Origin of the sequence: Dactylosporangium sucinum (assembly GCF_014647515.1) — a bacterium.
In the GTDB taxonomy this organism is placed as follows: domain Bacteria; phylum Actinomycetota; class Actinomycetes; order Mycobacteriales; family Micromonosporaceae; genus Dactylosporangium; species Dactylosporangium sucinum.
On sequence record NZ_BMPI01000013.1, the window covers coordinates 1 to 55045 of the forward strand.

Consider the following 55045-nt stretch of genomic DNA (forward strand, 5'->3'; position numbering starts at 1 on the left):
GCAGGCGGGGATGGGCAGGGCCGGCGCGCGGACGCGGATGAGCGGGCAAGCGACGGGGGTGGGCGGGACGAGACGCGGCGGGGCGCGGTGGGAACGAGGCAGGATGCGGTGCGGGCGGGGCGGGTGGAGTGTCAGGGCGAGGCCGCTGGGAGGGCGTTGGTGTGGAGGCCGGCCGCGGAGCCCTTCGACTTCAGCAGCATGATGAACGCGAGCACCCGCGCGACCGCGCCGAAGAGCTCGGCCGGGATCTCGTCGCCGATGTCGCAGGCGCCGTAGAGGGCGCGGGCCAGCGGTACGTCCTGGACCATCGGCACGCGGTGCTCGGCGGCCACCTCGCGGATCCGCGCGGCGATCAGGCCGGCGCCCTTGGCGACCACGCGCGGCGCGCCCTTCTCCGGCTCGTACCGCAGCGCCACCGCCACGTGCGTCGGGTTCACCACCACGACGTCGGCGCGCGGTACGTCGGCCATCATCCGGCTGCGGGCCATCTCATGCTGCCGCTGCCGGATCTGGCCCTTCACGTGCGGGTCGCCCTCGCTCTTGCGGTGCTCCTCCTTGACCTCTTCCTTCGACATCCGCAGCTGCTTGTTGACCCGCCGCCGGGCGACCGCGTAGTCGGCCGCGGCCAGCACGAGGCCGGCGACGGCGGCGACCTGCACGACCCGCAGCACGGTGTCGCCGACCAGGCCGATGACGGTCTGCAGCGGCATCGCGGTCGCCGACAGCAGCGACGGCACGAGCGTGCGCATGGTGCTGACCACGACCAGGCCGAGGACGAGCACCTTGAACAGCGACTTGACCGACTCCCACGCGGCCTGGCCGCCGAAGGTCCGCTTGAGGCCGCTGAACGGGTTGAGCCGCTTGAAGTCGGGCTTGAACAGCTTGGCCGCCGGGCGCAGGCCGCCCTGCGCGGCTGCCGCGACGATCGCGAACGCGAACAGCCCGACGGTGATCGGCGCGGCCAGGATCACGACGTCCTTGCCGGCGGCCTTCAGCAGCTCGAGCGCCTTCTCCGGGGACGGGTCGACGAACGCCTGGGTGCAGCGCGCGAACAGCTGCTGGGTGCGCGACACCGTGTCGCGGGCCAGCTTGGGGATGAGCAGGCTGGCCACCAGGACGCCGCCCCACGCGCCGAGGTCGGGCGTGCGGGCGCGCGTCCCCTCGCGCCGGGCCTGCCGCTTCTTCTGCTCGGTAGGCTGCTCGGTCTTCTCGCCGGCCATCCCCTGCCGCCTACGACACGCTGGTGCCCAGCGCGCCCTCGATCGTCTTCATGGACCAGCCGACCGCCGACAGGTACGCCTTGGCGAGCTCGTTCGACGACACCGGCGACAGCGACAGCGCCTGCTCGTCGGCCATCTCGTAGGCGCGCACGACGGCGAGCACCTGGCCCAGCCGGCCGTGCCCGTCGATGAGCGCCTCGGCGATCTCGACGGTCAGCGGGAGCCGGGACACCAGCTCGGCGACCGGCTCGGCGATGAGCTCGGCGACGCCGGCGAGCAGGCCCACGGTGAACGCGGCCTCGCCGGCCAGCCCGAGCCGCTCGGCGACGGTCTGGCAGAGCCGGGCGCGGGCCATCGTCGTCGACAGCTGCTCCTCGCTGGCCGACTCGGCGACGTCGCTGACGAGCATGAGCGCGGCCCACTGCCGGATCTTCGCCGAGCCGAGCAGCACGACGGCGTCGCGGACCGACGCCACCTTCCGCGGCAGGCCGGTCGCGGCCGAGTTGGTGGCGCGCAGGATGCGGTACGACAGCGCCGGGTCGCTCTGCACGATCGAGCTGACCTTCGCGATGTCGGCGTCCTCGGCGGTGACCGCGCCCAGCAGCTCGATCCGGCGCAGCCGCGACGGGGACAGGGCCACCGCGCTGAGCACCTGGGGGCGGCCCACGGCGTACCCCTGGAGCAGGTCGAACCCGAAGCGCTTGGCGAGCAGGATGTGCTCCTCGGTCTCGACCCGCTCGGCGACCAGCCTGATCCCCGGGTACCGCCGGCACTGGTCCACGACCTCGGCCAGCTCCTCCGGCTCGCGGATGAGCAGGTCGAGCTTCACGAACGCGGCCAGCCCGAGCAGCCGCTCGTGGCCGAGCCCGAAGACGAAGTCGTCGAGCGCGATCTCGAAGCCCTGCTCGACCAGCCGGGCGGTGCCGGCGAGCACCGCGTCGTCGATCTCGACCGTCTCCAGGATCTCCAGGATCGCGTGGTCCGGGTCGAACGGCAGCGGCAGCTCCCCGACGAGGAAGTCGCGGGTCAGGTTGATGAAGCACTTGCGCCCGCCGACGAGCTGCTCCAGCCCGAACTCGGTGAACGCGTTCACGATGACCTGGCTCGTCGCGTAGGCGCTGCGCCGGGTCGCGTCCACGTCGTCCTGCGCGCCGCGGAACAGCAGTTCGTAGCCGACGACGTGCCCGCTCCAGTCGTAGATGGGCTGGCGACCGATGTGCACCAGCTGGGTGCCCTCGGAGTCGGAGCGGGAGGTCGTTGCGGGCTGCACGCAAGACCGATCGGCATGCGGCGCTGCAACCCAAGGAAAACCCTCAGGCGTACCCGTTCGGCACCGATCAGGGGGTTGTCGCCCCGATCTGAAGTGGGAGAGCGGTGCCGAAGCGCCTTTCGCAGTACATCGTGCCGGTCGGCATCGTGCTGATCATCCTCATGATGGTCGTGCCGCTGCCCGCTGTCGTGCTCGACACGCTGATCGCCGCCAACATCACCCTTGCGCTGGTCATCGTCCTGGTCAGCATGTACGTGAAGCGCGCGCTCGAGTTCTCCTCGTTCCCGTCGCTGCTGCTGATCGCGACGCTCTTCCGGCTGGCGCTGAACATCAGCGCGACCCGCCTGGTGCTCACCGACGGCTTCGCCGGCAACGTCATCGACGCGTTCGGCCACTTCGTCGTCGGCGGCTCGCTCATCGTCGGCCTGGTCATCTTCCTGATCCTGTTCATCGTCCAGTTCATCGTCATCACCAAGGGCGCCGAGCGGGTCGCCGAGGTCGGCGCCCGGTTCACGCTCGACGCGATGCCTGGCAAGCAGATGGCGATCGACGCCGACCTCAACGCGGGCCTCATCGACGAGGCGACCGCGCGGAAGCGGCGCACCGAGATCACCTCCGAGGCGAGCTTCTACGGCGCGATGGACGGCGCCTCGAAGTTCGTCAAGGGCGACGCCATCGCGGCGATCATCATCACGGTCGTCAACCTGGTCGGCGGCTTCGCGATCGGCATGCTGCAGCGCGGCCTGTCGGCGACGGACTCGATCCAGACGTACTCGCTGCTGTCCATCGGCGACGGCCTGGTCTCGCAGATCCCGGCGCTGCTGCTGTCGGTGGCGACCGGCCTCATCGTGACCCGCTCGGCCAACGACGGCGACATGGGCTCGACGGTGAGCCGGCAGCTCGGCCAGCACCGCCGGGCGCTGCTCATCGGCGGCGGCGCCGCGCTCGCGCTGTGCCTCATCCCGGGCCTGCCCAAGCTGCCGTTCCTCATCGCCGGCGCGGTCGTGCTCGGCATCGCGTCGCGGCTGCCGAAGCAGCCGGCCGAGCCGGCCGACGAGCGGGCCGCCGCGGTCGAGGAGCCGCCGCCGCCCGACCCGACCGAGGTGCTGATGGGCGAGATGCGGGTCGACCCGCTGGAGCTCGCGCTCGCCCCCGACCTCGTCGACCTCGTCGACGCGAGCGGCGGCGACCTGCTGGAGCGGGTGCGGGCCCTGCGCCGCAAGGTGGCGCTGGAGCTCGGCGTCGTCATGCCGCCGGTGCGCACCCGCGACGACCTGGAGCTGCCGCTGTCCACCTACGTGGTGCGGATCAGCGGCGTGGAGGTCGGCCGCGGCCAGGCGCCGCCGGGCACGGTGCTGGCGATCGGCGAGGGCCTCGAGTTCCTGCCCGGCCGGGCCGGCGTCGAGCCGGTCTTCGGGCTGGCCGGCAAGTGGGTGCCGGCCGAGCTGCGGCACCAGGCCGACCTCACCGGGGCCACGGTGGTCGACCGCGCGTCGGTCATCATCACGCACCTGGCCGAGATCGTGCGCATCCACGCGAGCCGCCTGCTCGGCCGCGAGGACGTCCGCAACCTCACCGAGGTCGTGAAGCGCACCCACCCGGTCGTCGTCGAGGAGCTGACGCCGGCCGCGCTGAGCCTCGGGCAGGTGCAGCGGGTGCTGCAGACGATGCTCGACGAGGGCGTGCCGATCCGCGACCTGGTGCGCATCTTCGAGTCGCTGTCGCTGCAGGCGAAGCAGTCGACCGATCCCGACTCGCTCGTCGAGGCGGCCCGCGCCGGGCTCGGCCCCGCGATCGCGAACCGGTACGCCCACGAGGACACGCTCACCGCGATCACGCTCGATCCGCGACTCGAGCAGCAGCTGCTGGAATCCCTGCGCCCCACCGACAGCGGCCTGCAGGTGCTCATCGACACCGCCCGGGCCGAGTCGATCCTCGCCGATCTCACCCGCCTCACCGAACAGGGCGAGGAGCGCGGGGTCAGCCCCGTGCTCGTCTGCTCCCCGCAGCTGCGCGGCCCGCTGCGCAAGCTCGTGCAGATGGCGCTACCACGTTTGCCGGTTTTGTCGTACTCAGAGATCGCCGGGAGTACGCTGCGAATTGAGACTATTGGGGTGGTGAACGGTGCCTACCCGGTTGCTGCTTGAGGGTCGTGACCTCGAAGAACTGCTCGCGCAGGTCCGCGCGGAGCACGGGCCCGACGCGGTCATCGTCTCCGCCGAGAAGGTCCGCACGGGCGGACTCTTCGGCGCCCACAAGTTCGAACTGACCGTCGAGGTCCCCGACGGGGCCTCCGCTGGAACAACTGAATCACCGCCGGGCACCGGCGGCCAAGCCGACACGCCGAAGCGGCTGAGCATCGAGGATCTCGCCGCGATCGCGGACGCGGCCGAGCTGCCCCGGTCGTCCGGGGAGCAGCCCCGGTCGTTCGCCGAGGCGCTCGCGGCCGAGCGGGCGCCCACCGCGGCCGACGCGCTGCACCGGCTGCTCGCCGAGGGCGCGCCCGCGGACGCGCCGGCGTCGCCGTCGGTGCGGCCGATCCGGGCCGGCGCCGGGCAGCCGGTGGCCCGGCTCGGCACGCCGGCGGCGTTCGTGCCGCCCACGTTCGAACGCCCCGAGGAACGGCCCGCCAGACCACCAGCCAGTCGTCCCGACCAGCACACCACGTCCGGGCAGGAGTCCCACATGCCTGTTGAAGCGACCGCGACCGTCGAGAAGCCGCGCACCCCGCCGGCGAGCGAGCGTCTCGCCGCCGCGTACCGCGAACCGCCGGAGCCGGCCGCCGCTCCCGTCGCCGAGCGGGCGAGCGCGAACGCCCTGTCCCGCAAGCTGCAGTCGCTGGGCGTGCCGGCGGACATCGCGATGCACGCCAGCGGCGGCGACACCTACAGCGCGATCGTCGAGGCGTTCACCGCGCTGCCGGACGCCGAGCCCGCGCCGGACGCGCCGGGCGAGACGCTCGTCGTGGTCGGCGAGTCGACGCACGCGATGGAGGTGGCCCGCTGGGTCGCCGAGGCGCAGCGGCTCGACGACGACCACATCCTGTTCGCGGGCCGCAACGCGGCCGCGGCCGGCATCGAGCCGAAGCGGCGGATCACCGGCGCGCACGACGCCCGGCTGTGGGCGAAGAAGCTGCGCAAGTCCGACGCGGCGAGCGTCGTCGCGGTCGAGGCGGCGCTCGACGAGGCGCACTGGGCGGCGGCGATCGTCGAGGCGGTGCGGCCGGTCGCGGTGTGGGTCGTCGTCGACGCCAGCCGCAAGACCTCCGACGTCGCGCACCACCTGCAGGGCCTGCGCCGGGTCGACGCGATCTGCCTGCGCGGCACCGGTTCCAGCGGCGACCCGGCGAGCCCGCTGTCGCTGCGGCTGCCGGTGGCGCTGCTCGACGGCCGGCCGTCCACGCCGTACCAGTGGGCCGCGATGCTCTGCGAGCGCCTGAGCCTGGTGAGCGCCTGACATGCTCGGCATGGCGCGGTTCTCCACGCTGTTCCTGGCGCTGCTGATCGCGTCGCCGGCCCTCTGGGCGGGCTTCGTCACCCACCAGCTCGCCGCGCAGACGGCGCTGCTGCGGCTGCTCATCGCGGTGCCGGTCGCGGCGATCATGCTGGCGGCCTTCCGGGCGGTGACCCGCGGCTACGGCAAGCGGCCCGACGAGAAGCCGAAGCCGGCGGGCGAGAACGGGCCGCTCAAGGCCGAGGCCGTCGCCGGCGAGCCGATCCCCCAGCGGCGGGCCGAGGACGCCTAGATGTCGTTCGAGGAGCGGTACCGCAGCCCGTACGGCGACACGACGGGGTTCCACACGGCGACGAACCGCTCCTTGGCGGCGCTCGCGTTGCGCGACTGGGCCTGCGCCTCGTCGTAGTGGCCCGACCCGCCGCCGTTGCAGCCGGAGCCCTGCACGGCCTGCGCCCAGAGGACGAAGCTGCGGTCGGCGGCCAGCGAGTACGACAGCGCCTCGCTGAGCAGCGAGCGCAGCTCCTCACCGCGCGGGAGCGCGGACAGGTCGAAGCGGCCGACGCCGGCCAGCTGCGACTCGCGCTCGGTGCCCACCGTGCGCAGGTCGCCGATCGCCTTCTCGACGAGCGTGCAGTCCCCCACGAGCTTGATGGCGTCGTTGAGCTTCTTGCGGCTGGCGATGCTCGCGTCGAGCACGGCGTCGAGGGCGGCGGCCTGCGCCCGCGGATCGGCGGCCGGCGCGGTGGCCGGCGCGGTGGCCGGCGCGGTGGCCGGCGCGGTGGCCGGCGCGGTGGCCGTCGGCTCGGCACTGCGGCTGACCGGCGCCGCCGGCGGGTCGCCGGACCCGTGCGCCACCCCGGCCGCAGCGGTGCCGGCGCCGTCGCCCCCGGTCAGCCGGACCACGGCGATCACGGTGCTGGCGACGACGAGCACGACGACGAGCACGGTCAGCGGCAGCACCACGCGCAGGCCGCGCGACGGCTGCGCCACGGGCACCGCGGCGTACTGGCCGGTGTGGTAGCCGACCGGCGGCGGCCCCGGCGCCTGCCCGGAGATCGGGTGCACCGACACCGGGTGCACGGAGATCGGCGGGAACATCGGCGGGGACATCGGGGTCGGCTGGGCGTAGCGCTGCTCCCCGACCGGCAACACCCAGCCGCACTGCGCGCATCGCTGGGCGGCCGGGTCGTTACCCGGGAACCAGCAGACCGGGCACGTCATCGGCCGAGCGTATCGACGGGTTTCCCGGACCGAGTACCACCGTGCGTACACGGTTGCGTGCTATCGGTCGAGGGATCCGCCCGTCAGGGCAGTTGCGCGGTCAGCCCTGCGGCCAGCACCTCGGCCTGGACGTCGGTGATCTCCTCGCCGTACTCGGTGAGCAGCTCCGACTTGGTGTAGACGAGGTGCCCGTCGGCCAGCTCGGCCTGCGGTACCACGGTGACCTCCCCGTCGACCAGGGCGAGCGCCGGGTCCGGTTCGGTCGACTGGGCCAGCACGCGGATGTCGTCGGCGCTGATCGTCGTGGCCATCGTCGCACTCCTTCCACTTCGCTTGGGGGTGATCTGCCCGCGCTGCGCGGCACCCAAACGGCGTGGCACGGTTGCTGGCATGGACGAGTTCGACGTGGTCGTCATCGGGGCCGGTCCGGCCGGGGCCAGCGCGGCGCTCGCGGCGCGGCGGGCCGGGGCCCGCGTGCTGCTGCTCGACAAGGCCGCCTTCCCGCGGGACAAGCCGTGCGGCGACGGGATCGCGCCGCACGCGCTCGACGTGGCCCGGTCGCTCGGGGTGACCGGGCTGGAGGAGGGGTTCGCTCCCGTGCCGGTGCTGCGGCTCACCGGGCCCGGCGGCGGGACGGTCGCCCGCCCGCACCGGCGTCCGGTGTACACCGTCCCGCGCACGGTCTTCGATCACCGCCTGGTCACCGCCGCGGTGGATGCGGGAGTGGTACTGCGGGAGCACACCGTCCGGACCGTGCGGGAGCGCGCCGGCGGGGTGGTGGTCGACGGGGTGATCGGGGCGCGGGCGGTGGTCGGGGCCGACGGGGCGTACTCCCTGGTCCGCAAGGCGCTCGGTCAGTCGCCGAACGGCCCGGGGCACCTGGCGCTGGCCATCCGCGGCTACGCCCCCGCCCCGGCCGGCGACCCCGAGCAGCGCATCGTCACCGCCGCGGCGGGCTGGCCGGCGTACGCCTGGTCGTTCCCGATCGGCGACGGCCGGGCCAACATCGGCTACGGCGAGGTGCTGCGGGGCGAGCCGCTCTCCCGCGCCCACCTGCTGGCCCGGCTGGCCGCGCTGCTGCCGGACGTCGACACGGCCGCGGCCACCGGGCTGCGGGCCCACCACCTGCCGCTGTCGACCCGCCGGCCGCTGCCGGCCCGCGGGCGGCTGCTGCTGGCCGGCGACGCGCTCTCGCTCATCAACCCGTTCACCGGCGAGGGGATCTTCTACGCCGTGCGGTCCGGCGCGCTCGCCGGCGCGGCCGCGGCCGCCGGCGACGACCCGGCCGGCCGGTACACCGCGGCCCTGCGCCGCGCGCTCGGGCGCCACCTGCGCCACTCCCGCGCCGCCGCCGCGCTGAGCGGCCGGAAGTGGATCGTCGACGCGGCCGTCGGGGCCGCCGAGCGGGACCAGCGGGTGTTCGACGCGCTGATCGAGCTGGGGCTGGGCGACGGCACGCTGACCCCGCGCGTGCTGGGGGCGATCGCTAGGCGGACAGGTTGGCGGCCATCGTCTCGAGCGTCCTGACCGTGGTCGCGTAGTCGGCCTCGGGGATGCCGCGCATCGACCGGGCCCGGATGCCGTCCACGGTGCTCCGGATCCGGTCGCGGGCCGCCTCGCCGGCGCCGGTGAGGGTGCCGTCCGGCGTGGCCCAGCCGCGGGCGGCCAGGCCCGCGACCGCGTCCCCGGTGGCGAACGGCCCCTCCGGGCCGAGGCCGTTGAGCACCTGCCACTCGCGGCGGGTGACGCCCTCCGCGGCGACCTCGAACGCCTCCTCGATGCGGCGGTCGAGCTCCTTCAGCCAGTACCCGATAGGCTTGGTCATCTGTATCTCCTCTGGAATGTGGATAACTTTTATTATGCAATCCCGCGACGCCCTCGCCGCCATCGAGGTGGCCATGGTCACCATCCGGCGGCGCCAGACCCGCCGGGCCCTCGCCCGGGACGGGGTCGACCCGGCGCTCTTCGACGTGGTCGACGCCGTGGAGGCCCGCGAACCGGCCGAGGCCACGGTCATGACCGTCGCCGCCGCCCTCGGCGTCGCCCAGCCGCGGGCGAGCAAGCTCGTGGCCGCGGCGGTCGAGGCGGGCCTGCTGCGGCGGGAGGCCGACCAGGCGGACGGCCGGCGGTCGCTGCTCGTGCGGACCGTAGCCGGGCGGGAACTGTCCGATCGGGTGCACGAGTCGCGCCGGGCCCGGTTCGCGGCGGCCACGGCCGGGTGGACGCCGGCCGAGCGGGCGACGTTCGCGCAGCTCCTGACGCGGTTCGTCGACGGGCTCACGGAAACGGCGGCGGAGCGGCACTGAGCGTCGATTCTTCAACGCTTCCCGGTGCGTTAGTCTTCGCGCCAGGGGTGATGCGGTGGCGGGCGGTGGCAGCCGGGACGGTGACGTCATCGAGCCTGTGCTGTCCGACCTGGCCCGCCAGTGGGTCGCCGCCGTGCGGCAGACCGCCTACCTCGACCTGGGCGCCGACGCCCTGCAGCGGCGCTTCACCGAGCTGACCGGGCGGCTGGCCGGCGCGCTGCGCCGCGAGCCGTTCGACCCGTCCGACGCCGCCGGCGTGGGCGCCGCGCTGGTCGGGCTCGGGCTCTCCTCCCCCGAGACGCTGCAGCGCTCGATCGCGATCGTCGCCCGCCTGCCGGCCCTGCTGGACGTCAAGCCCGACGAGGACCGCACGGGCGCGCTGCTCGGCGCGTTCGCGGCCGGATTCGCGCGGGCCGGCCGGCAGCGCGTCCTCGACGACCAGGAGCGCATCCGCCGCGCCTGGTCGCGCGCGCTGGCCGACGCCGAGCACACCCTCCAGCGGGAGCTGCACCACCAGGCCCACCACGACCCGCTGACCGGCCTGCCGAACCGGGTGCTGCTGTACCGGCACCTGTCCGAGACCGTCCGCGACGCGCACGGCGACGCCCGCATCGGCGTGTGCTTCCTCGACCTCGACGAGTTCAAGACGGTCAACGACACCCTCGGCCACGGCTCCGGCGACCGCCTGCTGGTCGCGCTGGCCGACCGGCTGCGCGTGTGCGTCACGGGCGCCGGGCACTTCGTCGCCCGGGTCGGCGGCGACGAGTTCGTGGTCGTGGCGGCCGACACCGCCGGCCCCGAGGACATGACCGGCCTCGCCGAGGCGATGCTGGCCGAGCTGTCCAAGCCGGTCCGGCTCGACGGCCACGAGCTGGCGGTGTCGGCGAGCATCGGGATCGTCGAGCAGCCGGCGCGGGGCGCCGACCCGGAGGAGCTGCTGCGGTCGGCCGACGCCACGCTGTACCTCGCCAAGGCCGACGGCCGGGCGCGCTACGCGGTGTTCGACGCGACGCGCAACGCCGAGCAGCGGCTGCAGTACGGGCTGACCGGCCGCCTGGCGGGCGCCCTCGAACGCGGCGAGTTCGAGCTGGTCTACCAGCCGCTCGTGTCCCTTGTGGACAACCGCCTGCGCGGCGCCGAGGCGCTGCTGCGCTGGCGCCACCCCGACCTGGGCACGGTCTCCCCCAACACGTTCATCCCGGTGGCCGAGCAGTCCGGCATGATCCACGCCCTGGGCCGCTGGGTCCTGCGCGAGTCCTGCCGGGCCGCGGCCGCCTGGCAGCGCCCGGACACCCCGCTGGTGGTCAGCGTCAACGTGTCCCCGCGCCAGTGCACCGACCCGCGCCTCCTCGACGACGTGGAGCACGCCCTGGCCGACTCCGGCCTGGCCCCGCACCAGCTGCAGCTGGAGCTGACCGAGACGGTCCTCATGCAGTCCACCGGCCGCCCGGTGCAGACCCTGAGCAAGATCGCCGACCTGGGCGTGCGGATCGTCATCGACGACTTCGGCATCGGCTACTCCAACCTGGCGTACCTGCGCCACCTCCCCGTCCACGGCCTCAAGCTGGCCGGCGCGTTCATGGCCGGCATCCGCTCGCTGGCGAGCGACCACGTCGACGAGCAGATCGTGGAGACCGTGATCCGGCTGGCCCACACCCTCCAGATGACCGTGACCGCGGAGGGCATCGAGACGGCCGACCAGGCCGCCCGCCTGGCCACGCTGGGCTGCGACCTGGGCCAGGGCTGGCACTTCGGCCGCCCGGTCGCCCCGGCCGAGATCCCCGGCACGGCCCGCTGACCGCGCAGGACCGCCTCAGGACGTGCGGCGGAGGCGGATCCAGTGGTAGCCGTACGGGCCGAGCTCCAGGGCGCTCAGGTCGCCCACGTCGCCGTAGTCGCGGTCGGCGAAGACGCCGTTCGGGTTGTGGGACTCGGCGTAGAGGGAGCTCAGGTCCACCGTCACGGCCTCGGTGCCCAGGTTGTGCAGGAACACCATCGTGCCGGTGGCGCCGTCCGCGCGGTGGACCAGCACGCCCGGCGGCAGGGGCTGGTCGATCGCGGTGCAGGTGCCGCTGCCGACCTCCGGGCTCTCGCGCAGGGTCCTGACCATCCGCTCGAACCAGGCCAGGAGCGACGAGTCGTCGTGGCGCTGGGCGGTCACGTTGACGCTCTTGTACCCGTACGCGCCCGACGAGATCACCGGCCGGATCGGCTCGGCCTCGCTGAAGCCGCCGTTGGCGGTCACCGACCACTGCATCGGCGTGCGGATCGCGTAGCGGCCCGGCTGTGCGAGGTCCTCGCCCATGCCGATCTCCTCGCCGTACCGGATGACCGGCGTCCCCCGCAGCGTGAACTGCAGCGAGTACGCCAGCTCCAGCCGCCGGCGGTCGCCGCCGAGCATCGGGGCCAGCCGGCGGCGGATGCCCCGGTCGTACAGCCGCATGTCGGGATCCGGACCGAACTCGGTGAAGACGTCGTCCCGCTGCTCGGCCGTGAGCCGCGACAGGTCGATCTCGTCGTGGTTGCGCAGGAACGTGGCCCACTGGCCGCCCGGCGGCAGCTTCGGCGTGGTGCGCAGCCACTCGATGACCGCCTCCGGGTTGCGCCGGGCCAGGGCCAGCACCAGGCGGCCGTTGAGCATGAAGTCGAACAGCATGTGGATGCGGCTGCCCGAGCTGCGGGAGTCGCCGAAGTACTCCGGCAGCTGCTCCGGCTCGACGTTGGCCTCGGCGAGCAGGACGGCGTCGCCGCGGCGCCACTGGACGTGCTGGCGCAGCTCGGTGAGGTAGTCGAAGTCCATCGGGGGCTCGGGGTTGCCGGGCTCGGTCAGCTCGATGATGAAGGGCACCGCGTCCATCCGGAAGCCGGCGACGCCGAGCTGGATCCAGAAGGCCAGCACCTTCTTGATCTCCTCGCGGACCTTCGGGTTGGCGAAGTTGAGGTCCGGCTGGAAGTCGTAGAAGCGGTGGTAGTACCAGGCGCGGGCCCTGCGGTGGTACGTCCACGTCTCGGACTGCTCGCCGGGGAAGACCATGCCCTGGTACCGGTCCGACGGCTCGGTGTCGCTCCACACGAACCAGTCGCGGTACGGCGAGTCCTTCGACGCCACCGCCGACTGGAACCACGGGTGCTGGTCGGAGGTGTGGTTCACCACAAGGTCGATGATGACCTTGATCCCACGGTTGGCCGCCTCGTGCAGCAGCTCGGCGAAATCGCCGAGCGTGCCCAGCCGGGGATCGACGCCGTAGAAGTCGGTGGCGTCGTAGCCGTCGTCGCGGCCCGGCGTCGGATGGATCGGATGCAGCCACAGGCAGTTGATCCCGAGCCTGGTCAGGTAGTCGAGGCGGCCGATGAGACCTTGAAAGTCACCGATGCCGTCGCCGTTGGAGTCCTGGAACGTCTCGACGTCCAGGCAATAGATGACACTCTCGGTGTACCACCGCTCGCTCATGTGGTTCGGGTAACCGAATCGACGTCCACTCAAACGCGCGCTTGCGTGCCCCTCCCCGGACCGCGAGGATGGCTCCCGGGGGGCTGATGGTCGACTTCGCTGGCGCGCTGCGTGACGCCATCCAGGCACGTGGCCTGGGACTGGAGCGCATCCAGGAGCGGTTACGCGCCGAGGGCTACTCGGTGAGCCTCGCCACACTCAGTTACTGGCAGACCGGCCGTAGCCGGCCGGAGCGACGCGAGTCGCTGGCGGCGCTGGCCGAGCTGGAGAAGATCCTCGAGGTCGAGCCGGGTTCGCTGGCCGCGCTGGTCGGCCCGCCCCGGCCGCGCGGGCGCCACCTGCACAAGAGCCAGGACACGCGCGAGCTCGGCGCCTTCTGGTCGGAGCGCGACCTGATCGCCGACCTGGCGCAGGGCATCGACACCCGCTGGGACGAGCGGCTGACCCGGCTCTCGCAGCACGACCGGGTGAACGTCGGACCGGACCGGGGCGAGGTGTCGTTCCTCGTCCGCCAGGTGCTGCGGGCGGAGGCCGACGGACCGGACCGCTGGGTGGTGATCCTGCGCCTCGACGAGCAGGAGCACCCGTTGCCGCTGCTCACGCCGGTGCGCAACTGCCGGCTCGGCCGGGTGGTCGAGCACCCGGAAAGCGGCCTGCTGCTCGCGGAGCTGTTGTTCGACCGGCCGCTCGCCAAGGGCGAGACGGTGATCACCGAGCATGCGCTGCACAATTACCCGCCGTTTCCGACGGCGACCAACTACGAGCGCAAGTTTCGGTTGCCGGTGCGCGAATACGTGGTTGAAGTGTGTTTCGACCCGGCCGCTTTACCGCGGGCCGTCTATCAGTTTCAGCAGATGGACGGCCAGGACGAACAGGTGGTCACGATGGAAATGGACGTCGGGCACTCCGTGCACGCCATCGCGCTCGACTACGGGCCGGGCCGCTATGGGCTCCGGTGGGACTGGGAGTAGGGATGCGCTGGTCACAACACCTTTGCCAGCGTTGATCTCAGCACCTTGGAGAGCAAGGTAGAACAACGGGGCGCCGGTGTGGCCAGCGCCCCGCCTCTGTTCCCGGAACTTACCGGCGTCACCATCGGAACGGCTGGGATGTCGCCGCGACGGTCAGGGTGGAACGCATGTGCCGCCTCCACAAGGAAGTGTTCAATTTCCTTGCGTCAAAGTTATTGGAGCGGCACTCCACGCCGGAAGATCTTCGGCTCTCTTAACAGTTAACGCTCTGGGCTGCGGCCGGATTAACAGTTAAGAGTAAAAGCCGGGCGGCCGCACCCGCCAACTTGTGCGACCGCCCGGCGTCCTGGGTTGCAGGGCCCCCGTTCACCCCTGCGCGCAGCAGGTCACGTGAGGCGGATCCAGGCGGAGGCGTCGGACGGCAGGGTCCCGTCCTCGTTGAGGGGCACGCTCGTCAGCAGTACCTCGCGGTGCGGCGGCAGCGGCACCGCGGACGAGCCGAGGTTGGTGACGTTGGCGAAGCTGTCGTCGCGGGCGAACGCGAGCACCTGCGGGCCGGCCTCCAGCCAGCGCATGGGCCCGTCCCCGAGCGAGGACTCCGCCCGGCGGATGCGCAGCGCCTCGCGGTACAGCTCGAGGAAGGAGCCCGGCACGCCCTCCTGGGCGGCGACCGTCCGGCCGGCCCAGTGCGCCGGCTGCGGGAGCCACGGGTCGCGGGTGGCGTCGGCCGGGCTGAACCCGAACGGCGGGGCGGACCCCGACCAGGGCAGCGGCACCCGGCAGCCGTCCCGGCCGGGGTCGATCCCCCCGGAGCGGTGGAACATCGGGTCCTCGCGCAGCTCGTCGTCGAGGTCCTCGACCTCCTCCAGGCCGAGCTCCTCGCCCTGGTACAGGTAGACGGCGCCGGGCAGCGACATGATGAGCAGCGCGGCGGCGCGGGCGCGGCGGGTGCCGAGCTGCGGGTCGGACGGCACGTGGAAGCGCTTCTCGGCGAACGCGAAGTTGGTGGCCTCGCGCCCGAAGCGCGTGACCTCGCGCGTCACGTCGTGGTTGCTCAGGACCCAGGTGGCCGGCGCGGCGACCGGGGCGTGGACCGCGAGGGTCATGTCGATCTCGTACCGCAGCCGCTCGGCCTCCCACGGCGCACCGAGGAAGGCGAAGTTGAACGCGGTGTGCAGCTCGCCCTCCTGGAGGTACCGTGCGAACGCCTCGTGGTCGGGCAGCCAGACCTCGCCGATGAGCGCCCGCGGCGGCGAGTAGGTGTCGGAGATGCGCCGCCAGGCCTGGTAGATCTCGTGGATCCCCTCGTTGTCCTCGTAGTCGTCGCTGACCAGCGGGTCCTTGATGAGCACGGCGGCCGAGTCGATGCGGATGCCGTCGATGCCCCGGTCGAGCCAGAACCGCACGATGTCCTCGAACTCCTCGCGGACGGCTGGGTGGTCCCAGTTGAAGTCCGGCTGCTCGGGCGCGAAGAGGTGCAGGTACCACTCGCCGTCGGCGACCCGGGTCCAGGCCGGGCCGCCGAAGATCGACTGGAGGTCGGTCGGCGGCAGCTCGCCGCTCTCGCCGCGGCCCTTGCGGAACCAGAACAGGTCGCGCTCGGGCGAGCCGGGCTGCGCCGCGAGCGCCCGCTGGAACCAGGCGTGCTGGTCGGAGCAGTGGTTCGGCACGATGTCGCAGATCACCCGGATGCCGGAGGCGTGCGCCTCCTCGATGAGCTTCTCGGCCTCGGCGAGGGTGCCGAAGATCGGGTCGATGGCCCGGAAGTCGGCGACGTCGTAGCCGCCGTCGGCGAGCGGCGAGGGGTACCACGGCACGATCCAGATCGCGTCGACCCCCAGGCCGGCCAGGTACGGCAGGCGCGAGCGCAGGCCCGCCAGGTCACCGACACCGTCGCCGTTGCCGTCGGCGAAGCTCCGCATGTACACCTGGTAGATAGCGGCGCTGCGCCACCATGCGTGGTGGTTCTGGTCGGCCACGTGGAACCTGCTTTCTTGCATAGGGAGTGTGTGAACGCGTTGGGGACGGTCAGGGATCGTGGGCTCAGCCCTTGACGGCGCCGCCCAAGCCGGCACTCGAGAGGAACAGGCGCTGGAAGATCAGGAAGAACACGACCGGGATCAGCGTCGAGATCGCCAGCGACGCGAGGAACACGCCCAGGTCGGTCTGCTGCGCGATCGCGGGCAGGCGCACCGACAGCGGCTGCTTGGCCTGCTCCTTGAGCACGAGCATGGGCCACAGGAAGTCCTTCCAGCTCGCGATGGCCGCGAACACCGACACGACGCCGAGGATCGGCTTGGACATCGGCAGGACGACCGACCAGAACAGCCGGAAGGAGCTGGCGCCGTCGACCTTGGCCGCCTCGAACACCTCGCGCGGGAGGCTGTCGAAGAACCGCGTCACGATCACCACGTTGAACGCGCTGGCGCCGGACGGCAGCCAAACGGCCCAGAAACTGTTGATGAGCGACGTGCCGAGGCCCGGCGGGTTGAGGATCGTGAGGTACAGCGGCACGAGGAGCACGACGCTCGGCACGAACAGGGTCGCGATCACCAGGCCGTGAACGATCTTGGCCCAGGCCGGCCGCAGGACGGACAGCACGAAGCCGCCCGTGGTCGCGACGAGCAGCTGCACGAACCAGGAGCCGGCGGCGAGCCAGATCGTGTTGAGGAAGTACCGGCTGATCTGGACGTCGTTCCACGCCTCGGTGATGTTCCCCCAGCGCACGCCGTGCGGGAAGATCGCCAGCGGCGTGCGGATGATGTCCTGCGTGGGGGTGATCGCGAACTTCGCGAGCAGCAGCATCGGCCCGATGCCGACCACGAGGAGCAGCACCAGCAGCGTCCCGTGCAGGATTCGCATGGGCACGCTGACCCGGGGATTGCGCCAGTCCTGATCGGAGACGAAGCCGCGGCTGCCCTCGAACTGGGACGCCTTGCGCTTGCGGACCGGCCGGGTGGCCGTGGCCGCGCCGGCCGGAGCCGCGCCGGGTGCCTGCCTGGTGGGACCGGTGACGGTGGCCAGCCCCGAGGTCGCGCGGCCGGGTCCGTCGGAGGTCGACGGGAAGGTCATGGTGGTCCTCTTCCCCTCGGGGGCGTGGCGGCCGGTCACGACTTGCTCCAGCCGGACGTGAGCTTGAAGTACACCAGGGACAGGATCGCCAGGAACGCGGCGAGCATGACGGACAGGGCCGTCGCCGCACCGTAGTTGCCGCCCAGCGAGCTGCCGAACCCGTAGTTGTAGATCATGAGCAGGATCGTCAGCGTGGCGTTCGCCGGGCCGCCACCGGTGAACAGGTAGGGCTCGAGGAACACCTGCACGGTACCGATGATCTGCAGGATGAAGGTGATCAGCAGCACGCCGCGCAGCTGCGGCATGGCCACGTGCCACACCTTCCGCCAGACGCCGGCGCCGTCGACCTCGGCGGCGTCGTACAGCTCGTCCGGGACGCTGATGAGCGCGGCCAGGTAGATGATCACGGTCCCGCCGGCCGCGGCCCACGTCGCCTCGACGACCAGGGACGGCATCGCCAGCGACGGACTCGACAGCCAGGTGTACGGGCCGAGGCCGACCCAGCTCAGGATCGTGTTGAACACGCCGTCCGCGGAGCCGTCGTAGAAGAACTTCCACAGCAGGACGGCGACGACCGGCGGTACCACCACCGGGAGGTAGGCGAGCGCGGAGTACAGGCCCTTGCGCCGCCGGACCGAGCTGATGAGCACCGCCGTCACCAGCGGGACCGGGAAGCCGATCACGAGGGCGAGCAGCGCGAAGTAGAGCGTGTTGCGGATCGCCGTGGGCAGGTCGGGGTCGGTGAGCACGTACTGGAAGTTGTTCCAGCCGACCCACCGCGGTGTCCCCACGAGGTTGGTCTTCTGGAAGCTCATGACGACCGACCGCACGATCGGCCACCACGAGAAGACGCCGAAGATGACCAGGAGCGGCAGCGCGAACACGACCGAGCTCAGCCCGCCGCGCTGCACCCAGGTCATCGGGTCGCGCCGGCGGGTCCGTCCGCCCGTCCCCGGCCTGTGGTGGCCCTTGGCGGCGGCGTCACCGGCCTGCCGCGGGGCGCCCAGAGCGCTCACGACGCATCACTCCTCGTCCTGGTTTCCCGGTGTGGGCCGCCGGTCTCCCGGCGGCCCACACCCTGCGGGTTGTCGATGGTGTGGTGAGCGGTCAGCCGGCCGCGTCGATGGCGCGCTGCGCCTTCGCGTTGGCGTCGTTGAGCAGCTGGTCGATGTTGGCGTCCTTGTCGGTCAGGACCGCCTGCACCGCCGTGTCGAGCGCCTTGTAGACGTCCTGGGTGGCGATGGCCGGCTCGTTGACGAGCTTGGCGCCGAAGACCTTGCCGGTGAAGGTGGTCATCTGGTCCAGCGGGACGTTGACGTAGGACTTGATCCAGTCCTGGTACTGCTGGTACTGCGTCTGGGAGAAGATCGGCAGCTCAGGGGTGCCGACGGGCTGCTTGCTCGCGACCATGGTCTCGGCGTTCTTCTTCGCGGCGTCCTGGTTGGTGTACTTGCGCAGGTAGTGGAAGTCGATCCACTTGATCGCCGCGGCCTTCTCGTTGTTGTTGGCCTTGCTGGACACGGCCGCCATGGTGCCGCCGCCGAGCACGCCCGACTCGCCACCCGAGAGCGGGATCATCGTCAGACCGTACGTCTTCGGGTCGATGTTGTTGGTCTGCACCAGGCTCGTGTAGACGTCCTGGCCCGACGTGTACATGCCGATCTTGCCGGCGGCGAACGCCTGGTTGATGCCCGACCAGTCGTAGCCGAAGTTCGCGCCCATGGAGTTGTCGGTCCAGCGCAGGTCCTTGAGGAACTGCAGCGAGGCCTTGGTCGCGTCGTTGGTGAGCGTGGCCTTCTTGCCGTCCTCCATGCGCCCGCCGCGGGCGTAGGTGTCGACCGTCAGCTGCCAGCCGCCGGTGCCGTCCTTGGCCATCTGGGCGAAGCCGGCCTGGCCGGTCTTCTCCGCGATGGCCTTGGCGGCCGTGCGGACCTCTTCCCAGGTGGTCGGCGGCTTGTTCGGGTCGAGGCCGGCCTGGGTGAACAGGGCGCGGTTGTAGTGCAGGCCGACCGCGTAGATGCTCTTCGCGGGGATGGCGTAGACGTGGCTGTCCGGGCCCTGGCCGTACTGCAGCAGGTTCGTGTTGAAGTTCGACGCGTACGAGAGCTGGGTGAGGTACGCCTGCATGTCGGAGATCTGCTGGTTCGCGATCAGCGTCTTCGCGTCGGTGAAGGGGATCTCGAACACGGTCGGCAGCGTGCCACCGGCGAGGTCGGCCGCGAACGTGGTGGCCTTCCACTCGTAGTCGTGCGTCTTGACCGTGATGTTCGGGTTTTCCTTCTGGAAGTCCGCCACCTCTTGCGCGAGCGCCTGCTGGGCCTCGGGCTTGGCGCCGGGGAGCAGCCCCACGACGTTGAGCGTGACCTTGGTGTTCGGGTCGAGCGTGGTCGAACCCGAGTCGCCGCTGCTGCTGTCGTCCGAGGAGCACGCGCCCAGCGTGCTGCCGAGCGCGAGCGCACCCACGACGGCGAACGCCATCGTGGTACGTCGTGAGAACTTCATCGTCGCTCCTTGTTGGGGTGTGTCGGCATCCGGCCCGGCACGGTGCGGATCGGATGGAGGAATCGTTGGGGCGAGGACCAGCCGTCAGAGCCGGGGCCGGACGGCGGTGTCCTTGGTCGGCGAGCCGCAGGGCCGCAGGAAGTCCGCGAACCGAGGAGCGTCCGGGAGCCAGGTCCCGCCGAGCTCGCCGACGAGGGCGCGCGGCGCCTCGGCGTGCGGGCCGGTGATCGCTGGCAATGGATTCCTTCCTTCGTAGGAGGCCCCGCGCGGGCGGTAGGGCGTCCAACCTGGACCGCTCCGCACGGGTGCGCAGCCTGGCGTCGGCTGCCGGGCGTGCTTCAAGCGCGTTACTGATCGGTTTCCATCGCATCGCCTCAGGGTTTCTGCCTGGCGTAGGCAAGAGATTAGGCTCACGCTGCACAAGAAGTCCATGGCCCGTTGCAAAATTTTAATGATCCATTGGCAGGTACTTGCACGGGCGCGCTCCCATTGCCTACAACTTGCGCGGAAGCGTCCCAAAATGGATCGAGTGGCATGCCGACTATCCCGGCTGCGTAGTCGCAAGCTCACGGATCGCCACTTGTAAGCGCTTAACGTCGCCAACGCAAAGAGCGCCGCGACTCCCTTCCGGAAGTCACGGCGCTCGCGGGTTTGTCGCGGGCTAGGCCGCCGAGGGGGCCTTGGCCTCCTGCAGCGCGCCCGTGGAGCCGCGCACGACGAGCTCGGGCTCGAACAGCATCTCCTCGGTCGGCACCAGCGTGCCGGCGACCTGGCTGACCAGCAGGGTCACCGCGGCCTGGCCCATCGCCTGGATGGGCTGGCGGACCGTGGTCAGCGGCGGGTCGGTGCAGTTCATGAACAGCGAGTCGTCGAAGCCCACGACGGAGACGTCGTCGGGCACCTCGCGGCCGAGCCGGCGGGCGGCCCGGATCGCGCCCAGGGCCTGGACGTCGCTGGCGCAGATGATGCCGGTGACACCGTGCTTGATGAGCCGGGTGGCGCCGGCGCGGCCGCCCTCCATGGAGAAGATGACCCGCTCGACGTCGTCCTCGCTGACCGTGTCGGAGAACGCCGCGGCCGCCTTGAACGCGGCGAGCTTGCGGTTGGACGGGGCGTGGTCGGCCGGCCCGAGGATGAGCCCGATGCGCTTGTGCCCGAGCGAGCTCAGGTGGTTGAACGCCTGGTCGACCGCGTGGCCGTCGTCGACCGACACCCGCGGGAAGCCCAGGTCGTCGATGGCCGCGTTGACCAGCACCGCGGGCAGGCCGCGCTCGTGCAGGCGGTGGTAGTGGTCGTGCTCGGCCGCGGCCTGGTGGTAGAGCCCGCCGCAGAAGATGATGCCGGAGACGTGCTGGTCGAGCAGCATCTCGACGTAGTCGGCCTCGGACACCCCGTCGGCGGTGCGGGTGCAGAGCACGGGCGTGAACCCTCGCTTCGACAGCGCACCGGCGACCACTTCGGCGAAGGCGGGGAAGATCGGGTTCTGCAGCTCCGGCAGCACCAGGCCGACGAGCCGGGCCCGCTCACCGCGCAGCTTCGTCGGGCGCTCGTAGCCCAGGACGTCGAGGGCGGTGAGCACCGCCGTGCGCGTCGCGTCGGAGATGCCGGGCTTGCCGTTGAGCACCCGACTCACGGTCGCCTCGCTCACGCCGGCATACTTCGCCACCTCAGCGAGTCGTCGAGTCATGCCCGCAAGCGTAGTGCATACCTACGCAATTTTTTGCACGGATCTCACCCACCCGACGGCCGGCCCCAGTCACCCCCACCGAAAGCCGCGTCGATCTTGCAGTTGTGGTGCCTCGACTGTCCGACGATGTCCGGGTTTGTCAGGCACCACAACTGCAAGATCGACGCAAGGGGGTGGGTCAGGCGGGGCCGGTCAGGGCTATCGAGATCTTGCCGCCGCCGTAGCCCGAGACGTCGACCTTGAGGTCCAGGCGGCGGCCGAGGGCCAGCAGGTGGTTCACCGCGTCCGCCGGCGGGCCGCCGCCCGGGAGGAAGGTCTGGTGCAGCTTGACCCGGGGCGCGCCCTCCTTGTTGATCAGCCCGGCCAGGATGTTGCACACCTCGATCGCGTTCTCGCCGATCATCTTCGAGATCTCGCTGTCCTCGATGCACGCCTCCGCCCCGCCCGGCGGGATGAGGCCGATGGCCGCGCCGGAGTAGGCGGTGAGCTCGAAGTCCATGCCGATCACGGCCATGAGCTGGAGTCGTTCGTCGGTGTAGAGGGCGACCAGGGTGCGTGGGATGTCGGCGGCTTTGAGGGGGTCGGCCGGGTTCACGGTGACCGGCCGGCCGAGCAGGTCGTCAAACAGGTCCTTGACGGCCTTCGGAACGGGCAGAACATGCGACATAGCTCATATCATCCCAAAATAGGATCGAGTGCGTCCTTGAAAGTGTCGGCTGTGAACGGCTTGGTCACCAGGAACAGGGCGCCGGCGTCCTCGGCCGCCTGCCGCATCTCCGGCGTGCCCTCGGACGTCACGAAGCCGAAGGGGACCTGGTTGCCGTTGGCCCGCAGCATGCGCAGGACCTCCACGCCCGTCATGTGCGGCATGTTCCAGTCCGACAGCACGAGGTCGGGCCGCTCGGCCACCGCCTTGTCGAAGGCCTCCTGCCCGTCGCAGGCCTCGACCAGGTCGTGCCCCTCGTAACCCGCCTGCCGGAGGGTCCGGGTCACGATCTGCCGCATGACCCGGCTGTCGTCGGCGATGAGGATTTTCATGCGGGTGCTCCAGCAAGGTCGGTGGTGCTCTCCAGAACGGTGACGGTGACCGACTCGTCCATCCAGGTCCCGTCGAGGTGGCACACCTCGGTGACCGCCGGGTACCGCCCCGAGGTCCCCTCGACGTGCACGTGGGGCAGCGACAAGGCGCACGGCTCCGGGAGCAGGCTCTTGACGTTGCCGCCGATGATGTTCGCCAGTTCGCCGAGGGCGTCGGCGACGTCCTCCTCGGCCACGTCGTCGAACGCGATGCCCAGCAGCGCCGCGGCGACGTTGCGGGCGGCCGCGTCGGAGCAGCTCACCAGCACGTGGCCGCGCCACGCGCCGGTCACCGAGACCGACGCCGTGACGTCGGCGACGTGTTTCTCCGCCGGCTCGGGGATCAGGGGACTCTCCCCGTCGAGGTCGAGGTAGGAGGACCAGACCTGCTCGGCGATCACCGACAGGTCGTCTGTGGTCGGATTCGTCATGCTGCGACTCCGTTCGGGACGAGGCCGAGCAGCGCCAGCTTGTCGATGATGGCGTCCGGCGTGAAGGGCTTGATCACGTACTCGTGGGCCCCGGAGGCCAACGCCCGGACGATCTGACTCTGTTCGCTCTCCGTCGTGACCATCATGAGCGTCATCCCGCGCAGCCGCGGCTCCGCGCGGACGGCGGTGACGAACTCGAGCCCGTTCATCTCGGGCATGTTCCAGTCGACGAGCGCGAGGCCGGGGATCTCGCCGTCGCCGTCGAGAACGTTGGTCCTGAGGTAGTCCATCGCCTCTTGACCGTTGCCAGCCTCGACCACGTCGAAGCCGAGTTGTGCCACGATCCGCTTGAGGATCAGGCGCATCGCACGCGAATCGTCGATCACCATGGTGAGCATCTGGCGTCACCCCTTTCCTACGGCGCTCACAGGAGCGGCGGTCTTCGGCCCGGTACGCAGCTTGTAGGCGGACGTGCGCCCGGCCACGACCCGCTCGAACCGGTCGTCGATGCCGATCGTCGTCTCGGCCGAGCCCAGGAACAGCCAGCCGTCCGGGCGCAGCGTGCCGGCGACCCGCTGCAGGACCTGGCGCTTGGTCTGGACGTCGAAGTAGATCAGCACGTTGCGGATGAACACGATGTCGAACGGCCCGATCGGCGGGAAGGGCGCCGCGAGGTTGAGCCGGCGGAACGACACGTTCTTGCGCAGTGTCGCGGCCACCTTCCAGTGGGCGCCGTTGCGCTCGAAGTGCTTGACCAGCAGCGGCGCCGGCAGGCCGCGGTTGACCTCGAGCTGCGTGTACTGCCCGGCCTCGGCGCGCGTGAGCATCTCGGTGGAGATGTCGGTGCCGATGATGTCGAACGTCCAGCCCGGCGGCAGGTTGTCCTGCAGCACCATGGCCAGCGTGTAGGGCTCCTGCCCGCTGGAGCTCGCCGCCGACCACACCTTGATCGTGCGGGCCGCGGCCCGCCGGGCCAGCAGGTCCGGCAGCACCGTGTGCACCAGTTGCTTGAAGGGTTCGCCGTCGCGGAAGAAGGACGTCTCGTTCGTGGTCAGGGCGTCCACGATCTTGCGGTGGATCTCCGGCTCCGGTCGCAGCTGGGCGAGGTTGACGAACTCCGAGACGGTGGGCAGCCCGGACTGCCGGGCGAGCGGCAACAGCCGCGCCTCGACCAGATACTCCTTGCCGGCCTCCAGCACGATCGCGGCGTCGCGCCGGACGAGACCGCTGATGAAGGCGAACTCCTGGGCAGTCAAGGTCATCGGGTCACCTCCATGGACTTGGCACCGCGACCACCTGCGGTACGGCTGATGAGATGGTTCGCGATCTCGCCGAGCGGCAGGACGGCGTGTGCCAGGCCCGCCTGCGTCACCGCTCCCGGCATTCCCCAGACGACCGACGTCGCCTCGTCCTGCGCCACGATCTCGGCGCCGGCCGAGCGCAGCTGCTCGGCACCCCGCTTCCCGTCCTGGCCCATGCCGGTCAGGATGATCGCGAGGGTGGCGCCACCGTAGACCCGCGCCACCGACCGGAAGAGCACGTCGACGGCCGGCCGGCAGAAGTTCTCCGGCGGTCCGGTGTTGAGCTTCGTCACCACCTCCGTACCGCGGCGGTGCACCTCCATGTGGAAGTCGCCCGGCGCGATGTACACCGTCCCCGCCCTGACCGGCAGGTCGCCGGTCGCCTCGACGACGTTGAGCGCGGCCGTGCGGTCGAGCCGGTCGGCGAACATCTTCGTGAAGACCGGCGGCATGTGCTGGACCACGACGACCGGCACCGGCAGGCCCGCCGGCAGCGCCCGCACCACGGAGGTGAGCGCGTCCGGGCCGCCGGTGGAGCAGCCGATCGTGACGATCTCGACGGTCCCGCCGCGCGCGGTGGCGCGGATCGGTGCCCCCGACGGCGCGCCGGCCGGCGGCGCGCTCGGCGGGCGGACCCCGCCCGGCAGCGGGGTGCCGCCCGGCCGGGCCAGCGGCGGCGCGACGCCGTGGTTGCGCCCGGGACCGGACGGGCCGGCGGGACCGGCGGGGCGCAGCGGCGGGGCCATCGCGCCCCGGCGGCCGCCGCACAGCGCGTGGATGCGCGGGATGATCTGCTCGCGGACCGAGCGGATGCTCTCCGCGACGCTGCCGACGTTGGCCGGCTTGGTGACGTAGTCGCTCGCGCCGGCGGAGAGGGCGTCGAGGGTCGCGGTCGCGCCGGCGGCGGTCAGGGTGCTGAACATGATGACGGGCAGCCGCGCGTACTTGGCCCGGATCGCGCGCAGCGTCTCCAGGCCGTCCATGATGGGCATCTCGATGTCGAGCGTCACCAGGTCGGGCCGCAGCTGCTCGATCTTCGTCAGGGCGACCTTGCCGTTGGGGGCGGTGCCGACCACGCGGATCTCCGGGTCGTCACCGAGCGCGTCGGTGATCAGACGGCGGACGACGACCGAGTCGTCCACGACCAGAACCGAGATCACGCGCCCTTGCCTCCAGCACCGGGGGCCCAGCGTTACGAGGCCCGTCACGTTCCAGCGGGCTAATCGGCGCGGCGTAGACGGCGATAAGGAAATTCCCAAAAGAACCGCCCCTGCCCGGTTCATTCCGGACAGGGGCGGCAAGGGTGCTTTTCAGGAGGCGAGCGGGCCCATCGCGGTGAAGTACGGGTCGAGCAGGCGGCGGGCGGTCGCCGAGTCCAGCAGGTCGCGCACCATCAGGGCCTGGACGGCGCCGCTGAGCAGGTTCCACACCCCGCCGGCGCGGTCGGCGACCGGGACGCCCGAGCGGTCGAGGGCCTGCACCAGCAGCAGCTGGGCGGCGGCGCCGGAGCGGACCCGGCCGGAGAGGAAGACGGCCCAGGAGGCCGAGTGCACCGCGGGCGCCCAGTCGGACAGGCCGGGCCGCGCGCTGTCGGTGACCTTGTTCAGCTGCTGCATCTCGGTGCGGGTCAGCGCACCGACGCGGGTGAGCAGTCGCCGCACGTCGCCGGCCTGCGGGCCGAGGTCGTGCTCGCGCTCGGGCAGGGCGCGCACGGCGGCGGTCCACGGCGCGCTGAGCCGCCGCCGGGAGTCGTCGGAGAGCAGCTCGCGCAGGTAGGCGGCCGCGGCGGCGTCGGAGAGCACGCCGGTGGCCTTGCTGGCGACCGGGCTCTGCCGCTGCCGCGGGGCGCGGGCGTGGGGCGCCGGCATGGTCGGCTGGGCCGGGCGCTTCCCCCAGGTCCAGTCGAGCACGTCGTAGCGCAGGCAGTGCAGCAGCCCGTCGAGCGTCCCGAGCGGCGCCCGCTCGATGACGGTCAGGGTGCCGGCGTCGGCGACGGCGGTGCGCCGCTCCTGGGCGGCGGCGTCGACGTCGCGCCAGAGATCGGCACGGTCCCAGTCGTCGTCGGCGCGGGCGGCGGCGACCGCGTCGAGATCACTCTGCGTAAGCGTCAGTCCGTGCAGCAGCACGTCGGCCGCGGCCGATCCGCCCTGCAGGCGGGAGAGGTCGAAGCCGAGAACGGGGGCGCTAACCAGGCTGTACATGGCAACTAGTCTGCAACGCACCTGCACCCGGGTCTGTCCACCGAAAGGGTCAGGGGTGACGCCCGGCCGTTGCCCTGCGTCACCCCGGGAGCGTAGCCCGACCGGCGGTTCAGATCGTGAACCGCGCGACGAGCGACCGCATCTCGCTCGACATCCGCGACAGGTCCGAGGCGGCCCGTTGCGCTTCCGTCACGCTCCGTGATGTGTTCTGGGTCGCCGCGGCGACGGTCGAGACGTTCGTGGCGATCTCGGCGGAGCCGGTCGCGGCCTCGCTGACGCTGCGGTTCATCTCGTTGGTCGTGGCCGTCTGCTCCTCCACCGCGGAGGCGATGGTGAGCTGGTAGTCGTTGATCCGCGAGATGATCTGGCTGATCTCGCCGATCGCACCGACCGCGCCGGTCGTGTCGGCCTGGATCGCCTCGACCCGCCGGGAGATGTCCTCGGTCGCCCGGGCGGTCTCCTGGGCCAGTTCCTTGACCTCGTTCGCGACGACCGCGAAGCCCTTGCCCGCCTCGCCGGCCCGCGCCGCCTCGATGGTGGCGTTGAGCGCGAGGAGGTTCGTCTGCTCGGCGATCGAGGTGATCACCTTGACCACGTTGCCGATCTCGGTCGACGACTCGCCCAGCCGGCTCACGGCCTGGTTGGTCGACTCGGCCGCCATGACCGCCTGGGACGCGACCTTCGCCGCCTCGCTCGCGTTCTGCGCGATCTCGCGGATCGACAGGCCCATCTCGTCGGCGCCGGCCGCCACGGTCTGCACGTTGCGGGACACCTCCTCGGCCGCGGCCGCCACCACGTTGGCCTGGTTGCTGGCCTCGCCGGTGCCGGAGGCGATCTGCGCGCTGATCCCGGTGAGCTGGTTCGCGGACGTGGCCAGCGACGAGGCCGTCTGGTCCATCGTGTGCACCGTCGTGCGCATGCTGTCGGTGGCCTTGTTGAGCGCCTCGGCCATCACGCCGACCTCGTCGGTGCTGCGCACCTCGACCTTGCTGCTCAGGTCGCCGCCGGCGACCGCCCGGAGCACCTCGGCGACCCGCCGCAGCGGGCCGACCACCAGCGCGGTGACCCACAGGCCGATGCCGAACGCGGCGAGCAGGCCGACCACGGCGGCCAGGATCATCAGCATCCGGCTGCGCTCGTAGTCCTGCTCGGCGGTGGCCCGCCACTGCTCGGCCTCGGCGATGTCCTGGTCCTGCAGGTGCCCGATCGCGTCGGTCGCCTTCTGCAGCTGGGGCTGGCCCTTGGCCGTCATGATCGTGACGTAGCCGACCAGGTCGCCCTTGGCGATCACCGGGTTGGCCTCGTTGTCGCGCACCGACCGGTAGCCGTCGGCGCCCTGCTCGATGGCGGTGAGCTCGTCGTCGCGGTCGGCGGGGGCGCCGGCGCGGTACCGCTCGACGGCGCCGGCCAGCGCGGTGTCCGCGGCCTTCTGCTGCTCGGTGTTCAGGGCGCCGAGGATGTCGGAGATGCCCTGCCGCATGTCGGCCAGCGCGACGAACTGCTTGTTCTTCGCGGTGAACTGCCGCATGGTGTCGTTGGCGTTGCTCAGCGAGTTGAGGCCGGCGACGGTGATGAGCACCGTGACGACGCCGCCTACGGCGATGGCCGCGATGACCTTCGCCCGCACGCTTCGGTTGGTGAACCAGCTCATGGTCGGCTATTCCTCGCGGTTGGCGGAGCCGGGCGGGTTGGTGTTGACGGCCTTGTTGGTGTCCAGCGCGAGCATGAGCCGCCCGTCGAGCTTGAAGGCGCCGGTGATGAGCTGGCGGCTCGGGCCGGTCAGGGTGTCCGGCGGCGGCTCGAACGTGTCGTCCTGCAGCGTGACCACCTCACCGATGCGGTCGACGAGCAGGGACACCGACTCCTCGTCGGTCTTCACGATGACGTTCATCGCCGGCTCGGCGCTCTTGGTGCGGGGCGGCAGGCCGAGCTGCACCCGCAGGTCGACCGCGGCGATCACCTGGCCCCGCAGGTTGAACAGCCCGCCGACGGACTCGGGGGCCAGCGGCACGGGCGTGTACTGGTCGAAGGAGAGGACCTCCTGGACCTTGGCGACGTCGAGGCCGAAGAGCTGGTCGGCGACCTCGAAGGTGGCGTATTGACGGCTGGCCATGGTCAGGCTCCGGCGGGCTGGTAGGAGGCGTACTCGGCCTCGTTGGCGCTCTGGTACGGGTCGTGCTGCTCGTAGGGGTCCATCTCGGTGTGGAACAGCGGGTCCGCGGCGAGGATGGCCCGCCGCACGTCGAGCAGCTCGGTGACCCGCTGCTGGATGACGGCCGACCCGAGCAGGCCGTCGTCGCCGAAGTCGCGGCGCGAGTCGTCGAGGCCCTCCTCGACGATGTCGATGATCTTCTCCACGGCGAGCGCGACTGAGCGGCCGTTCTCGGTGTAGACCACGACGGGCACCGTCGGGCCGGGCTCCGTCTCGTAGGCGCCGAGCAGGTGGGCCAGGCGCAGCACGGGGAGGATCTGGTCGCGGTACTGCACGACCTCGCGGCTGCCGGTGCGCTCGATCCGCTCGACCGGGAACTCCTCGAGCCGCGTGACCATGTCGAGCGGGATCGCCACCCGCCGGTCGCCGACGCCCGCGATGAGCAGCCGGTCGGCGTTGTCCCCGCCGCGGCGCACGGTGGTGTCCGCGTCGGTGCGCTCGCCGCCGGCGGCGAGGTGGGCCCGCCGGGCGAGCGAGGCGACGTCGAGGATCAGCGCGACCCGGCCGTCGCCGAGCAGGGTGGCCCCGGCGTAGACCCCGATGTCCTTGAACCGCGACGTCAGCGGCTTGACCACGACCTCCTCGGTGTTGAGCACCCGGTCGACGACCAGCCCGAACCGCTTGCCCTCGGCCTGCAGGACGGCGACGTAGACGTCGGTGTCGTGCTCGCCGTCGCGGGCCAGGCCGAGCGTGTCGTCGAGGTACACCAGGGGCAGCAGCTTGCCGCGGAGCCGGTAGACCGGGGCGCCCATGGCGTGCTCGACCACGCGGCCGGCCTGGCCGTCGAGGTAGACCAGCTCGTGGACGGCCACCTGCGGGATGACGTACCGCTCCTGCCCGCACTCGATCGTGAGGGCCTGGATGATCGCCAGCGTCAGCGGGATCGTCAGCCGCCAGATGGTGCCCTGGCCGACGACCGAGTCGACGTCGACCGCGCCGCCGATGCGCTCGATGTTGGTCTTCACCACGTCCATGCCGACGCCCCGGCCGGAGACGTTGGTGACCGCCTTCGCGGTGGAGAAGCCCGGCTTGAAGACCAGGCCGAGGATCTCCCGGCGGTCCATCGTGGCGAGCTGGTCGCGGGAGACGATGCCCTTCTCCACGCCGATCCGGGCGATCTTGTCGGGGTCGATGCCGGCGCCGTCGTCGCGGACCTCGACGATGACGTGGCCACCCTCGTGGTACGCGCGGAGGGTCAGCGTGCCCTCGGCCGGCTTGCCCGCGGCGACCCGGTCCTCCGGGGTCTCGATGCCGTGGTCGACGGCGTTGCGCACGAGGTGGGTCAGCGGGTCCTTGACCGCCTCCAGCAGCGAGCGGTCGAGCTCGGTCTCCTTGCCCTCCTGGGCCAGCCGGATCTGCTTGCCGAACGTCGAGGAGAGGTCGCGCACGACCCGGGGCAGCTTCGACCACAGGTGGTCGATGGCCTGCATGCGGGTCTTCATCACCGACTCCTGCAGCTCGGAGGTGATGAGGTTGAGCCGCTGGCCGGTGCGGGTCATGCCGGGGTCGGAGACCGCGCCGATCGCGCGCACGAGCTGGTTGCGGGTCAGGACGAGCTCGCCGACGAGGTTCATGAGCTTGTCGAGCAGGTCGACGTCGACGCGGATCGACTGGTCGGCGACGCTGCGGCGGGACGTGGCCTCCTCGCCGGACTCCGGCGCGGCTGGCGTCGGCTTCGCCGCGGGCGGCTTGGGCGGCGGCGGTGCGGCTGCGGCTGGCGGCTTGGGCGGCGGTGCGGCTGCGGCGGGAGCTGCGGGAGCTGCGGCGGCGGGCACTGCGGCAGCGGCAGGCGTCGGCTGGGGCGTGGCGGCCGTTGCGGCGGCCGGCGGCGGTGGCGGCGCGGCAGCGGGCGGCGGTGGCGGCGCGGCAGCGGGCGGCGGAGGAGGAGCGGCGGCGGGTTCGGCGGCCTGAGGAGCCTCGACGACCACGACGTCGGCCTCGATCACGACCGGCTGGACGGCGACCGGCTCCGCAACGATCGCTGCCACGACCGGCTCGGCGACGACGGGAGCGGCCGCGGCCGGTGCGGCGGCCCGCCCGGCCGGAGCCGCGGCCGCCCGGCCCGCAGTCGCCGCGGAGGCGCCCGAGTCGTCGGTGATGCAGGCGTTGACCGCCGCGATGACCCCGGAGTCGTCGCCCTCGGCCTCCTGGCCGTGCTCCTCGATCTCCGAGAGCAGGCCGCGGACCGTGTCCACCATCCGCAGCAGCGCGTCAGTGGTGGCCGGCGTCATGCCCTGGGCGCCGTCGCGCAGCCGCGACAGCAGCGACTCGCCGACGTGCGTGACCTTCTCCAGGCGGTTGAACGCGAGGAAGCCCGACGTGCCCTTGATGGTGTGGATGGTCCGGAAGATCGAGGACAGCAGCTCGCGCGAGCCCGGCTGGGCCTCCAGCGCGACCAGGTCCCGGTCCAGCTGGTCCAGGTTCTCGTGCGACTCCACGAGGAACTCCTGAACAATGTCACCCAACTCGCTCACGGCCAGGCGCTCCTTTCGACCCCCGCGGGGACACACGCACACATCGGGACGAACCCACCGGGACAATCGGCATCACCGCGGGGCGGTGAAGGAGATTCGTTGCGATTTGGTGGCGTGCGACGACACTGCGTGACCGTCAGCCCGTGGCGAGCTCCGCCGGCCTCGGACCGTCGTGCGGATCCCGGCGCACCAGGGTGGCCTGGCGGATCAGCCGCTGCTCGGTGGAGAGCTTGGGCTCGCAGGTGACCAGGGTCAGCACGGGGGCGGCGCCGCCGGGCGGCGGGCCGAGCACCTCGTTCTGGTCGGGGCGGACGATGCTCGCGTCCATCACGCGGTACACGAGCCAGGTCTCGCGCGTCTCGAGCACCACCGGGGCGCCGATGCGCAGCCGGTCGAGGTCCCAGAAGACGCCCGGATAGCGATGCCCGGCGATCCCGGTGTTGCCCGCCGCGCCGATCGGGGCGGTGCCGGGGATGTAGCCGGGGCCCTCCAGCAGGTCGGCCTCGCCGGCGCCGTCGACCACGACGAGCGAGCGGCCCAGCGTCGGCAGGTGCAGCCGGGCCAGCGGGACCGGCGGGGCGTGCCGCCCGCGTCCCGCGCCGTCCCCGCCGAACGGCAGCGCGGCCGGGGCCCGCGGCACGGGCGGCGGCGTGGCGCCGCTCGCCCAGCGCTCGTCCAGCACGCCTGCGAGCCGCTCCTGGGCGCTGTGGACCTGCCGGATGCGGCTCCACCACTGCCACGCGGCCGACCCGCCGACCACCAGGCCGGACAGGACCAGCAGGACCGCGGCCGCCAGGAGGAGCCGCGACGTGCGGTCGACATCCCGGCGAATCTCCATGAAACGTACTATAGGTAGCGCAACGCGGGCATAAGGCCGGACCGGTGCGTGGCGCCGCCCGGTCGTCGACGTCCACAGTGGCCGGGTCACCGCCGTGGAGGCCCTGCTGCGCTTCCGCGCCCCGGACGGCACCCCGGTCTCCCCCGCGCTCTTCGTGCCGGTCGCCGAGGAGATCGGCCTCATCGGCCGAATCGGCTCGTGGGTGCTCGAACAGGCCTGCACCGACGCCCGCGAGTGGCACGCCGCGCACGGCATCTCGGTGACGGTGAACGTCTCGGGCCGCCAGCTGCGCAACCCGCGGTTCGCCGACGAGGTCCTCGCCACCCTCGGGCGCACCGGCCTGCCGGCGCCGCCCTGGTCCTGGAGATCACCGAGACGGTCCTGGTCACGGCCTCCCTGGAGGAGACGGCGGAGGTGAGCCGCCGGCTGGCCCGCCTGCGCGCCTTCGGCGTGCGGATCGCGATCGACGACTTCGGGACGGGGTACTCGTCGCTGGCCTACCTGCGCACCCTCCCCGTCGACGTGCTGAAGATCGACCGCGGGTTCGTGTCCCGGATCGAGGAGCGTCAGGACCGGGCGCTGTTCCGGGCGGTGGTGGAGCTGGCGCGCAGCATGTACCTGCAGCCGGTCGCCGAGGGCGTCGAGACCACCGGTCAGGCGTCGGTGCTGCGCGAGCTGGACTGCGGGCTGGCCCAGGGGTTCCTGTTCGCCCGCCCGATGCCGGCCGACGCGCTGCCGGCGGTGCTCACGGCCCGGGCGCCGGCCTCCTCCTGACCCACCCGGGCCGGCCGGGCCGCACGTCGGCCGCGTCCGGGGTCACGAGCGCAGCGCGGGTCAGGTGCGGCCCTCGCGCTCCTGGGCGGCCTCCAGGGTCGACGAGTGCGGGACCCAGTCCGCGAGCCGGACCGGGTAGCCCAGCCCCTGCAGCTTCGCGATCACCTCCGGGTCGTCGTCCACCACGATCTCGATCGGGGACTCCCGGGCCAGGCGGGCCAGCTGGCCGGCCTTGAAGTCGCGGGACGGCCGGCGGTCGGTCGACGGGCGCATGAACAACAGCTCGGCGGGCAGCTCGTGGCGGTGCAGCCAGTCCGTCGTCACCGTGCGCAGGTGCTCCGGGCGGCCGGTGAGCCAGACGAGGACGTGGGAGGCGGCGTACTCGCGGGCCAGCGTCACGCCCGTCGCCAGGGCCGGGTCGCGGCCCGCGGCGGCGAAGAAGCGCGACCAGTTCTTCGGGCGGTGGTCGAGGTGGTGCAGGCGGTGGCGGACGTCGGCCACCACGCCGTCGATGTCGAAGACCGCGATCGAGGAGTTCACCCGCACATCCTTCACCACGGTAACCCCGCGCCGCACTGTTCACGCTCGATCGTGCCACCGGGCCGATCACCCCGCGCGGGTTAGCGCAAAGAGGCGTTTTCGCAGGTCAGCGAGGGGTAGGCTTCGCCCCGACGCGGCGTGTCGCGGCAGAGCGACGACGGGGACGGACGGGTGAGACGCCGGCCCCACCGCGCGAGTGAAGGGGGTGTCCGCTTGATGCGGATCGATGGCCTGCGGGCCGCACAAGTGACGAAGGATCACGACCATGTGGCCGCCTGAACACGAGCGCTTCGCGGACCGGACGGCCGCGGGACGCATGCTCGGCACCGCGGTCGCGGCTCACTTGCGGCAGCTCTCGATGGCCTCAAGGCGCCCGACCGGCGAACAGCCGCCGATAGTGCTCGGCCTGCCCCGCGGCGGCGCACCCGTCGGCGTGGCGGTGGCGGAGACCATCGGCGCCGACTTCGACCTGGTGATCTCGCGCAAGATCGGCCTGCCGTGGCAGGCGGATCACGGTGTCGGCGCGATCGCGGAGAACGGGCCGCCGGTCTTCGACCGCAGCGCGCTCGCCGCCGTCGGGCTCAACGCCAGCGATCTCGGTCCCGCGGTACAGCGGGAGCGGGTGGAACTGCGCCGTCGCCAGGAGCGCTACCGCGGGTCGCGACCGGCCCCCGACGTGGCCGGCCGGGTGGTGGTGGTCGTCGACGACGGCCTCGCCACCGGGGTGACCGCGCGGGCGGCGGCGCGCGCCCTGCGGGCGGGCAAGCCCGCCCACCTGGTGTTCGCCGCGCCGGTGTGCGCGGCGGAGTCGGTCGACCTGCTCGCCGCCGACGTCGACGCGGTGATCGACATGCACAGCCCGCGGGAGTTCCACGCGCTCGGGCTCTACTACATCAATTTCGCCCCGCTCACCGACGCCCACGTGGCCGAGCTGTGCATGCGGGCCTGGGGCGCGGCGAAGGTGCCGGCCCCGGTCTGAGGTACTCATTTCGCTCCAACTGCCCGCCCGTGGTGTTTATAACGCCGCGGGCGGGTAGAGCATCACCCCATGAGGGCGGGAGGCCTGCGGGCCAGCATCGAGCGCCGGGGTGACGCGACCGTCGTGCGCCTCGGCGGGGTGCTCGACGTCGACAGCTGCCCGTCGCTGCGTTCCGCCGTGATCGGGTGCCTGGCGACGGAGCCGTCGGTGATCGTGCTGGACGTCGCCGACCTGCGTCACCAGGACGACGTGGCGTTGACGGTACTGCCGGCGCTGGCCCAGCACGCGGCGGCCTGGCCCGGCAGCGCGGTCACCCTGGCGGCCGCTCCCCCGCCGCTGGCCTCGGCCCTGGACCGGATGGCCGTCGTGCGGCTCGTGCCGCTGTTCCCCACCACCGACGCGGCCCTCGCGCACCGGCCCGAGGCCGCCGCGCCCCGCCGCCTCCGGGCGACCCTGCAGCCGATGGTCGACGCCACGGCGGCCGCCCGGCACCTCGTCGACCGCGCCTGCCACCTGTGGGACGTGTCGCACGTCAAGGACCTCGCCGAGCTCGTCGTCACCGAGCTGGTCAGCAACGTGGTGCGGCACGCCCGGACCGAGATGGAGGTCTGCGTGGCGCTGCGCCGGCGGCTGCTGCACGTGGCCGTCCGCGACCACAGCGCGGACCCGCCGCGGCCCGGCGCGACCAACGACTCATTGCGCGAGGACGGTCGCGGACTGCTGGTGATCGACGCGCTCACCGCCGGCTGGGGATATACCCCGGTGCCGGACGGCAAAGTGGTCTGGGCGACCATTCGAATTTAAGGGGAAAAGCTCACCCGCCAGGTCACCCTTTCGCATGGAAATCGGCGACTTCGCCGTGCGTACAGTGATGCGGAAAGCCAATCCGCCCACGTCCGTGACCGCACGCTCAACAGCGAATCGCTTGCCCCGCAATGCGATGGGATAGGGGGGAGTCTCCACCATGGAGACAATGCCCATAGAAAAAGTCCGAAGTGATTCGGTACTTTCACTGGAGACCTGGCGCAATGGCGACGACGAAGTGCTGCGACCCTCGGGAATTCTCGACTACGCGGCCAGCCTCGATCTGCGCGTGGCGCTGTTCGAGCGCCTCGACGCCGGACAGAAACAACTGACCGTCGACCTTTCCCGGCTGCGCCTGCTCGACTGCGCCGCCGCCGACACCCTGCTGCGGGCCCAGTTGGAGGCCCAGGAACGGGGCGGCGCACTGCGCGCCCCCGGCGCCAGCGACCTGGTGCTCGACGTCCTGGAGATCATCGGGGCGGCGAAGCAGCTGCGGGCGTACGACGACCCCCCGCCCGGCTCGCCGCCGGTCGCGGAGTCCGACCCGGACGAGGCGGGCAACGACCCGCCGAGCCAGTGGACGACCGTCAACGAGCTGCTGCGCCAGGCGGCGGCGATGGACCGCGGCGACCCGCGCCGGGGCGCGCTGCGGGAGCGGGCGATCGAGCACAGCCTGCCGCTCGCTGACCGGCTGGCCCGCCGCTTCCACGGCATGGGCGAGTCACCCGCCGACCTGAGCCAGGTGGCCGCCCTCGGGCTGATGAAGGCGATCGACGGCTTCGACCCGGACTACGGCACCGACTTCGGCGGCTACGCGACGCCCACGATCGTCGGGGAGCTCAAGCGGTACTTCCGGGACAAGGGCTGGGGCGTGCACGTGCCGCGCCGCCTGCAGGAGCTGCGGATCGAGATCAACCGGGTCCGCGACACGCTCGGCCAGCGGCTGGGCCGCTCGCCGACGCCCAAGGACGTCGCCGAGCACCTCGGGGTCGACGAGGAGCAGATCCTGGAGGCGCTGGTCGCGTCGTCGGCGTACCGGCCGGTCTCGCTGTTCGCCCCGCTCGGCGGGGACGACGACGCGGGCACGCTCGCCGACGTGCTCGGCGACGACGACCGGGACATCGACGGGGTGGAGTTCCGGCAGGCGATCAAGCCGCTGATCGCCCGGCTGCCGGAGCGCGAGCGCCGGATCCTGTCGCTGCGCTTCTACGGCAACCGCACCCAGGCCCAGATCGCGGCCGACCTGGGCATCTCGCAGATGCACGTGTCCCGGCTGCTGAGCCGCACGCTCGAGGGACTGCGGAGGGCGCTGCTGGACGGCTAGCGGTTGGTTGGGATCTTCGGTCGTGGGGTAGGAGGCACCCCGGTTGCGGGTGCCGCCCCTCGTGCGTGTGCGCCCGCGGTACCGAAGGGGGAAATGTGACTGACCTCCACACCGTGGAGATCGCCGCGGTGCTGCGCCAGCTCACCGCCCGCCTCATCGCCAGCGACGACCTGGACGAGGCTCTGGAGGACCTGGTGGACACCGCCGCGGACCTCGTCGACGGGGCGTCGTGGTGCGCGGTGACCCTGGTGCGGGCCGGCGGCCCGTCGACCGCGGCGGCGTCGACGGGGCTGCCGGAGGGACTGCTCGAGAGCCAGTACGACAGCGGCACCGGGCCCTCGCTGGAGGCCATCCGGGCCCGGGATCTCATCCTGAGCGACGACCTGGCCGTCGACACCCGGTGGCCGAAGTGGCGCGAGCGGGCGCTGGCGGCGGGCGTGCGCGGGGTGCTCACCGTGCCGGTCGACATCGACGAGCAGGTGATCGGGGCGCTGACGGTCTACTCGGCCGCGGCCGGCCGGTTCACCACCGACGTCGGGCTGACCGCGATGCTGGTCGCCGAGCACGCCGGGCTGCTGCTGTCGGCCGTGCTCGACCGGGGCCGCCAGGCGGGGGCCCACGCCCAGCTGCAGGAGGCGCTCGCCGACGGGGAGACGGTGAACCGGGCCGTGGGGATCATGATGGTCCAGCGGGCCTGCTCGGCCGACTCGGCGCTGGAGGTGCTGCGCAGCACGGCGGCGCGGCTGCAGCTGCCGCTCACGACGGTGGCGCAGCGCCTGGTCGAGACCGTGGAGCGGCGCGCCACCGTATAGCGGGACGCCGGTCGACCTACCCCGTGGTAGGTCGACCGGCGTCTGTTCGAGGAGCGGTCAGACGGTCAGGGTCCAGCTGTCGAGGTACCCCGCACCGCCCTTGACGGTGTCGCGCACCCGCAGCTTCCAGGTGCCGTTCTTGTTCTTGGTCGAGACGTTCACGGTGTACACCGCGTTGAGGTTGGCGGCCTTGTCCCGCTTGTTGGCCGCCTTGAGCCGCTTGACGGTGCCGCCCGGCCCGACGAGCTCGACGACCAGGTCGCCGCGCTTCGGGTGGACCACGTGGACCTCGACCCGGGTGGCCCGCGACGCCTTGCCGGCGCAGCCGGTGACGGCGACGACGCTGACGCCCTGGCCACGGTCGCGCACGGCGACGTCGGTGCCGTTGCTCCTGACGTTGCACGGGGGCGCGACGACCGGGGTGACGACCGCAGACTCCGGCACCGGCGTGCCGACGGTGACGAGCAGGCGGTTCGGCGAGCCGGCGCCGGCGTTGGTCACCAGGCCGGTCACCCCGTTGCCGACGATCGCGTCGCGCACCGTGGCCGGGCCGGCCGACGGGTTGTTCGCGAGGTACAGCGCGGCGACCCCGGCGACGTGCGGGCTGGCCATCGAGGTGCCGCTCATGACCGCGGTGGCGGTGTCGGAGGCCTTGCCGGCGCTGGTGATCCCGACGCCGGGGGCGAAGATGTCGAGGCAGGACCCGTAGTTGGAGAACGAGGCCCGGGTGTCCGTCGCGTCGATCGCGCCGACGGTGACGGCTTCCGCGGTACGAGCGGGGGAAACCGTGCAGGCGTCGACGTTGTTGTTGCCCGCGGCCACCACGTAGGTGAGGCCGGAGGCGACGGAGCTGCGCACGGCCTGGTCCAGCAGCGCGCTCGCGCCGCCGCCGAGGCTCATGTTCACGACGGCCGGCTTCTGCGCGTTGGCGGTCACCCAGTCGATGCCGGCGATGATGCCGTCGTAGCTGCCCGAGCCGGCGCAGTCGAGCACGCGGACGGCGACGAGCTGCACCTGCTTGGCGACCCCGTAGGTGCTGCCACCGATGGTGCCGGCGACGTGCGTGCCGTGGCCGTGGCAGTCGCTCGCGTCCGTGTCGTTGTCGACGAAGTCGTAGCCGGACCGGGCCCGCCCGCCGAAGTCGTTGTGCGTCGTCCGGACGCCGGTGTCGAGCACGTAGGCGGTGACGTTCGCGGCGACCGTGGTGTAGGTGTAGGTGCCGCTGAGCGGCCGGGTGGCCTGGTCGATCCGGTCGAGGCCCCACGGCGCCGAGTACTCGGTGTCGGCCAGCCGGACCGTCTTGTCCTGCTGCACGTAGTCGACCAGCGGGCTGGCGGCGAGCCGCCTGGCCTGCCGCTCGGTCAGCTGCGCGGAGAACCCGTTGAGCGACCGGCTGAACGAGCGGCGCACCTTGCCGCCGAACTTCGTGGCGAGCCTGCTGGCGTTCGCCGCGGTGGTGGTGGGGTCGACCCCGTCCTTGAAGACGACGATGTACCGGTCCCGGATCGCCCCCTGCTCACCGGCCCCGAGCACGGTCCCTTCGGCCGGTGCCGCGACGGCCGGCGCCCCGTGCCCCGCCACCCCTCCGGCGACGAGAGCGGCGACGAGCGCGGCACGGAGGGAAACACGCATGAGGCAGACCCCTTCAGCTCCGACGACGTTGGAGCCTCAAGCGTCGGTTCGCTCGGGTGCGCCCTGCGTGCCCGGTGGGTTGCCGGGCGGTTGCTCAGTGGGACAGGCAGTTGATGGTGGCCAGCAGGTTGTTCAGCGGGCGGCCGCTGGTCAGGCCGGTGTCGGCGAGCGACAGCCCGTGCACCGACGTCGCGTGGGACGCGTTCGCGCTGTAGAACACCACCGGGAGGCCGGCCGTGGCCCGGTTGGCCCGCAGGAGGTCGAGGAGCTCGTCCCCGTCCGCCCGGGGCAGGTGCAGGTCGAGCACCGCCACGTCGAACCGTGGGTGCTCGGCGGCCATCGTGAGCGCCTCCTGGGGGCTCGCCGCGGTGATCACGTGGTGGCCGCCGATCTGGAGACGAATGGCCGTCGTCTCCCGGATCTCCGCGTCGTCGTCGATGAGCAGGACTCGCGCCATGGCAGCATGGTTCCCTTCCCGATGGGACCGCAACCTCCCCATCGGTCCGAATCGGCCGGAATTGGCGGGAACCTGAGCGCTACTGGCGCGGGCGGCGCCGGCGCATGACGATGATGGCCACCACGACCGCGACGATCACGACCACTGCGCAGCAGCAGCCGCCGATCAGGCTGCCGCTGGTGCGCGGGCGCCGCTTGGCGACCTCGCCGCCGAGCTCCAGGGTCGAGGCGTCGACGACGGTGGCGAGATAGGCGTGCAACCACGCGAAGACTGCGCTCATCCCGCCACCGTAGCCGGTCGTGTCACGCCCGCAGCCAAGCCGTGGTGTCCGGGGGCAGCGTGCCGTCGGCCGCCAGGTCCGCGCTCGCGAGCAGCACCTCAGCTGCGGGCAGCGGCACCGGCACCGGCCCGAAGTTCGTGATCACCCGGACGCCGCCGTTGCGGAAATCGACCAGATCGTCACCCTCGCCGGACCAGGCGAGGGTGCCGCCGCCGAGGGCGTGCTTGCGGCGCAGCCGGAGGGCCTCGACGTACATGCTCAGGGTCGAGCCGGGGACCTCGCGCTGGGCGTCGGCGGCGAACCGGTCCCAGTCGGCCGGCTGCGGGAGCCACGACGCGGCGCCCGGGCCGAAGCCGTACGACGGGGCCCCGGCCTGCCACGGGACCGGCACGCGGCAGCCGTCGCGACCGCGGACCTCGTGCTTCGAGCGGAACCAGGTCGGGTCCTGGCGGACGTCGTCGGGGAGCGCGGTGTGCTCGGGCAGGCCGAGCTCCTCGCCCTGGTAGAGGTACGCCGAACCGGGCAGCGACAGCATGAGCAGGGTGGCCGCGCGGGCGCGGCGCAGGCCGAGGGCCTCGTCGGGCTGCCGGTCGCCGATCCCGATGCCGCCCTGGGTGGAGTAGCCGGGCTCGAAGCCCAGCCGGCTCGCGTGCCGGACCACGTCGTGGTTGGACAGCACCCAGGTGCAGATCGCGCCGACCGGCTCGACGCCGGCCAGGCTGGACTCGATCGCGGCGCGCTGGTCGGCGGCCGTCCACGGCGCCATGAGGTAGTTGAAGTTGAACGCCTGGTGCATCTCGTCGGGGCGCACGTAGCGGGCCAGCCGCTCGGCCGGCGCCACCCAGGCCTCCCCCACCATCATCCGGTCGCCGGGGTAACCGTCCAGGACGCGGCGCCACGAGCGGTACACCTCGTGCACCCCGTCCTGGTCCCACATCGGCGGGGTGCGGTGCTCGGCGCCCGGGCTGGTGATCGGCACCTGCGCCTCGGTCCACTCGGGCAGGCCGCTCTCCTTGATCAGGCCGTGGGCCACGTCGACGCGGAAGCCGTCGACGCCCCGGTCGAGCCAGAAGCGCAGCACGTCCTCGAACATCGCGCGGACCTCGGCGAGGTCCCAGTTGAGGTCCGGCTGGCTGGTGTCGAACAGGTGGAGATACCACTCGCCGTCGGGCACGCGGGTCCAGGCCGGGCCGCCGAAGACGCTCTGCCACCCATTGGGCGGCAGCTCGCCGTCGACGCCGCCGCCTTTGCGGAAGTGGTACCGGTCGCGCGCCGGACTGCCGGGCTCGGAGGCGAGCGCCTCCTGGAACCAGACATGGTCGCTCGACGTGTGGTTGGGCACCAGGTCGACGACGACCCGCAGGCCGCGCTCCTTGGCCGCGGCGACCAGCGCGTCGAAGTCGGCCAGCGTGCCGAACCGGGGGTCGACGTCGCGGTAGTCCGCGACGTCGTACCCGGCGTCGTGCTGCGGAGACGGGTAGAACGGCGACATCCAGAGGGCGTCGACGCCCAGTTCGACCAGGTGGTCGAGGCGCGACGTGATGCCGCGCAGGTCGCCGAGGCCGTCACCGTCCGCGTCGGCGAACGACCGCGGATAGACCTGATAGATCACGGCATCGCGCCACCAGACCAGCTGACTCACCCCTTGACTCCACCGGCCAGCAGGCCGCGTACGAAATACCGTTGCAGGGACAGGAACACGATCAGCGGGATGACCATCGACACGAACGCGCCGGAGGTCAGCCGCTGCCAGTCGTTGCCCCGGGTGCCGGCCAGCTCGGCCAGCCGGACGGTCAGCGGCCGCGAGTCCACACCCTGGGTGAAGACGAGGGCCACCAGAAGATCATTCCAGATCCACAGGAACTGGAAGATGGTGAGTGACGCGAGCGCCGGCGCGATGAGCGGCAGGACGATCCGCCGGAACGTCATCGCCGGGCCCGCGCCGTCGACCCGGGCCGCCTCGAAGAGGTCCTTCGGCAGCTCGGACATGAAGTTGTGCAGCAGGAACACGCCGAGCGGGAGGCCGAAGCAGGTGTGGGCGAACCACACCGCGAAGAACCCGCCACCCAGGTCGGTGAAGCCGCTGAGCAGCTTCAGCATCGGGATGAGCGCCATCTGGATCGGCACGATCTGCAGGGCGAACACGCCGATGAAGATCCAGTCCCGGCCGCGGAAGTTCAGCCAGGACAGGGCGTAGGCGGCCATCGCGGCCAGGCTGACCGAGAACAGCACCGCCGGCACGGTGATGACGAGCGAGTTGATGAAGTAGCTCGCCAGCTGGCCGGACGTTGCGGACGTGCCGAAGACCACCTCGTTGTAGTTCTCGAGGGTCAGCGAGGGGTTCTTGAAGAACGTCCACCAGCCGGTGGTCTTGATGTCGTTCTCGGGCCGCAGCGACGACACGAACAGGCCGAACGTCGGGATGGTCCACACGATCGCGATGATGATCGAGACGACGCTGGCCACCCGCGTGTTGAGTTTGCGCCGCACCCGGCTGGCCATGGTGCTCTGCTCGGGCCGGTCGAGCGGGCCGGCCTCGGGAGCGTCGGTGCTGACGGTGCTGCTCATCGGATCTCCGTTCGGTGCCGCAGCTGACGGACCTGGAAGATGACGATCGGGATGACGAGGATGAACAGCAGCACCGCGAGGGCGGAGCCGTGGCCGTTCTCGTACGCCCGGAAGGCCTGGTTGTACATCTCCAGGGCGAGCACGCTGCTCTTGAACTGGCCGCCCGTCGACGTCCGGACGATGTCGAAGACCTTGAGGGTCGCGATGGTGATGGTCACGACGACGACCACCACGGCCGGCCGGATGGACGGCATGGTCACCCGCCAGAACATCTGCCACGGGTTGGCGCCGTCGAGCCGGGCCGCCTCGACGATCTCGCCCGGGATGGCCTTGATCGCGGCAGAGAGGATGACCATCGCGAAGCCGGCCTGGATCCAGATCAGCATGATGATCATGTAGAACGTGTTGCTCGGCGAGTTGCTCAGGAACTGCTGCGGCTCCAGGCCCACCCAGACCAGGATCTGGTTGAGCAGGCCGATCTGCTCCTGGTCGGCCTCACGGAAGGCGTAGATGAACTTCCAGATGATGGCGGCGCCGACCAGTGAGATCGCCATCGGCATGAAGATCAGCGACTTGGCGATGCCCTCGCCGCGGGCCTTGTCCACCAGCACCGCGTAGATCAGGCCGAACGCGGTGGACAGCAGCGGCACGCAGACGACCCAGATCAGGGTGTTGCGCAGCATGAGCAGCGTGTCGTCGTTGGTGAAGATCCACTTGTAGTTGTCGATGCCGACGAACTCTTGGCTGCTGGCGTCGAAGAACGACAGGTACACCGTGCGGACCAGCGGGTAGACCAGGCCCGCACCGAGCAGGACGAGCGCCGGGCCGAGGAACCCGGCCATCTGCAGCCGCTCCTTGCCCTTCCCCCATCTGGGCAGGATGTCGAGCACGAACAACAACGCGCCGACCACGACGATGAACCCACCCATGTAGGCGAGCGCAGGCCAGATCTTGGCGACGTCTTCGGAGAAGTCGTATTCCATGGGGTGTCCTCCGACCAGCCGGGTCCGGCGCCGTCGTGCGTGGCGCCGGACCCGGACCTCAGTTCGCTACTTGGGCCAGGTGCTTTCGATGTAGTCCAGCGTGGCCTTGGTGTCCTTCGTGCCGTTGATCCAGTCGGTCATGCCGGTCCAGAAGGACTTCGAGCCGACCGCGGCGGGCATGAGGTCGGAGCCGTCGAACCGGGCCACGGTGGCCTGGTCCTGCAGGATCGTCACCGACAGCTTGTCGATCGTGCCGGTCACGTTGCTGGTGTCCAGGCCCTTGTTGGCCGAGATCCAGTCGCCCAGCTTGGCCTTGCTGTTCGCCCACTCGGCCGAGGCCAGGTAGGTCTGCACCTTGACGACCTCGTCGCGGTCCGAGAAGGCCGAGACGAACTCGCCGCCCACGAGGACCGGCTTGCCCTTGGCCGGGTCCAGCGCCGGGAAGTAGAACGCGAAGACGTCGCCGTCCTCAGCGACCTTCGTGCCCTTCTGCCACTGGTTGGAGTAGAAGTTCGCCTGGCGGTGCAGGCCGCACTTCTTGTCCTTGACCGGGAGGCCACCCTCCTGGAACGAGGTGGTGACGATGGTCTTGGGGTTGCCGACGTACTTCGGGTTCTTGAGGATCGACGCGGTGCGCTCGGCGGCCGAGAAGATCTTCGGGTCGTTGAACGGGATCTCGTGGTTGACCCACTTGTCGTAGGTCTCCGGACCCTGGTCGCGCAGGACGATGTCCTCGATCCAGTCGGTGGCCGGCCAGCCGGTGGCGTCACCGGACTCGATGCCCGCACACCACGCCTGGATGCCGCTCGCGGCGATGTCGTCGCTGAGCTTGATCATCTCGTCCCAGGTGTTCGGGACCTTCCAGCCCTTCTCCTTGAAGAGCGACGGCGAGTACCACACCAGCGACTTGACGTTCGCGCCCATGGGCACGCCGTAGACCTTGCCGTCGACCGTGGCGTACTTCGCCCAGTCCTTCGACCAGTTCTTGTCGAGGTTGGCCTTGACCGGCGCCGGCAGCTCCTTGAGCTTCTTGCTCTTCACGAAGGAGGCAAGCAGACCGGGCTGCGGGAAGACCGCGATGTCCGGCGGCTGGCCACCGTCGGCGCGCACCTTCACCTGGGTCTCGAACTCGCCCGAGCCCTCGTAGTTGATCTTGATGTTGGTGCAGTCCTCGAACTGCTTCCAGGACTGGGTCAGCTTGTCGGCCTCGGCGTCGCGAATGGTCGCGTAGATCGAGACTTCTTTCTTCTTGTCGACCTTGTATTGCGCGTAAGGCGCGCACTCGGGCTTGTCGGCGTTGCTGGAGCCGGAGTCGCTGTCACTGCCGCAAGCGGCTGCCGCGAGGGCCAGACTGGCCACACCGGCGAGCGCGAACGCCCGACGCCGCCACGAGGGGACGGCCATGGTTAGCCTCCTTTGGGCTTACCCGGTCCGGGCGGCTGGCCGCCCGCGTACCGGTGTGCTGTGTTCCTCGGATGTAAGCGTTTGCAGGGGAGGTTTGTCGAGCCCCTTGGCCGCATTCATCGATAACGAGTGAGTAACACGCCGGACATATTGCTGGAGGGCGCTGTGTTGCTAGCCTCGCCCTGTGGCCGACCCTTCCGTGCCCGTGAGCATGGAGGACGTGGCTCGGCTGGCCGGCGTCTCGACGGCCACCGTGTCACGCACCCTCCGCGGGCTGCCCAACGTCTCGGAGGAGACGCGCGGCCGCGTCCTGCAGGCGGCCGAGTCGCTGTCGTACGTCGTCTCGCCGATCGCGTCCCGCCTGGCGAGCGGGCGCACCCACACGGTCGGCGTGATCGTCCCGTACGCGTCCCGCTGGTTCTTCGGCCAGATCGTCGCCGGCGCCGAGTCGGTGCTGCGCGAGCACTCGCTCGACCTCCTGCTGTACAACCTGGGCGACATCCCCGCCCGGCAGCGCTTCTTCGGCCAGCTGCCGCTGCGCCGCCGGGTCGACGCGGTCCTCACCGTCGCGATGCAGTTCGCCGACGCCGAGTTGTCGGCCATGCGCAGCCTGGGCGTGCCGATCGTCGCCGTCGGCCACCACGTGCCCGGCGCCGGCTGCGTGCGCATCGACGACGTCGCCGCCGCCTCGACCGCGGTGCAGCACCTGCTCGGGCTGGGCCACCGGCGCATCGGCATGATCTCGACGTACAACGACCAGAGCATGTTCCTGCCCGTCGCCCACGCTCGTCGGCGCGCGTATGTGGAGACCCTGGCGGCCGCCGGCATCCCCTTCCGCGACGAACTGGTCATGTCCGTCCCCCACGGCCTGGACGGCGGCGAGCAGGCGATGCGCCGCCTGCTGACGCTCGCGGACCCGCCGACCGCGGTCTTCGCCGAATCGGACGAACTCGCCTTCGGCGCGCTGAGCGCCCTTCGCCGCACCGGACGTCACGTATCGGTCATCGGCTTCGACGACCACGAGCTGAGCGCATTGCTGGACCTGACCACGGTCCGCCAGCGCGTCTTCGAGCAGGGCGTGCTGGCCGCCGGCATGCTCCGCCGCGCGACGACCACCAGCGACTGGGCGCCGGAGGAGCTGCTCATGCCCACGACGCTGGTACTTCGCGCCTCCACCTGGCCGGTTGCGGTTAGGACGCCGAGCGCCGGGTAGGTCGCCGCCGCCAGTTTGGAAGTGCATTCCGGTACCCGGGGGTGTGCCATGACAGCGGAAATGCCGAACCCACCCGTGACGTGGGACCAGCCCGACGAAGAGCTTGACGAGCTGGTCGGTCCAGACGCCGACATGATGATGGAGGACGACCCCGACCAGGCTCCGCAGACGGACTTCTTCTGGGAGGACGACGAGGAGTAGACACGCACGCCGGAGGGGCGGGGGTATCTCGTTGGTGGGGCACGCGGGGGGCGTGCTAGGGTTACCTCCGTTCAGCCGGGCGCCGCTAGCTCAACTGGCAGAGCAGCAGACTCTTAATCTGCGGGTTGTAGGTTCAAGTCCTACGCGGCGTACAATTCTTGACCAGGGCGTTTACCGATTAGGTATACGCCCTGGTCGATTTCTAAGGTCTTCCGACAGCAACGGCGACAGCAACACGCTTAGTCATCGCCGTGCTCCCCCGCCCCCAGGGCGTCATCCATCCGCCCGGCCGCCTCATCCTGCATCGCGGGCAAGACGTGACCGTACGTGTTCATCGTCACAGCGATCTGCGAGTGGCCGAGAATGTCCATCACCACCCGGGGCGACACACCGCCTAGCAGGAGCAGCGTGGCGCAGGTGTGCCGAAGGTCGTGGAACCGGATCGGACGGACCCCGGCGCGCTTGATCAGACGTTCGAACGTGGTCGTCAGGTTGCGTGCCTCCACATGTCGCCCCGCCGCAGTGGTGAACACGAGGCCGGTTTCCTGCCAGTCGGCACCGGCCGCCTCCCGTTCCTCCCGCTGGACCGCCCGCTGCCAGGTGAGCGCCTCGACCACGAGCATCGGCATGGTGACCGAGCGACGCGACGACCGCGACTTGGGCGGCCCGTAGACGACGCCCACTCCCCGGACCCTCTGCAACGTCTGCGCCACCCGTAGCTGACGCCTGGTCAGGTCGACGTCCGCCCAGCGCAGCCCGAGCAGTTCGCTCTTGCGCAGCCCGAGCCCGAGTGCCACAGCGAACAGCCCGTACCAGCGGTGATCGCGAGCTGCGGCGAGAAACGCCCGAGCTTCGGCGTCTGTCCACGGCTGGATCGCCTCCCGTTCGGGCGCGGGGACCTGGACGAGGCGAGCGACGTTGCGGCTCACCACTTCCTCCCGCATCGCATGGGCGAGCATCGTCCGCAGCACGGCATGGACGTGCTGCACGGTGCGTGCCGATACGGTCGGACGATCGTCGTCGGGCTGTCCCTTGCGGCCGGGCCGCTTGGTCGCTGCGACTCTGGCCAGCATCAGCCGGACTTCCTGTGGCGACAGTCGTACGAGCCGCTTCTTGCCGATGACCGGGATGACGTACCGCTCGATGATCGAGCGGTAGACGATGAGCGTCCGGGGCCGAAGTCGCGCCTTCGCCACCTGATCGAGCCAATAGGTGGCGTACGCACCGACCGTCCAGCCGGTGGCCTCCGCTGGCAGCCCTCGGTTTGAGCGTTCCTTCATCGCCGTGAGCGCCCGCTCGACCTCTTCTGCGCTCGATCCGTAGACCGGGAAGCGCTTGTAGGTGCCGTCAGCGGTCAGGACGTACGCGGCGCCGACCCAGCGACCGTCCGATTTCCGCTGGTAGATCGAACCCTGGCCGTTGCCGCGCTTCCTGCCTCGCTTCGCCGCCGGCTTCTTGCCGGGACTGGAGGTCGGCTCATCGGGCGGTTCTGCCAACGGCAGCGCCACAACGGTGCCCATCAGGCCGCCTCCTCTTCCAGGACGGTCACAAGGGCATCGACCGCGCCGACCGGTATGAGCCGACGTGCGCCGATCTTCACGGAGCGCAGTTGCCGCGACCGGATCAGGTTGTAGAGCATCCACTTACTGACCCTCAGCCGCGCCGCTGCCTCCGGCACTGTGAGGAGCTTGCTGGTGTCCATCTCACTTCCTTCGCCACGCGTTCGGACACCGCGTTGACACGTACGTGTCAGGCGGCGATGGGTGCTGCGTTGGTGGTCGACTGGCGTTGGTCGGCCAGGACCTCGCGGGCGGTGTCGGCTCGTTCGCGGGCCAGCCCTGCGGCGGTGTTGGCGAGGAGTGCGTCGCCGGTGGTGATCCAGCCGGTGGCTTCGTAGCCGAGTTGGTAGAGGATGAGTTCGGCTTGGTCGTCGGTCCAGAGGTGGGGGTAGCCGCCGGTGCGGCGCCAGATGGTGCGTTGGAGGCGGATGTGGCCGAGGGTGGCGGAGAAGCCGCGGCTCTTGGTGGCGATGTGGCCGCCGTAGCCGTATTGGTGGGCGTAGCGGCGTAGCCGCCACCAGTCGGGGTGTTCGCCGAGGTCCCAGCAGGCGCGGATGAGGCGGCCGACGTGGGTGGTGGGGTCGCCGTAGAGGTCGACGGTGAGGTCGTCGACGCGGCGCAGGGCGAGGCCGGTGACCTCGGTGCTTTTGGTGACGTATTTGGCGATGTAGCCCGCCATCTGGGTGAGGGTCATCTGCTCGCCGGGGGTGTTGACGTGTTTGATGTCGAGGCCCTTGTCGCCCCAGCCGATCCGCCAGCCTTCGCCGTTGTTGGCGGGGTGGGGTGCGGAGGTGTAGGCGGTGGTGGCGAACGCTTCGCGGACCACTCCGGCGAACATGTCGCGGGTGATCTGCGGCGGCGGGGGGACGATGGCGTCGGGGCAGTCGGGGTCGTAGCCGTCGAGGCGGATCAGAGCGTGGTAGTGGATGACGCCCCGGACCTGGAATTCGTAGACCTTGAGGTAGCGGCGGCGCAGGTCGACGCCGTGGGCTTTGCCGAGGCGTTGCAGGAGCCGGTCTGCCTGTTGGATGGTGCGCCGCCACAGTTCGGGCGCCTCGTGGTTCCACACGACCTGGGCGCGGTGGTCGTAGCAGTCCAGGCACAGCGGTTGACCGAGGCTGCTGTCGCTGGCCTTGTGCCGTTCGGTGCAGCGCATCTGGATGCCGTGGGGGCAGGTGCGGCCGAATGGCCGGCACCGTTGGGGGCGGCAGGTGCAGCCGTCCTTGCGGCGGCAGTCGGCGGCGTGGACCTGGACCACGCGGTGATGCACCGGCCCGAACGAGGGCGCGGTGGCGGTGACGAACAGGGCGATGTGCTCACCGAGGGGTGGCATCCCCCACCGCTCGCCCTGCAGTCCGGCTTTGACGAGGTGGTAGGCGTCGCGTCGGTACACCTCGGCGCAGGAGGGGCACACCGAGGTACGGCGGTTGCCGCACGGGGTGTAGATGGCGCCGTCGGGCATGTCGCCCGTGTCGTACGTGGCGACGCGTTCCCCGGCCTTGTCGTTGACGTGGATCTGCCCGGCCAGCCGGATCGGTCGGCGGCACGCTGCGGCGCCCCGGATGTGGTGCAGCCAGTCGGGGTACTCGTCGCTAGCCGCGCGCTCGAGCGCCGTCGCCCGGGTCAGTGCGCTGTGGCCGTGCACAGTGCCATCGCCTGTGTTGCCGGTGGCGGGGTTGGGTGCCGGTCGGGGAGACGGCACGGCCCAGGGCCAGTACTCGTCGGCGGTGTTCGTGGTCATCGTTTGCACCTCCTGTCGGTAACGGTGTGTGGATGGCCGGCGGCTGGTGTTTGTCGACGGAGCGTGATTGCGGCTGCGGCGGAGGCTCCCGTGCCCGGAACCCTGGTGAGGGGGTTCCGGGGACGAGAGGAAGCGCCGAGACGCTTGCTTGGGTTAGTGGTTGGCGGTCACCGGTGCGCCGTTGTGGGCGTGGGTGATCGCGGGCTGGTCGGTGAGGTAGGTCAGCAGGTCGCGGGCGACGGTCGTGGGGACCTTCATCCGTACGGCGAGCTGGTTTTGTGTGATCGGTTCGCCGGTCGCTTGCCGGTGGGCCGTGGCGATGACCCGTGCTCCGGGCAGCAGGTCGCGCACGTCGGGTTCCTCGATCGGCCGGGCAGGCAGCGCGGGCGTGGTGGCCGGGGCCGTCTGCGGGCTGGTGTCGTGCTGCGGCGGCTGGACCGCGCCGGGCGTGGCTTCGGTGCTGTCGGTGCTGGTGTGCTCCGGAACATCGGGTGTCGTGAGGGCAGCCGTGGGAGGGCTGGCAACCGGGAGAACCGTCGCGGGGGCAGTGTCGTGAATGGACGGTGCCGGGGCGATGGTGTCCGGTGCAGGGGCCAGCGGTTCGTGGGACGGCTTGGAGACGGAGAACACGAGCTTGGACAGGGCGAAGAACGCCAGGGCGGGCAGTGCCGAGACGAGCCAGCCGAAGACGGTCGGGACCGCGACCGCGAGCTGCGCGGTGAGCGAGAAGCCGACAGCGACGACGAGCAGGAACATCGGGTAGCCGATCGACGCGCCGGTTTTGCGGCGGCGGGCGATCACGATCAGCGCGGCCGTGGGGATGAGTTCGGTGATGACCGCGTTGGCCCAGCCGATCCAGTCGGCGGTATCGGCCGGGCTGTTGTCGATCGTCCAGTCGTGGACGTGGGTGAACGAGGCCGCACCGGCCATGACGCCGACGAGCAGCACGATGACGACGAGAATGCCGTCAGTGAGCCGTTCGGTGCCGCGCTTGGCGGCGGGCCGGGCAGTGGTGTGGTTGGTGGTCATGGCGTCACCGCACTGGTGACGCTGGCGGCCTGGTCGTCGGCGCCGAGCGCGTGGAGGCGGGCGGCGATGACCTGTAGGTCGGCCTCGATGGCGTGCACCCGCTCGATGACCTCTTCGGTCGCGGACTCGATGCCCCAGGCGATCAGGATGCTGTTCGCGCTGGTGACTTTGGCCTGCTCAGTGCGGAGCCCATCGATGGTGAGGGCGATGCGCCGGATCTCGTCGGCGTTGGTGCGGTAGGGGTTCATCAGAAGCCCTCCCCGATCCGGATGAGGACGATGACGCCCGTGCAGGCCGGGCAGAAGATTGCGTGGTAGCCGCGAGCGGCCATGAGGTCGGCGAACTGCGGCATGCAGTCGGCGTCGGTCGGGAACACGGCCCCGCCGCACGAGTCGCAGTGCGGCTGTGTCGGGCAGAACTGCATGACCGGTCCGAGGACCGGGTCGATCCCGCAGGGCGCGAAGCCCTCGATGCACAGCGGGCAGTCGTGTTCGACGCTGACGGTCGCCATCACGCACCACCGGTGGTGGCGTTGGCCTGCTCCGTCATGCGGCGCAGCCCGATCGTGATGAGGTCGTTGACGATTGTGCGGACCTGGTCCTTGCCGATCTCGTCGGCGAGCAGGTTGAGCACTGCGACGGCCATGTCACCGTTGCGGGCGCCGAGCGCGGCGGCCAGCGCCGAGAACAGCGTTTTGACGTAGTCGATGTTCGGCGTCTTGTCAGCAGAGGGGTTCAGGTTCGTCATGCGGCACCTCCAGTGGTGTCGTTGGCCGGGGTGGCGAGCGCGTCGGTGAGCATCTGCCGGTGGGCGGGGAAGACTTCGCCGTCGTAGAAGGTGTGCAGGGCGGCCATGAGGTCGTCGTAGGTGTTGGCGGGCAGCCATTCGGCTGCGGCAGCGTCGTCGTTGCCGTTGACGGGAGGGAACTCCCACAAGGCGTCGTAGGTGCCGAGGTTGACCGTCGCGAGGACGGTGACCATCCACGCCTCGTCGCTGGCGCGGGGGTCCGGAACGTATCGGGGTGCCGAGATCTGCCAGTCGGCGTCGTCGGTGAGTTGGAGGCCGGTCTCTTCCCGCAGTTCGCGGCGTGCGGCGTCGGCGGGGTTTTCGCCGGGGTCGACGTGGCCGCCGGGCAGTGCCCAGCCGTGGCCGTCGCTGCGTTCGATGAGGACGATCCAGCGCATGCCGGTGCTGTCCTTGGCGGTCACGAGCGCGTCAGCGGCGAGGGCTTCGCCCCAGTGGCCCAGCTCGTTACGGCCGTAGCGGATGCCGGTCTGCTCGCACGGGTTGACCGGGCGGCCGTCGATGACCTGGAAGGGGATGGCGGCCGAAGCCTGCCGGGTGACCCAGTCGATGCGGGTCGGGTCGGTTTCGGGGTCGGCCCAGCCCTGTTCGACGCCGATGGTGAACACGTCGGGGTGGGTGTACTCGCGGTCAGTGGGGTTCATGAGGCACCTCCGGGTGCGCAGTCGAGGCACTCGCCGAGCGAGCGGGGGATGACGTAGGGCTTGATCTGGCCGCAGGTGGTGCAGGTGCGGCGCACGCGCATGGCCTTGTCGAGCGCTTCGCGCTGGGCCGGGGTGGCTTCCCGCTTCGGGAGTGCGCGGTCGATGCGGTAGAGGTAGGCGCGGCGCTTGCCGCGTCGCCACAGGATTTGCGCGGCGATGTCCTGCCCGCCGGGCCGTAGCCCTTGGGCGCGCAGTTGCCGGATGGTGGCGAGCCCGTCGGGGGCGAACTTGAACGGGTAGGTCGGCAGCCCGTATTTGGCGCCGGTCGGGTCGTAGAAGACCATCAGGTCATCGCCTTCCGTTTCGGCACCGTCGCCGGTGTCGTCGTCCTGGTCCTCGTGGTCGTTGCCGCCGGTGGCGGTGCCGGGGATCGGGTTCGCGGCGGTGTATTCGTCGCGGTCGGTGTCCTCGGGCAGGAACCAGGCAGTGCAGAGCGGGCAGAAGATGCCGCCGGCGTCGAACACGGCCACGCTGACGCGCAGCTTGCGGGGGCATTCGCACTCGCAGGAGACGCCGTTGTTGTTGTTCGTGCGGGTCTTGCCCTCACTGGGTTCGTCCGGGTGCCGGTACGTGCTGCGCAGTGCAGCACCGAGCGGGCCGATGACCGGCGCGTAGCGTTGCCGGGCGATGTCGGTCAGGGTGCACGGGGAGAAGCCGAGCTTGTCGTCTTTCTCGGTCGTCATGCCAAGCTCGGCGGCGAGTTTCGCGAACTGCTTGTTGTGCCAGCGCCCCTGACGGGACGTGTCCTGAATGCCACGCGTGAACGCGAGGCCGTGAGCCGCCTCGTGCAGCAGGGTGGTGAACACCTTGGCTGGGTCGCGGGACAGGCCCTCACCGGACACCATCACCTCGGGCAGCCGGTCGGTACCGGACTGCCAGCGGTGCGAGTCGAAGTGGCCGTAGGTGAGACGCTGGTTCGCCTTCTTCGGCGAGCCGTCCCCAACCACGAGCACCACAGCGGGCACCTCAGGGTGCTGACGGCGAATCGCCGCCCACGCGCCCTCCAAAGCGGCAACGAGCGTCGCAGCGGAGAACCCGGCATCAGGCGACCCGGCAGGATCGGCAGGAGTTGACACGTACGTGTCAGCCGGGGTCCGGAAGAGCGGCTCGACGGTCATGCGGCACCGCCGGTGCTGAGGACTTCCTCGTCGCCGGTGTAGTTGTCCCAGCACCGCTCCATCGCGTCATCGGGGCAGTACTCGTCCGGACCACAGGTCCGGCAGCCATAGCCGAGCGGCACCACGGTATGGGTGTCCTCCACAGGCTCGTCTCCCAGACCAGCGAAGTCGGGCTCGTTCTCCACGTCGAGCCGCCAGTCGGCGACGTCGGCGTCCGTCCACTCGGACGGGTGCTTGGTGGAGATGGCGACCGCGGCCGCAAGGCGGGCCTGTTGCTGGTCCCAGTCGTCGGCGGCGTCGTTGAGCGCCGTGATGACGTCGTCGCGGGTGCGGGTGGGGTCGTCCTGCCAGGCGAAGAGCAGGTCACCCGGGGCGATGATGTGCTGCGCCGGGATGAAGGCGCGGCGCAGACCGAGGTGGTCCTCAACAGCGTCGAGGGCGGCCAGCCACAGGTGGTATGCCTCGCCGTCGAGCAGCGGGGCGTTGGCCACGTCGAAGACGTCGACGCGGTGGCCGTAGACAGCCATGATGAGAGCGCCGTCAGCCGACGCGGCCGGGAAGATGTCTTCGGTGGCGAAGAACCGGCCCTGATGCCAGCCGTGACGCTGGAGGTAGAGGGCGGCGCCACGCAGGCAGTCAGACGGCGTGACACCGTCGAGCGTGGTCGCGTCAGCGGCCTCGGTGGGCTCGCTGGCCAGGATTTGGGTAGGGTGCATGAACGCCACGTCCTTTCGTGGGCGGTGGTGGGGTCGGCGGGACCGGTTCGCTTTCCTAGGGCTTGTGCCGGTTCCGTCGACTGCCTATGTGGTTGTGCAGTGGTGCCGTGAGCGTCAGGCCGCGCGGCGGCCGATGTGCCGGAAGTAGCGCAGCAGGTGATACAGCTCGGTCAGCGCTGTGTGTAGTTGCCGCCGGGCGGCGGGTTCCTCGCTGGCGAGGGGGACGTTGAGCCGGATCTCGGCGTATTGGCGGCCGTCCGCGGTCTGTGCGCGGGTCATGACGAGGCTGCCGAGGCCGGGGTGGTTGGCCCGGTACGGCTCGCTGCGGTGCTCGGTGGCGCCGCAGGAGTGGTTGCGTGCACACCACGTGGTGTGCTGCCGGGCCATGGCACGGGTGTTCATGACGCCTCCTTGAGCCGTTCCTTGTGGCGCTGCCGCAGGAGCACGGCGTAGTCGGCCAGGCGGATGATGTCGGTGTCGGTGAGGTAGGCCGCCTTGACCAGTTGCGGGATGCCGCCCTCAGCGATGAGGAACCCGGCGCCCTGGTTGGACGGGTCGACGGTGTTGGACGAGTAGCCGCGAGCGGCCCAGCCGTGCCCGAGCACGATGTCCGATGACACGTCGGTGGTGCATCGGCCGGCAAACCGCCAGGCGAACAGATCCCGCAGGCTGGTCGGGATGATGTCGGAGGAGGGTCGTTGCGTCGCCGCAGCGACGATGATGCCGACCGCCCGGCCGCGCGAGACGATGTCGCGGACCAGCGCGGAGAACAACTCCCGTTGCTCTTTCGTGCCGAGCGTTGCGGAGAACAACGCGATTTCATCGATCGCGGCGAGGATCTGGCCGAACTGGTCGTCGCGGCCGATCTTCCGCCGCCGGTGGGACAGCAGGTAGCCGTATCGGTTGTCCATCACCGTTTGCAGCCGTTGCAGCGTGCGGATGGCGAGGTCGATGTCAGGGCCGACGAACACGTCGGCGGCGTCACGCCACAGGCCGAGTTCGACCTGTTTGCCGTCGAGCAGGCACAGCCGCACATCCGGCGACAACGCCGCGTGCCCGACGATCGTGTTGAGCAGGCTCGACTTACCCGCGCCCGGTTCGCCACCGATCAGGATGTTGCGGAAGATCATCGGCAGGTGGACCGGTTGACCGAACTCGTCGATGCCCAGAAAGATCGGGTCGAAGATTGACAGTGTGCGCCCGCTCGAACCCTCGTCCGACACGCGCGCCGTGAAGAGGTTCATCGGGTCTCCTAGGGAGAAAGACGCGCGGGCGAAGGCGTCCACGGTGGACATGACGCCCGCGCTGTCCATCAGGCGTAGTCGGAGTTGTCAGACCCGGAGAAGACCGGGCTGTCCGGCGAAGAGGTACCGCGCGGCTTGCGCGTGCCGGGGGTCTTGACGGTGGCCGGAATGTCCGGCACGTCGTCCAGATCGAGGCCGACCGGCGGGGTCGCCGGTGACGTCGGTGCGTTGCCTTCGAAGTCGTCGGGCAGGTAGTCCGGCAACGGCGAGGCGATCGTGTCGGCTAGGGGTTCGCGGCGGGTGATGTCGAAGCGCACGAGCGCGGCGTAGCGAGACGACGCGCGAGCGACCCGGACCTCACTGGCCCAGCACTCGACCGCGAGGATCTGGACCTGGCCCTCGTCCTCGAACGTCTTGAGCGACAGGCCACCACGCAGCCACACCCACACCCGCTCACCAGCCGGTGTCG

Annotated in this window: 57 protein-coding genes, 1 tRNA gene and 1 pseudogene (1 of these 59 cut by a window edge); 15 read left to right on the top strand and 44 right to left on the bottom strand. The window is 71.0% G+C overall.

Going from position 1 to position 55045, the window contains the following annotated elements:
• Positions 1–131: 131 nt before the first annotated feature.
• Both IEZ31_RS15165 and IEZ31_RS15170 read right to left on the bottom strand, forming a co-directional pair.
• Complete coding sequence (locus tag IEZ31_RS15165; RefSeq protein WP_190250493.1) at positions 132–1220, bottom strand: EscU/YscU/HrcU family type III secretion system export apparatus switch protein; 1089 nt, start codon at positions 1218–1220, stop codon at positions 132–134.
• Between the two features lie 10 nt (positions 1221–1230).
• Positions 1231–2490: an EAL and HDOD domain-containing protein gene (locus tag IEZ31_RS15170; RefSeq protein ID WP_190250494.1), complete on the bottom strand. Its 1260-nt coding sequence runs from the start codon at positions 2488–2490 to the stop codon at positions 1231–1233.
• 104 nt (positions 2491–2594) lie between these two features.
• Here IEZ31_RS15170 and flhA point away from each other — a divergent pair, with 104 nt between their 5' ends.
• Genes flhA through IEZ31_RS15185 form a run of 3 tightly spaced genes read left to right on the top strand, consistent with a single transcriptional unit; the run spans position 2595 to position 6235 of the window.
• On the top strand, positions 2595–4637 hold the full coding sequence (gene flhA, locus IEZ31_RS15175) for a flagellar biosynthesis protein FlhA (RefSeq protein WP_229835061.1): 2043 nt from the start codon (positions 2595–2597) through the stop codon (positions 4635–4637).
• The gene (locus IEZ31_RS15180) at positions 4615–5946 is read left to right on the top strand and encodes a hypothetical protein (protein ID WP_190250495.1); all 1332 of its coding nucleotides are present in this window, start codon (positions 4615–4617) and stop codon (positions 5944–5946) included. Before flhA ends, IEZ31_RS15180 begins: the two co-directional genes overlap by 23 nt.
• A gap of 10 nt (positions 5947–5956) precedes the next feature.
• Positions 5957–6235: a hypothetical protein gene (locus IEZ31_RS15185; RefSeq protein WP_190250496.1), complete on the top strand. Its 279-nt coding sequence runs from the start codon at positions 5957–5959 to the stop codon at positions 6233–6235.
• Here IEZ31_RS15185 and IEZ31_RS15190 read toward each other — a convergent pair.
• Together IEZ31_RS15190 and IEZ31_RS15195 are read right to left on the bottom strand one after the other, a co-directional pair.
• On the bottom strand, positions 6232–7167 hold the full coding sequence (locus tag IEZ31_RS15190) for a hypothetical protein (RefSeq protein WP_190250497.1): 936 nt from the start codon (positions 7165–7167) through the stop codon (positions 6232–6234). The genes IEZ31_RS15185 and IEZ31_RS15190 overlap by 4 nt on opposite strands.
• Positions 7168–7250: 83 nt before the next feature.
• Positions 7251–7478, bottom strand: a complete 228-nt coding sequence (locus tag IEZ31_RS15195; protein ID WP_190250498.1) for a hypothetical protein — start codon at positions 7476–7478, stop codon at positions 7251–7253.
• A 79-nt stretch (positions 7479–7557) separates the two neighbouring features.
• Between IEZ31_RS15195 and IEZ31_RS15200 the strand changes: the two genes are divergently transcribed.
• The gene (locus IEZ31_RS15200) at positions 7558–8694 is read left to right on the top strand and encodes a geranylgeranyl reductase family protein (RefSeq protein ID WP_229835063.1); all 1137 of its coding nucleotides are present in this window, start codon (positions 7558–7560) and stop codon (positions 8692–8694) included.
• On the opposite strand, the gene IEZ31_RS15205 is transcribed toward IEZ31_RS15200, so the two are convergent.
• Positions 8654–8992 carry a helix-turn-helix domain-containing protein gene (locus tag IEZ31_RS15205; RefSeq protein ID WP_190250500.1) on the bottom strand — a complete coding sequence of 113 codons (339 nt, stop codon included), beginning with the start codon at positions 8990–8992 and terminating at the stop codon, positions 8654–8656. The two genes, IEZ31_RS15200 and IEZ31_RS15205, sit on opposite strands and share 41 nt — an antisense overlap.
• A gap of 34 nt (positions 8993–9026) precedes the next feature.
• Between IEZ31_RS15205 and IEZ31_RS15210 the strand changes: the two genes are divergently transcribed.
• On the top strand, positions 9027–9473 hold the full coding sequence (locus IEZ31_RS15210) for a MarR family winged helix-turn-helix transcriptional regulator (RefSeq protein ID WP_190250501.1): 447 nt from the start codon (positions 9027–9029) through the stop codon (positions 9471–9473).
• Between the two features lie 55 nt (positions 9474–9528).
• The gene (locus IEZ31_RS15215; protein WP_229835064.1) at positions 9529–11271 is read left to right on the top strand and encodes a putative bifunctional diguanylate cyclase/phosphodiesterase; all 1743 of its coding nucleotides are present in this window, start codon (positions 9529–9531) and stop codon (positions 11269–11271) included.
• A gap of 15 nt (positions 11272–11286) precedes the next feature.
• Here the strand turns inward: IEZ31_RS15215 and IEZ31_RS15220 are convergent, their stop codons facing one another.
• A complete protein-coding gene (locus IEZ31_RS15220) occupies positions 11287–12924 on the bottom strand; it encodes an alpha-amylase family protein (RefSeq protein WP_190250502.1) in 1638 nt (545 codons plus the stop codon).
• 86 nt (positions 12925–13010) lie between these two features.
• On the opposite strand from IEZ31_RS15220, the gene IEZ31_RS15225 reads away from it, so the two are divergent.
• Positions 13011–13895 (top strand): helix-turn-helix domain-containing protein, encoded by an 885-nt coding sequence (locus IEZ31_RS15225; RefSeq protein ID WP_229835066.1) that lies wholly within the window; start codon positions 13011–13013, stop codon positions 13893–13895.
• A 386-nt stretch (positions 13896–14281) separates the two neighbouring features.
• On the opposite strand, the gene IEZ31_RS15230 is transcribed toward IEZ31_RS15225, so the two are convergent.
• The 17 genes from IEZ31_RS15230 to IEZ31_RS15310 form a co-directional block, all read right to left on the bottom strand.
• The gene (locus IEZ31_RS15230) at positions 14282–15895 is read right to left on the bottom strand and encodes a glycoside hydrolase family 13 protein (protein ID WP_190250504.1); all 1614 of its coding nucleotides are present in this window, start codon (positions 15893–15895) and stop codon (positions 14282–14284) included.
• Between the two features lie 43 nt (positions 15896–15938).
• Positions 15939–16967, bottom strand: coding sequence for a carbohydrate ABC transporter permease (locus IEZ31_RS15235; RefSeq protein ID WP_190250505.1), 1029 nt, complete (start codon positions 16965–16967; stop codon positions 15939–15941).
• Positions 16968–17002: 35 nt separating this feature from the next.
• Positions 17003–17983 (bottom strand): carbohydrate ABC transporter permease, encoded by a 981-nt coding sequence (locus tag IEZ31_RS15240; RefSeq protein ID WP_229835068.1) that lies wholly within the window; start codon positions 17981–17983, stop codon positions 17003–17005.
• 91 nt (positions 17984–18074) lie between these two features.
• Complete coding sequence (locus IEZ31_RS15245; RefSeq protein WP_190250506.1) at positions 18075–19469, bottom strand: ABC transporter substrate-binding protein; 1395 nt, start codon at positions 19467–19469, stop codon at positions 18075–18077.
• 84 nt (positions 19470–19553) lie between these two features.
• Positions 19554–19706 carry a hypothetical protein gene (locus tag IEZ31_RS15250; RefSeq protein ID WP_190250507.1) on the bottom strand — a complete coding sequence of 51 codons (153 nt, stop codon included), beginning with the start codon at positions 19704–19706 and terminating at the stop codon, positions 19554–19556.
• A 424-nt stretch (positions 19707–20130) separates the two neighbouring features.
• Positions 20131–21156, bottom strand: coding sequence for a LacI family DNA-binding transcriptional regulator (locus tag IEZ31_RS15255; protein WP_190250508.1), 1026 nt, complete (start codon positions 21154–21156; stop codon positions 20131–20133).
• 178 nt (positions 21157–21334) lie between these two features.
• Complete coding sequence (locus IEZ31_RS15260) at positions 21335–21823, bottom strand: hypothetical protein (protein WP_190250509.1); 489 nt, start codon at positions 21821–21823, stop codon at positions 21335–21337.
• An 8-nt stretch (positions 21824–21831) separates the two neighbouring features.
• A complete protein-coding gene (locus tag IEZ31_RS15265; RefSeq protein ID WP_190250510.1) occupies positions 21832–22194 on the bottom strand; it encodes a response regulator in 363 nt (120 codons plus the stop codon).
• The gene (locus IEZ31_RS15270) at positions 22191–22664 is read right to left on the bottom strand and encodes a chemotaxis protein CheX (RefSeq protein WP_190250511.1); all 474 of its coding nucleotides are present in this window, start codon (positions 22662–22664) and stop codon (positions 22191–22193) included. Before IEZ31_RS15270 ends, IEZ31_RS15265 begins: the two co-directional genes overlap by 4 nt.
• Positions 22661–23062 carry a response regulator gene (locus IEZ31_RS15275; protein ID WP_190250512.1) on the bottom strand — a complete coding sequence of 134 codons (402 nt, stop codon included), beginning with the start codon at positions 23060–23062 and terminating at the stop codon, positions 22661–22663. The genes IEZ31_RS15270 and IEZ31_RS15275 overlap by 4 nt, the downstream gene beginning before the upstream one ends.
• Before the next feature lie 6 nt (positions 23063–23068).
• Entirely contained in the window at positions 23069–23926 is an 858-nt protein-coding gene (locus tag IEZ31_RS15280) for a CheR family methyltransferase (RefSeq protein WP_190250513.1), read from the bottom strand.
• Positions 23923–25125, bottom strand: coding sequence for a protein-glutamate methylesterase/protein-glutamine glutaminase (locus tag IEZ31_RS15285; RefSeq protein WP_190250514.1), 1203 nt, complete (start codon positions 25123–25125; stop codon positions 23923–23925). Before IEZ31_RS15285 ends, IEZ31_RS15280 begins: the two co-directional genes overlap by 4 nt.
• Positions 25126–25275: 150 nt before the next feature.
• Positions 25276–26166: a hypothetical protein gene (locus IEZ31_RS15290; protein ID WP_190250515.1), complete on the bottom strand. Its 891-nt coding sequence runs from the start codon at positions 26164–26166 to the stop codon at positions 25276–25278.
• A gap of 109 nt (positions 26167–26275) precedes the next feature.
• Positions 26276–27817 (bottom strand): methyl-accepting chemotaxis protein, encoded by a 1542-nt coding sequence (locus IEZ31_RS15295; RefSeq protein WP_190250516.1) that lies wholly within the window; start codon positions 27815–27817, stop codon positions 26276–26278.
• Positions 27818–27823: 6 nt separating this feature from the next.
• On the bottom strand, positions 27824–28279 hold the full coding sequence (locus tag IEZ31_RS15300; RefSeq protein ID WP_190250517.1) for a chemotaxis protein CheW: 456 nt from the start codon (positions 28277–28279) through the stop codon (positions 27824–27826).
• Positions 28280–28281: 2 nt separating this feature from the next.
• Positions 28282–30852 carry a chemotaxis protein CheW gene (locus IEZ31_RS15305; RefSeq protein WP_190250518.1) on the bottom strand — a complete coding sequence of 857 codons (2571 nt, stop codon included), beginning with the start codon at positions 30850–30852 and terminating at the stop codon, positions 28282–28284.
• 136 nt (positions 30853–30988) lie between these two features.
• Positions 30989–31690 (bottom strand): sortase, encoded by a 702-nt coding sequence (locus IEZ31_RS15310; RefSeq protein WP_190250519.1) that lies wholly within the window; start codon positions 31688–31690, stop codon positions 30989–30991.
• A 94-nt stretch (positions 31691–31784) separates the two neighbouring features.
• Between IEZ31_RS15310 and IEZ31_RS56600 the strand changes: the two are divergent.
• Positions 31785–32464: pseudogene (locus IEZ31_RS56600) on the top strand (EAL domain-containing protein).
• Positions 32465–32524: 60 nt separating this feature from the next.
• Here the strand turns inward: IEZ31_RS56600 and IEZ31_RS15325 are convergent.
• Positions 32525–33004 carry a phosphatase domain-containing protein gene (locus tag IEZ31_RS15325; protein ID WP_229835070.1) on the bottom strand — a complete coding sequence of 160 codons (480 nt, stop codon included), beginning with the start codon at positions 33002–33004 and terminating at the stop codon, positions 32525–32527.
• Positions 33005–33269: 265 nt separating this feature from the next.
• Between IEZ31_RS15325 and IEZ31_RS15330 the strand changes: the two genes are divergently transcribed.
• The 4 genes from IEZ31_RS15330 (at position 33270) to IEZ31_RS15345 (ending at position 36923) form a co-directional block, all read left to right on the top strand.
• On the top strand, positions 33270–33983 hold the full coding sequence (locus IEZ31_RS15330; RefSeq protein ID WP_190250521.1) for a phosphoribosyltransferase: 714 nt from the start codon (positions 33270–33272) through the stop codon (positions 33981–33983).
• Positions 33984–34052: 69 nt separating this feature from the next.
• On the top strand, positions 34053–34787 hold the full coding sequence (locus tag IEZ31_RS15335) for an ATP-binding protein (protein WP_190250522.1): 735 nt from the start codon (positions 34053–34055) through the stop codon (positions 34785–34787).
• A 169-nt stretch (positions 34788–34956) separates the two neighbouring features.
• Positions 34957–36111 (top strand): SigB/SigF/SigG family RNA polymerase sigma factor, encoded by a 1155-nt coding sequence (locus IEZ31_RS15340; RefSeq protein ID WP_505661126.1) that lies wholly within the window; start codon positions 34957–34959, stop codon positions 36109–36111.
• Between the two features lie 95 nt (positions 36112–36206).
• On the top strand, positions 36207–36923 hold the full coding sequence (locus IEZ31_RS15345; protein WP_190250524.1) for a GAF and ANTAR domain-containing protein: 717 nt from the start codon (positions 36207–36209) through the stop codon (positions 36921–36923).
• 57 nt (positions 36924–36980) lie between these two features.
• On the opposite strand, the gene IEZ31_RS15350 is transcribed toward IEZ31_RS15345, so the two are convergent.
• From IEZ31_RS15350 to IEZ31_RS15380, 7 genes are all read right to left on the bottom strand, one after another.
• Positions 36981–38555: a S8 family peptidase gene (locus IEZ31_RS15350; protein WP_190250525.1), complete on the bottom strand. Its 1575-nt coding sequence runs from the start codon at positions 38553–38555 to the stop codon at positions 36981–36983.
• A 94-nt stretch (positions 38556–38649) separates the two neighbouring features.
• Positions 38650–39012 carry a response regulator gene (locus IEZ31_RS15355; protein ID WP_190250526.1) on the bottom strand — a complete coding sequence of 121 codons (363 nt, stop codon included), beginning with the start codon at positions 39010–39012 and terminating at the stop codon, positions 38650–38652.
• A gap of 79 nt (positions 39013–39091) precedes the next feature.
• On the bottom strand, positions 39092–39292 hold the full coding sequence (locus IEZ31_RS15360) for a hypothetical protein (protein ID WP_190250527.1): 201 nt from the start codon (positions 39290–39292) through the stop codon (positions 39092–39094).
• Positions 39293–39314: 22 nt separating this feature from the next.
• A complete protein-coding gene (locus IEZ31_RS15365; RefSeq protein ID WP_190250528.1) occupies positions 39315–40934 on the bottom strand; it encodes a glycoside hydrolase family 13 protein in 1620 nt (539 codons plus the stop codon).
• Entirely contained in the window at positions 40931–41860 is a 930-nt protein-coding gene (locus IEZ31_RS15370) for a carbohydrate ABC transporter permease (RefSeq protein WP_190250529.1), read from the bottom strand. Before IEZ31_RS15370 ends, IEZ31_RS15365 begins: the two co-directional genes overlap by 4 nt.
• Positions 41857–42843, bottom strand: coding sequence for a carbohydrate ABC transporter permease (locus IEZ31_RS15375; protein WP_190250530.1), 987 nt, complete (start codon positions 42841–42843; stop codon positions 41857–41859). The genes IEZ31_RS15370 and IEZ31_RS15375 overlap by 4 nt, the downstream gene beginning before the upstream one ends.
• A gap of 66 nt (positions 42844–42909) precedes the next feature.
• The gene (locus tag IEZ31_RS15380) at positions 42910–44247 is read right to left on the bottom strand and encodes an ABC transporter substrate-binding protein (protein ID WP_190250531.1); all 1338 of its coding nucleotides are present in this window, start codon (positions 44245–44247) and stop codon (positions 42910–42912) included.
• Positions 44248–44431: 184 nt separating this feature from the next.
• On the opposite strand from IEZ31_RS15380, the gene IEZ31_RS15385 reads away from it, so the two are divergent.
• From IEZ31_RS15385 to IEZ31_RS15395, 3 genes are all read left to right on the top strand, one after another.
• The gene (locus tag IEZ31_RS15385; protein WP_373294598.1) at positions 44432–45460 is read left to right on the top strand and encodes a LacI family DNA-binding transcriptional regulator; all 1029 of its coding nucleotides are present in this window, start codon (positions 44432–44434) and stop codon (positions 45458–45460) included.
• Between the two features lie 60 nt (positions 45461–45520).
• The gene (locus IEZ31_RS15390) at positions 45521–45661 is read left to right on the top strand and encodes a hypothetical protein (protein ID WP_190250532.1); all 141 of its coding nucleotides are present in this window, start codon (positions 45521–45523) and stop codon (positions 45659–45661) included.
• Positions 45662–45740: 79 nt separating this feature from the next.
• Positions 45741–45813 (top strand) — tRNA-Lys (locus tag IEZ31_RS15395).
• 87 nt (positions 45814–45900) lie between these two features.
• Here the strand turns inward: IEZ31_RS15395 and IEZ31_RS15400 are convergent.
• The 13 genes from IEZ31_RS15400 to IEZ31_RS15460 all read right to left on the bottom strand — a co-directional run.
• Positions 45901–47181 (bottom strand): tyrosine-type recombinase/integrase, encoded by a 1281-nt coding sequence (locus IEZ31_RS15400; protein WP_190250533.1) that lies wholly within the window; start codon positions 47179–47181, stop codon positions 45901–45903.
• Complete coding sequence (locus IEZ31_RS15405; protein WP_190250534.1) at positions 47181–47363, bottom strand: helix-turn-helix domain-containing protein; 183 nt, start codon at positions 47361–47363, stop codon at positions 47181–47183. The genes IEZ31_RS15400 and IEZ31_RS15405 overlap by 1 nt, the downstream gene beginning before the upstream one ends.
• A gap of 47 nt (positions 47364–47410) precedes the next feature.
• Positions 47411–48961, bottom strand: a complete 1551-nt coding sequence (locus IEZ31_RS15410; RefSeq protein WP_190250535.1) for a replication initiator — start codon at positions 48959–48961, stop codon at positions 47411–47413.
• 153 nt (positions 48962–49114) lie between these two features.
• The gene (locus IEZ31_RS58865) at positions 49115–49990 is read right to left on the bottom strand and encodes a hypothetical protein (protein WP_190250536.1); all 876 of its coding nucleotides are present in this window, start codon (positions 49988–49990) and stop codon (positions 49115–49117) included.
• On the bottom strand, positions 49987–50238 hold the full coding sequence (locus tag IEZ31_RS15420) for a hypothetical protein (RefSeq protein ID WP_190250537.1): 252 nt from the start codon (positions 50236–50238) through the stop codon (positions 49987–49989). Before IEZ31_RS15420 ends, IEZ31_RS58865 begins: the two co-directional genes overlap by 4 nt.
• The gene (locus IEZ31_RS15425; protein WP_190250538.1) at positions 50238–50501 is read right to left on the bottom strand and encodes a hypothetical protein; all 264 of its coding nucleotides are present in this window, start codon (positions 50499–50501) and stop codon (positions 50238–50240) included. Before IEZ31_RS15425 ends, IEZ31_RS15420 begins: the two co-directional genes overlap by 1 nt.
• A complete protein-coding gene (locus tag IEZ31_RS15430) occupies positions 50501–50737 on the bottom strand; it encodes a hypothetical protein (RefSeq protein WP_190250539.1) in 237 nt (78 codons plus the stop codon). The genes IEZ31_RS15425 and IEZ31_RS15430 overlap by 1 nt, the downstream gene beginning before the upstream one ends.
• Positions 50734–51438 (bottom strand): NUDIX domain-containing protein, encoded by a 705-nt coding sequence (locus tag IEZ31_RS15435; protein WP_190250540.1) that lies wholly within the window; start codon positions 51436–51438, stop codon positions 50734–50736. Before IEZ31_RS15435 ends, IEZ31_RS15430 begins: the two co-directional genes overlap by 4 nt.
• Entirely contained in the window at positions 51435–51782 is a 348-nt protein-coding gene (locus IEZ31_RS15440) for an RRQRL motif-containing zinc-binding protein (protein ID WP_190250647.1), read from the bottom strand. Before IEZ31_RS15440 ends, IEZ31_RS15435 begins: the two co-directional genes overlap by 4 nt.
• Positions 51783–52612: 830 nt before the next feature.
• Complete coding sequence (locus IEZ31_RS15445; protein ID WP_190250541.1) at positions 52613–53332, bottom strand: DUF6197 family protein; 720 nt, start codon at positions 53330–53332, stop codon at positions 52613–52615.
• 114 nt (positions 53333–53446) lie between these two features.
• Positions 53447–53734, bottom strand: coding sequence for a hypothetical protein (locus IEZ31_RS15450; protein ID WP_190250542.1), 288 nt, complete (start codon positions 53732–53734; stop codon positions 53447–53449).
• Entirely contained in the window at positions 53731–54576 is an 846-nt protein-coding gene (locus IEZ31_RS15455; protein WP_190250648.1) for an FtsK/SpoIIIE domain-containing protein, read from the bottom strand. Before IEZ31_RS15455 ends, IEZ31_RS15450 begins: the two co-directional genes overlap by 4 nt.
• A gap of 68 nt (positions 54577–54644) precedes the next feature.
• Positions 54645–55045 carry the final stretch of a hypothetical protein gene (locus IEZ31_RS15460; protein ID WP_229835072.1) on the bottom strand. The gene runs 541 nt beyond the window's last position, so 401 of the gene's 942 nt are visible here — the last part of the coding sequence; its start codon lies off the right edge, out of view; the stop codon is at positions 54645–54647.

What these genes read in the sequence shown, in the direction of transcription:
- IEZ31_RS15380 (WP_190250531.1), bottom strand. Translation starts at nt 44,247, where the DNA reads ATGGCCGTCCCCTCGTGGCGGCGTCGGGCGTTCGCGCTCGCCGGTGTG.
- IEZ31_RS15335 (WP_190250522.1), top strand. Translation starts at nt 34,053, where the DNA reads ATGAGGGCGGGAGGCCTGCGGGCCAGCATCGAGCGCCGGGGTGACGCG.
- IEZ31_RS15425 (WP_190250538.1), bottom strand. Translation starts at nt 50,501, where the DNA reads ATGGCGACCGTCAGCGTCGAACACGACTGCCCGCTGTGCATCGAGGGC.
- IEZ31_RS15435 (WP_190250540.1), bottom strand. Translation starts at nt 51,438, where the DNA reads ATGAACCCCACTGACCGCGAGTACACCCACCCCGACGTGTTCACCATC.
- IEZ31_RS15235 (WP_190250505.1), bottom strand. Translation starts at nt 16,967, where the DNA reads ATGACCTTCCCGTCGACCTCCGACGGACCCGGCCGCGCGACCTCGGGG.
- IEZ31_RS15330 (WP_190250521.1), top strand. Translation starts at nt 33,270, where the DNA reads ATGTGGCCGCCTGAACACGAGCGCTTCGCGGACCGGACGGCCGCGGGA.
- IEZ31_RS15210 (WP_190250501.1), top strand. Translation starts at nt 9,027, where the DNA reads ATGCAATCCCGCGACGCCCTCGCCGCCATCGAGGTGGCCATGGTCACC.
- IEZ31_RS15165 (WP_190250493.1), bottom strand. Translation starts at nt 1,220, where the DNA reads ATGGCCGGCGAGAAGACCGAGCAGCCTACCGAGCAGAAGAAGCGGCAG.
- IEZ31_RS15455 (WP_190250648.1), bottom strand. Translation starts at nt 54,576, where the DNA reads ATGAACCTCTTCACGGCGCGCGTGTCGGACGAGGGTTCGAGCGGGCGC.
- IEZ31_RS15275 (WP_190250512.1), bottom strand. Translation starts at nt 23,062, where the DNA reads ATGCTCACCATGGTGATCGACGATTCGCGTGCGATGCGCCTGATCCTC.
- IEZ31_RS15355 (WP_190250526.1), bottom strand. Translation starts at nt 39,012, where the DNA reads ATGGCGCGAGTCCTGCTCATCGACGACGACGCGGAGATCCGGGAGACG.
- IEZ31_RS15375 (WP_190250530.1), bottom strand. Translation starts at nt 42,843, where the DNA reads ATGGAATACGACTTCTCCGAAGACGTCGCCAAGATCTGGCCTGCGCTC.
- IEZ31_RS15245 (WP_190250506.1), bottom strand. Translation starts at nt 19,469, where the DNA reads ATGAAGTTCTCACGACGTACCACGATGGCGTTCGCCGTCGTGGGTGCG.
- IEZ31_RS15195 (WP_190250498.1), bottom strand. Translation starts at nt 7,478, where the DNA reads ATGGCCACGACGATCAGCGCCGACGACATCCGCGTGCTGGCCCAGTCG.
- IEZ31_RS15230 (WP_190250504.1), bottom strand. Translation starts at nt 15,895, where the DNA reads ATGCAAGAAAGCAGGTTCCACGTGGCCGACCAGAACCACCACGCATGG.
- IEZ31_RS15295 (WP_190250516.1), bottom strand. Translation starts at nt 27,817, where the DNA reads ATGAGCTGGTTCACCAACCGAAGCGTGCGGGCGAAGGTCATCGCGGCC.
- IEZ31_RS15360 (WP_190250527.1), bottom strand. Translation starts at nt 39,292, where the DNA reads ATGAGCGCAGTCTTCGCGTGGTTGCACGCCTATCTCGCCACCGTCGTC.
- IEZ31_RS58865 (WP_190250536.1), bottom strand. Translation starts at nt 49,990, where the DNA reads ATGACCACCAACCACACCACTGCCCGGCCCGCCGCCAAGCGCGGCACC.
- IEZ31_RS15220 (WP_190250502.1), bottom strand. Translation starts at nt 12,924, where the DNA reads ATGAGCGAGCGGTGGTACACCGAGAGTGTCATCTATTGCCTGGACGTC.
- IEZ31_RS15370 (WP_190250529.1), bottom strand. Translation starts at nt 41,860, where the DNA reads ATGAGCAGCACCGTCAGCACCGACGCTCCCGAGGCCGGCCCGCTCGAC.
- IEZ31_RS15440 (WP_190250647.1), bottom strand. Translation starts at nt 51,782, where the DNA reads ATGGTCTTCTACGACCCGACCGGCGCCAAATACGGGCTGCCGACCTAC.
- IEZ31_RS15400 (WP_190250533.1), bottom strand. Translation starts at nt 47,181, where the DNA reads ATGGGCACCGTTGTGGCGCTGCCGTTGGCAGAACCGCCCGATGAGCCG.
- IEZ31_RS15260 (WP_190250509.1), bottom strand. Translation starts at nt 21,823, where the DNA reads ATGTCGCATGTTCTGCCCGTTCCGAAGGCCGTCAAGGACCTGTTTGAC.
- IEZ31_RS15405 (WP_190250534.1), bottom strand. Translation starts at nt 47,363, where the DNA reads ATGGACACCAGCAAGCTCCTCACAGTGCCGGAGGCAGCGGCGCGGCTG.
- IEZ31_RS15300 (WP_190250517.1), bottom strand. Translation starts at nt 28,279, where the DNA reads ATGGCCAGCCGTCAATACGCCACCTTCGAGGTCGCCGACCAGCTCTTC.
- IEZ31_RS15445 (WP_190250541.1), bottom strand. Translation starts at nt 53,332, where the DNA reads ATGCACCCTACCCAAATCCTGGCCAGCGAGCCCACCGAGGCCGCTGAC.
- IEZ31_RS15390 (WP_190250532.1), top strand. Translation starts at nt 45,521, where the DNA reads ATGCCGAACCCACCCGTGACGTGGGACCAGCCCGACGAAGAGCTTGAC.
- IEZ31_RS15410 (WP_190250535.1), bottom strand. Translation starts at nt 48,961, where the DNA reads ATGACCACGAACACCGCCGACGAGTACTGGCCCTGGGCCGTGCCGTCT.
- IEZ31_RS15450 (WP_190250542.1), bottom strand. Translation starts at nt 53,734, where the DNA reads ATGAACACCCGTGCCATGGCCCGGCAGCACACCACGTGGTGTGCACGC.
- IEZ31_RS15420 (WP_190250537.1), bottom strand. Translation starts at nt 50,238, where the DNA reads ATGAACCCCTACCGCACCAACGCCGACGAGATCCGGCGCATCGCCCTC.
- IEZ31_RS15265 (WP_190250510.1), bottom strand. Translation starts at nt 22,194, where the DNA reads ATGAAAATCCTCATCGCCGACGACAGCCGGGTCATGCGGCAGATCGTG.
- IEZ31_RS15350 (WP_190250525.1), bottom strand. Translation starts at nt 38,555, where the DNA reads ATGCGTGTTTCCCTCCGTGCCGCGCTCGTCGCCGCTCTCGTCGCCGGA.
- IEZ31_RS15270 (WP_190250511.1), bottom strand. Translation starts at nt 22,664, where the DNA reads ATGACGAATCCGACCACAGACGACCTGTCGGTGATCGCCGAGCAGGTC.
- IEZ31_RS15290 (WP_190250515.1), bottom strand. Translation starts at nt 26,166, where the DNA reads ATGTACAGCCTGGTTAGCGCCCCCGTTCTCGGCTTCGACCTCTCCCGC.
- IEZ31_RS15310 (WP_190250519.1), bottom strand. Translation starts at nt 31,690, where the DNA reads ATGGAGATTCGCCGGGATGTCGACCGCACGTCGCGGCTCCTCCTGGCG.
- IEZ31_RS15185 (WP_190250496.1), top strand. Translation starts at nt 5,957, where the DNA reads ATGGCGCGGTTCTCCACGCTGTTCCTGGCGCTGCTGATCGCGTCGCCG.
- IEZ31_RS15280 (WP_190250513.1), bottom strand. Translation starts at nt 23,926, where the DNA reads ATGACCTTGACTGCCCAGGAGTTCGCCTTCATCAGCGGTCTCGTCCGG.
- IEZ31_RS15205 (WP_190250500.1), bottom strand. Translation starts at nt 8,992, where the DNA reads ATGACCAAGCCTATCGGGTACTGGCTGAAGGAGCTCGACCGCCGCATC.
- IEZ31_RS15200 (WP_229835063.1), top strand. Translation starts at nt 7,558, where the DNA reads ATGGACGAGTTCGACGTGGTCGTCATCGGGGCCGGTCCGGCCGGGGCC.
- IEZ31_RS15190 (WP_190250497.1), bottom strand. Translation starts at nt 7,167, where the DNA reads ATGACGTGCCCGGTCTGCTGGTTCCCGGGTAACGACCCGGCCGCCCAG.
- IEZ31_RS15255 (WP_190250508.1), bottom strand. Translation starts at nt 21,156, where the DNA reads ATGACTCGACGACTCGCTGAGGTGGCGAAGTATGCCGGCGTGAGCGAG.
- IEZ31_RS15225 (WP_229835066.1), top strand. Translation starts at nt 13,011, where the DNA reads ATGGTCGACTTCGCTGGCGCGCTGCGTGACGCCATCCAGGCACGTGGC.
- IEZ31_RS15340 (WP_505661126.1), top strand. Translation starts at nt 34,957, where the DNA reads ATGCCCATAGAAAAAGTCCGAAGTGATTCGGTACTTTCACTGGAGACC.
- IEZ31_RS15430 (WP_190250539.1), bottom strand. Translation starts at nt 50,737, where the DNA reads ATGACGAACCTGAACCCCTCTGCTGACAAGACGCCGAACATCGACTAC.